Source organism: Streptomyces sp. NPDC127092 (genome assembly GCF_042722475.1).
Taxonomy (GTDB): domain Bacteria; phylum Actinomycetota; class Actinomycetes; order Streptomycetales; family Streptomycetaceae; genus Streptomyces.
The window spans coordinates 1-55417 of the sequence record NZ_JBHXFE010000042.1; the positions used below are offsets into that span (position 1 = coordinate 1).

Here is a 55417-nt window from a genome sequence, read left to right on the forward strand (position 1 = left end):
CCACCACCCTGACGGCAGCGGCGACCACCGACGAGCGGGCCCTGAGGGAACTCCAGCGCGAACACGGCCCGGCGCTGTTCTCCTTCCTCCTCGGCCTGACCCAGGGCGACCGGCAGCGCGCCGAGGACCTGGTGCAGGAGACCCTGGTCCGCGCCTGGCTCCATCCCGAGGCCTTCGACTCCCCGTACGAGTCGATGCGGCCCTGGCTGTTCACGGTGGCCCGGCGGCTCGCCATCGACGCGCGCCGCTCCCGGCTCTCCCGGCCCGCCGAGGTCGGCGACGAGCTGCTCGCCGTCACCGCGGACCCGGCCGACGCCACCGAGACGGCCGTCGCCGCGCTCGACGTGCGGGCGGCGGTGCGCGGACTGCGCCCGGAACACCGGGCCGTCCTCGTACGTCTCTACTTCCACGGTCTGACGGTCAACGAGGCCGCCGCCGAGCTCGGCATCCCGGCCGGCACCGTCAAGTCCCGCTCGCACTACGCGCTGCGCCAGCTCGGCCACCGGCTGCCGGGCTACCGTCCGCCGCGCCGCACGGCCGTTGCCCGGCCCACGGCCGGCGCCCCACAATGACCGTCGTGACGCTGACTCTCACCGCCGCCGAAAAGGTCCTCGCCGACAACTTCGCCCCCTGGGTGCTCGACCTGGGCCTTTCCGTGGCCTCCGTCGACGGCCACGAGGCCGTCCTCAGGCTCCCCTGGTCCGACCGGCTCGCCCGGGAGGGCGGAGGTCTCTCCGGCCAGGCCCTGATGGCCGCCGCCGACACCGCGACCGTGATCGCGGTGGCCGCCGCCCGCGGCGGCTTCGTCCCGATGACCACCGTCCAGCAGTCGATCAGCTTCCAGCGGCCGGTGCTCGGCTCGGACGTCCTCGTGCGGGCCCGGCTCACCAAGGCGGGCCGGCGGATGGCCTTCGCGGACATCACCATGACGGCCGAGGGCACGGAGGAGCCGGCCGCGCACGCGACGGCGGTCTACGCGCTCCTCGGCTGAGCCGCTCGCGCCCCGGGGCTTCACCTTCGTCACAGCGCTCCCACCAGCACCGATGTGGCGAAGAAACGTATCCGAAAGCAGCCGGGCCAGTTGAGCGAACTGGCCCCGCGCGCGCCCCTCTCGGAGGAGGCTCGTCACCGGGGCCTCGTCCAGGACGTCCGGGAGAAGGTGGGATCGGTGCTGCCCGAAAGCACGAACGGAGCCGGTGGGGGCGGTCTCGCCGTCCCGATGGACTGGCTGTGCGCGGAGTACGTCGCCGACGACGTGATGCGCACCGGCGGACTCGTCGCACCCGGGTCGCTGGAGTTCCGGGCCGGGGTGCGGACCCTCGCCCTCACGGTGCTGCTCGACGGCCGCGGCCCGGACGGCTGGCTGCGCCGCACCGCGCACGACCACCCGTGGTCCTCGTGGGTCGTCGCCCGCCTCGCGACGGCCGGCTCCGGCACCCCGGCGCCCGACCTGGCCCTGGCCCGGGACACCTGGCGCCGGCTGCGGGCGACCGAGCTGCGCGCCGCCGATCTCGCCGGGATCGCCGGGGCCCGCACCGTCGACGAGGACCGTCAGGTGTGGCTGCCCGCCTGGCGGTTGGGCACGGCCCTGAGCCATCTCGCGCTCCACCTGTGCTGACGGCCGCCGTGGCTCAGCCGCGGGCGCGGCGCATCAGCAGGTCCCGCAGCTGGCGCGCGTGGCGCCGCGAGACCGCGAGGACCGCGTCGCCGACCCGGACCGAGGTGGCTCCGCCGTCGAGGCGGAGCTCGTCGATGCGGCCGAGGGCGACCAGATGGCTGCGGTGGATGCGGACGAAGCCGCGGTCGGCCCAGCGCTCCTCGAGGACGGACAGCGGGATGCGGACGAGATGGCTGCCCTGGTCGGTGTGGAGGCGGGCGTAGTCGCCGTGCGCCTCCACGTACGCGATGTCGTCGACGGGCACGAAGCGGGTGACACCGCCGAGTTCGACGGGGATCTGCTCGGGGAGCGGCTGCGCGGGCACGTGCGCGTGCACGAGGTCGTGGGCCCGGCGTACGGCCTCGGCGAGGCGTTCGCGGCGCACCGGCTTGAGCACGTAGTCGACGGCCTCCAGGTCGAAGGCCTGGACCGCGAAGCCCTCGTGGGCGGTGACGAAGACGATCAGCGGCGGGCGGGCGAACCCGGCGAGCAGCCGGGCCAGGTCGAGTCCGCCGAGCCCGGGCATGTGGATGTCGAGGAAGACCACGTCGATGCCCTCGTCACCGTCCGGCCCCGCCTCTACGGCGCGCCCGATCCTGCGCAGCGCCTCGGTGGCGTCGCCCGCCCCCTCGGCGGTGCGCACGCGCGGGTCGGCGCGCAGCAGGTAGAGCAGTTCGCCGAGGGCCGGCGCCTCGTCGTCGACGGCCAGTACGCGCAGCATGCGCAGGAGTCTATTTCAGGAGTTTCGACATGCGGCGGTCGGCGAGCGGCTTGCCGCCGGTCTGGCAGGTGGGGCAGTACTGGAGCGAGGAGTCGCTGAAGGAGACGCTGCGGACGGTGTCGCCGCACACCGGGCACGGCTCGCCCTCGCGCCCGTGGACCCGCAGCCCGCTCTTCTTCTCGGCCTTGAGCCTGCCCGCGGCGAGCCCGTGGGAGCGCTCGACCGCCTCGCCGAGGGTGGTGCGCATCGCCTCGTACAGGACGGCGGTCTCCTCGGGAGTGAGGTTCTGGGTGGGTTTGAAGGGCGACATCCTGGCGGCGTGCAGGATCTCGTCGCTGTACGCGTTCCCGATGCCCGCGATCAGGCCCTGGTCGCGCAGCGCGCCCTTGATCTGGCGGCGCTCGCCGGACAGCAGGGCGGTGAAGGCGGCCAGGTCGAAGTCCTCGGCGAGCGGGTCGGGTCCGAGCCGGGCCACGCCGGCCACCTCCGCGGGGTCGGGGACGACGTACACGGCGAGGCGTTTGGTGGTCCCCGCCTCGGTGAGGTCGAAGCCGTCGCCTCCGGTGAGCGCGGTCCGCAGCGCGAGCGGCCCCTTGCCGGGCTTCGGGAATCCGGAGGGCAGCACGTCCTTCCAGTGCAGCCAGCCGGCCCGGGCCAGATGGGTGACCAGGTGCAGTTCGCCAGCGGGTCCTTCGGTGGCGATGTCGAGGAACTTCCCGTGGCGGGCGACGCCCGTGACCCGGGCGCCGTCGAGGGCGCTCGGCGGCGGGTCGTACGTCTTGAGCACGCTGACGGCGACGGGCAGCACGCGGGCGATCTCCTTGCCCACGAGGTGCTCGTCCAGGAACGCGCGGAGGGCTTCGACCTCGGGCAGCTCGGGCATGTCCCCACCCTGCCGTACGGGCGGGGGACGCGCCCGTCGGACCGGGAGTCCGGTCAGAGCGGCCCGGGCCAGTCCCCCGTCAGGTCCGTGCTCCGGTCGGCCGTCCACTCCGCGGGCCGCTCGGTCACGAACTCGCACCAGACGCACTTCCCGCCGCCGCGCGGCTCCACGCCCCACAGGTCCGAGATCCGGTCCACCAGGAGCAGTCCGCGGCCGGAGACCCCGGACTCGCCGGCCTCCCGGCGGCGCGGCAGGGCGCTGGAGCGGTCCTCGACCTCGACGCGCAGGCGGCGCTCGGGTCCGGCCAGCATCCGCAGGGTCACGATCGCGCCGCCGTCGGTGTGCATGAGGGCGTTGGTGGTCAGCTCGTCGGCGACCAGCTCGATCTCGTCGGAGCGCTCGCCCGCGCCCCAGGCGCGTACGGCGGCGCGGATCATGTGGCGGGCGGAGCGGAGCGCCTCGGGGTCGTTCTGGCCGACGTGCTGCTGGAGCCGGCCGCCGGTCTGCGGCGGGTGGGCGCCCGCGCGGCGCAGCAGCAGGACGGCGACGTCGTCCTCGCCGCCGCGTTCGTCGACGACCTCGCACAGGTGGTCGGCGAGCTGGTCGAGGTCCCGCGGGCCCCGCTTGACCAGGGAGGTCAGCCACTGCAGGCCCTCGTCGAGGTCGGCGCCCGGCTTCTCGACCAGACCGTCGGTGTAGAGCAGCAGGGTCCGGCCCGGGTCGAGCTCGACGGCCGTGACCGGGTAGTCGAGCCGGCCGAACTCGGCGGACAGGCCCAGCGGGAGGCCGCCCTCGACGGGCAGCCGGTGTGCGTTGCCGTCCTGGTCCCGGATCATCGGGTCGACGTGACCGGCCCGCACGATCTGGACGAGCCCGGTGGCCGGGTCGGCCTCGGCGTAGGTGCAGGTGGCGAAGCGGTCGGTGTCGAGCTCGTGGAGGAAGACGGAGGCGCGGGCCATCACGGTGGCGGGCGTGTGGCCCTCGGCGGCGTAGGCGCGCAGCACGATGCGCAGCTGCCCCATGACGGCGGCGGCGTGGGTGTCGTGGCCCTGGACGTCGCCGATGACGGCGCCGACCCGGCCGCCGGGGAGCGGGATGATGTCGTACCAGTCGCCGCCGATGTCGCGGCCGAGCCGTGCGGAGCGGTAGCGGACGGCGATCTGGGCGCCGGGCACGTCGGGGATGCGGCGGGGCAGCATCGCCTGCTGGAGGCCTTCGGCGAGGTCGTGCTCCTGCTCGTACAGCATGGCGCGCTGGAGGCTCTGGGCGATGGAGCTGCCGAGGGCGACGAGCAGGTTGCGCTCGTCGGCGCTGAAGCCGGTGCGGTCGCTGTAGAGCAGGCCGAGGGCGCCGATGGGGCGGGCCTGGGCGATGAGCGGGAGGTAGGCGGCGGAGGTGATGCCGAGCCCGCTGATGTGGGGCCACAGGATCGGGTAGGAGGCGGCGAAGTCCTCCGGGGACTCGATGAAGCGGGGCCGCAGGGTGCGGATCACCTCGCTCATCGGGTACGGCTCGTCCACCCGGGTGAACCGGGTGCCGGGCACGAAGGCGCCGTCGGGTCCTTCGGCCACGAGGTGGATGCGTCCGGATTCCAGGAGACCCATGACGAGGCTGGCGGCGCCGAAGTGTTCCAGGCCCTGGGAGTCGTTGAGCAGGTCGATGATGTCCTGCACGGTGCGGGCGTGGGCGAGGGCGGCGGTCATGCCCTCGACGACGCTGGTGCGCCGGCGGCGGCCCTCGTCGAGGCCGAGGCGTGCGGCGGATTCGGAGAGCTCCTCGGAGGCGTCCCGGACGATGCCGACGATGCGGACCGGGCGGCCGTCCTGGTCGCGCCGGACGACGCCCTGGGTGTGGGTCCAGCGCTGGACGCCGGCGCGGGTGCGGATGCGGAAGTAGGCACCGTAGCGCTCGCTGCCGTCCTTGAGCGCCTGGGCGACCAGGGTGTCGAGCCGGCGGCCCTCGTCGGGAAGGACGCGGGAGCCGAGGGTTGCGGGGTCGCCGTCGTACTCGGCGGGGTCCATGTCGAAGACGTCCAGGGCGCCGTCGTCCATGACCATCCGGCCGCTGACCAGGTCCCAGTCGAAGCCGCCCATGCGGAATTCCTGGCCGAACTCATGGAGGAAGCAGCAGTCCTGCCCGGCCGGTCCCGCCGTGCAGCGGCACCGCTCGGCCGCCTCCCCGCCCCCTCTGCCCGCTGTCATGGGGCCACGCTAGGCGCAGCGCCGCCCGTGCGCACGGCGAAGATCGGCACAGATTCGCAACAACGTTCGCCCGGACGGCCGACGGGCCACGACGCGGGGGCGGTCAGCCCTCGAAGGTCTGGGGCTGCTCGGGCACGTTCCCGGCCGGGAACGGGTCCTCGAAGGAGGGCGGCGGCTCCGGTGCGGGCTGCTCGCCGGGGCCGTCGGGCACGGCCGGCACGTCCGGCTCCACGGGCGCGTCGGGGGCGGGGACGGTCGTGTCGCCGTCGGGTGCCGTCGGGGTGACGGGCTCCTCGTGCGGAGCGGGTTCCCTGGGCGCGGCCGGGGTGTGCGGCGAGGGCGGGACGGAGGGGCCCGTGGGGCGGCCGGGGCTCGTGGTGGCGGGCGGATCGGCCGGGGCCGTGCCGTCCGGCAGCGGTGCGGGCGGGTCGGCGACGAGGTCGCAGGAGGCCGGGGCGCAGGGCGGCAGGACGTCGGGCCTGCGGTCCTGGTCGCCGTCGCTGCCGGTCCGTCGCTCGAGCCAGGTGTTGTCGGCGGCGCTGGCGATCACCAGGCTCGTGACGACGGTGCTGGTGGGCGTGATGACGACGACGCGGTCGGGGCGGTAGCCGGCCCAGGGCTCGCCGGTGTGCCGGGCGTTCCCGGCGGCGGCCGGGGAGCGCAGCGGGTTGCCGCAGGCGCAGCGGACCCGGGGTGTGCCGTACGGGTCGACGAGGACGGCGGTGCCTGCCTGGAGCACGGACTGGAAGGCGGTGGGGCGCCCGTCCTGGTAGCCGTGGCTGGTGACCCGGGTGTCGGCGCGCAGCAGCACGGGCGTGAGGCCGCGCAGCCAGCCGGCCAGGTTGCTCTCGGGGATCCCGGCGGACTCGGCGAAGGCGCGGGCCTTGGCCGGGTCGGCGGTGAGGTAGGAGGCCTGCTGCTCGACGTTGCAGCTGGCGACGGCGCGGGTGCCGCCGTAGAGGCCTGGCGTCGCGCCGGTGAGGGCGTGCCCGGCGGGCGCCGGGTCGGTGACGCCGGTGACGGGCGGCGCGTCCTCCTGTACGGGTGCTCCTTCCTGCGCCGTGGACGGCGTGAAGGGCGCGGGGCCCTGGGAGCCGGCGGGCTGGAGCAGCACCTCGCGGGCGGGCGAGGCGGCGGTCTGTTCGGCACCGGGTTCACCGGGGTCGCCGGTGGAGCAGCCCGCGAGCAGTACGGCCGAGGCGAGTGCGGCGAGTGCGCACGCGGCGGGCCCCGAGGGCATCCGTCGCGAGGGCCGTCGTCTGGATGCGTCGCGCACTGGGTCTCCCACCTGTCGCCCCGGGGTCGTTCCTTCATGTCTGCCGCAGGCCTCGGAGGGCTGCAATCCGGGCGCGTCCATCCGGCGGCGCGCATGCGCACCCCGCCGCTTGAACACGTTCAAGGAAGGCTCTACGCTCACCCATGAAGCGTTGAACATGTTCAACGCCCTGATTCAGGGGGTGGCGGAGCCATGTCCGTGCTCGTCGGACTGATCGTGATGCTGGGCATGCTGGTCGTCGTGCCCGCCGGGCTCCGGCTCGTCGACGGACCGCAGCCGGCCACTCTGCGGCTGCTGCGCCGCGCCTGGCCCCTGCTCGCCGTACCGGGCGCGGTCTCGCTCTGGCTGCCGCGCTCCCCGCTCGCCGTCGCCCTGGCCGGCTGCTACGCCCTCGCCACCCTGGCGCTCGCGCTGCACGCACCGGCCCGGCTCGCCCTCACCCGGTCCCTCGCGCCCGCCGAGATCGCGGTGCTCACCGCACTGGCGACCCCGTCCGTCGCGGGACTCGCCCTGGTCGCCGAGCGCGCCGGACACGAGCTGTTCGGCTTCGAGCTCGACATCCTGGCCCTGACCGTGCCGCACTTCCACTTCGCCGGCTTCGCCGCCGCCCTGGTCGCCGGACTGGTCTGCCGTACGGCCGAGAGCCGGGCCACCCGCTTCGCCGCGCTCAGCGTCCCGCTCGGCACCCTGCTGGTGCTCGTCGGCTACTTCGTGGACGACTGGGCCGAGCTCGCCGGAGCCGTCGTCCTCACCGCCGGGATGTGGTCCGTCGCCCTCGCCGTCTGGCGCGAGCCGCGCACCACCGCACCCGACCGGGTCACCCGCGCCCTGCTCGGCACCTCGGCCGCCGTCCTGGTCGCCACCATGCTGCTCGCGCTGAGCTGGGCGCTCGGCGAGGCCACCGGCATCCCGCATCCGAACCTGACCTGGATGGCCGCCACCCACGGTCTCGGCAACGCCCTCGGCTTCGCCCTGTGCTCGCTGCTCGCCTGGCACCGGCTGCGGGCCGGCGCCACCGCCACACCGGCCGCCGGCGCACCGGCCGTCGGCACACCGGCCCTCGACCCGCCCCACGCCGGCTCATCCCCCGACGTCACTCCTCCCACCGCGGCCTCCACCGTCACCACCGTCACCGACCACCGAACGGAGCTCCCGGCATGACCCGTCTCGTCCGCAGCCTCTCGGACTCCCGCGCACGCACCTCGAACCCGGCCACCGGACCGAACTACCCGGAGGTCGGCGCCACCCGCACCGGACCGCTGCCCGCCGGATACCACCACCTCCACCACACCGTCCGGATAGGCACCGGCCGGGCCGCCTTCGAGGCCGCGGGCGCCGCCGTCACCACCTGGGCCATGCACCGCGCCACGGGCGCGCGCGTGAACAGCGCCGCCGAACGCGCCGAGCCCGGCGTGACCCTCGAGGTGTCCCTGGGCCTCGGCCCCGTCCGGTTCACCGCGCCCTGCCAGGTGGTCTGGACGACGTACACCGAGACGGAGACCGGCTTCGCGTACGGCACCCGCGGCGGACACCCCGAGTGCGGCGAGGAGTCCTTCGTCGTCGACCTGCACGACGACGGCTCGGTCTGGTTCACGGGCACCGCGTTCAGCCGCGCCGCCGTCTGGTACACCCGGCTCGGCGGGCCCGTCGTCCGGGCCCTTCAGCAGGTCTACGCCCGCCGCCTGGGCCGCTGCCTCACGGGTCTCGTCGCGGGCCGATGAGAGTTACGCTCCTTCTGTACTCACCCCGCACGCATCCGTGCGTCCTCGAAGGAGGCGGCCATGAGCAGCCCGTACGACGAGTACACCAACCCCTCGCAGGCCGAGGGCGAGCGCCTCGACGAGGACATGGACGCCCAGCAGAAGGCACATGTCCACCCCCAGGTCACCCGCACCACGCCGTCCCAGGCGGAGGGCGAGCGGACGGCCGAGGACGACCGCAAGAGCTGACGACCACGACGGCCCGGACCACCGGACCCGATGGAGTGGTTCACCGCACCTGACTACTGGCTGAGCCGGATCCTCTTCCAGCGGGGGCTCGCCGGGCTCTACCTCGTCGCGTTCCTCGCGGCCGCCCTGCAGTTCCGGGCGCTCATCGGCGCCCGCGGCATGCTGCCGGTGCCCGACTTCGTACGGGCCGTGCCGGCCCGGCGCGCACCCAGCCTGTTCCAGTGGCGCTACTCCGACCGGCTCTTCGCCTCCGTCGCCTGGGGTGGCGCCGCGCTCGCCCTCGCGATGGCCGCCGGCGTCGGCGACGCGGTGCCGCTGCCGGTGTCGATGCTGCTGTGGCTGCTGCTGTGGGCGGCGTACCTGTCGATCGTGAACGTCGGGCAGACCTGGTACTCCTTCGGCTGGGAGTCGCTGCTCCTGGAAACCGGATTCCTCGCCGTGCTGCTCGGCAACGACGACACCGGACCGCCGGTCCTCGTCCTGTTCCTGCTCCGCTGGCTGCTCTTCCGCGTCGAGTTCGGCGCCGGGCTCATCAAGATCCGCGGCGACCGGTGCTGGCGGGACCTGACCTGCCTCCACCACCACCACGAAACCCAGCCCATGCCCGGCCCGCTCAGCTGGTTCTTCCACCATCTGCCGGGGCCGCTGCACAAGGTCGAGTGCGCCGCCAACCACGTCGTCCAGCTCGGCGTGCCCGTCCTGCTCTTCACCCCGCAGCCGGTGGCCACGATCGCCGCGGGGCTGATGATCGTCACCCAGCTGTGGCTGGTGCTGTCCGGGAACTTCGCCTGGCTGAACTGGATCACGATCGTCCTCGCGCTGTCCGCCGTGGACGGCTCGCTCCTCGTCGGCGACGACCACCCGCAGCCCGGGGCACCGCTCTGGTACGTGGTCGTCGTGTGCGCCGCCACCGCCCTGATCCTCTTCCTCAGCCGGGGCCCGGTCCGCAACCTGCTCTCCCGGCACCAGGCGATGAACCGCTCCTTCGACCCGCTGCACCTGGTCAACACCTACGGCGCCTTCGGCACGGTCGGCCGGGTGCGGGACGAGATCGTCGTCGAGGGCACCGACGAGCCGGACCCGCACCCGGGCACCGTGTGGCGGGAGTACGGCTTCAAGGGCAAGCCGGGCGACCCGTGGCGGCTGCCGCGTCAGTTCGCCCCGTACCACCTGCGGCTCGACTGGCTGATGTGGTTCGCGGCGCTCTCCCCCGGCTACGCCCGCGACTGGTTCGGCCCCTTCGTCGAACGGCTCCTCGAAGGGGACCGGGACACGCTGCGGCTGCTGCGGCACAACCCCTTCCCGGACGCGCCGCCCACGCACGTACGGGCCCGGCTCTACCGCTACCGCTTCACGACCTGGGCGGAGCTCCGCACGACCGGCGCGTGGTGGCACCGCACGCTGGTGCGCGAGTACATGCCGCCGGTGCGGCTGCGGGCGTCCGTCGGAGGGCGGCGCTGACCCGCCCGTGCCCCCGGCCGAAGGGATCGGTCGGGGGCACGGGGCGAAGCGTCGGGCACGACTCTCAGTCGACGCCCTGCAGGATGTGCGGCTCGGCGAGGTCGTCCTCGTATCCGGCGAGTCGGATCGGCGCCGAGCGGGCCCACACTTCGAGGCTGCCCAGCTCTCCGGACCGGCGCGTCCGCTCGGTCGGCTCGGCTGGACGGTCTTCCTGCTTGGTCGGTTCTGGTGTCACCGCGCACTCCTTCGTGTCGCGAGTCATTGGGTTCGGGTCCGATCGGTCGCGGTGGCGCCGTTCTGCGGGCGGGACCGCGGTCTTGGTGTCAGACCTGTCCCCAGGACGGCCGTGAGGGTTCGGTGAAACCCTCGTGGCCGACCGTGGACTCAGACTAACCAGATGAGCGCGCCAGCGCTCTATGGCGCACGAAAGTGTGACGCGATCGGGTGACAGTGGCCTGTTTCCCGAGGTCAACGCGCGATTATCGATCGTTTCGGCAGTCCCGAGGACACCGCCCGAACCGGGCGACACGGGCCGAACCGGCGGCACCGGCGGCACCGGCGGCACCGGCGGCACCGGCGGTCACTCGACCGCCGGCTGCCCCCGCCGGTCGCCGGCGAACGCCCTCACCACTTGCCGGGCGCGTAGTCCTTCAGGAAGACGCCGTACAGGTCCTCGCCCTGCTCGCCGCGCACGATCGGGTCGTAGACCCGGGCGGCGCCGTCGACGAGGTCGAGCGGGGCGTGGAAGCCCTCCTCGGCGAGCCGCAGCTTGTCGAAGTGCGGACGCTCGTCGGTGATCCAACCGGTGTCCACGGAGGTCATCAGGATGCCGTCGGACTGGAACATCTCCTGGGCGCTGGTCCGCGTCACCATGTTGATCGCGGCCTTGGCGGCGTTGGTGTTGGGGTGTCCGGCGCCCTTGTAGCCGCGCTCGAACACGCCCTCCATCGCGGAGACGTTGACGACGTACGCGCGCCCGCTCTTCGCCTTCGCCGCGGCCTCGGCCATCGAGCCGCGCAGCTTGCTGATGAGGATGAACGGCGCCGTGTAGTTGCACAGCTGGGTCTCGAGCAGCTCCACCGGGGAGATCTGCTCGATGGTCTGCACCCAGGTGTTGGTCTCGACGACGTCCGGCACGAGGCCGCCGGCGTCGATGGCGGTGCCGTCGAGGTGGCGGGCGACGCTCGCGTTGCCCGCGACCAGGGCGAGGTCGGCGACGGCCTGCGCGTCGAGCCCGCTCACGCCGGCCGGCAGGGCGGCCGGGCCGCCGAGCTCGCCGACGGCGCCGGAGTTGAAGGCACCGATCACGTGGTGGGCGGGCAGCTCGCCGACGGGCAGCGGCGCGTTCTCGCCCTCGACCAGCGCGGCGTACGCGGAGGGCAGCCGGCGCACCGTCTGCGTGGCGTTGTTGACCAGGATGTCCAGCGGTCCGGCCTCGGCGACCTGGTCCGCGAGGGCCACGGCCTGGGCCGGGTCGCGCAGGTCGATGCCGACGACCTCCAGGCGGTGCATCCAGTCCGCGGAGTCCTCCATCGCCGTGAAGCGGCGGATGGCGTCCTTCGGGAAACGCGTGGTGATCGTGGTGTGCGCACCGTCGCGGAGCAGCCGCAGCGCGATGTACATGCCGATCTTGGCGCGGCCGCCGGTGAGCAGGGCGCGCTTGCCGGTGAGGTCGGCGCGGGCGTCGCGGCGGGACCGGTTCAGGGCGGCGCACGGCTGGCAGAGCTGGTGGTAGAAGTAGTCGACCTCGACGTAGCGCGTCTTGCAGGTGTAGCAGGAGCGCGGGCGCTGAAGTATGCCGGCGATCTTCCCGGCCTCGGTGACCGAGGAGGGCAGGATGCCCTCCGTCTCGTCGTCGATGCGCTGGGCGGAACCGGTCGCCGTGGCCTCCGTGACGGCCTTGTCGTGCGCGGTCTTCGCGGCGCGGCGCTCCTGGCGGCGGCGCTGCTTCACGGTCCGGTAGATGCCGGCGGTGGCGCGGCGGACGGCGATGGCGTCGGGGTGGTCGACCTCCAGCTTGTCGAGCTCGTCGAGCACGCTCAGGCAGACGGCCAGGCGCTCGGGGTCGATGCCCGGCCCGTACTCCTGGGTCTCTTCAGTCACCGTCATGGCCTTCGTCGTTCCTCGATCACTCGTGCCGTCGCGGCGGGTTGCCGTTTCCAAAGACGCAACTTTACGGAGCGGGAGGCCGCCGCTCCAAACCCGTACGGGGAGGGTGGTCGAACACACAGTCGCCGCACAGTCCTCCGGAAGGGCAGCGGTAGTAGAGACAGCAGCTGGTGCGGCGCAGCGCCGGGCCCGCGACCGTGCGGGCCAGGTCGGGGTGGTCGAACAGGCCCTGGACGAGCGCGGCGGCGCGTTCGGCGGCCTCGGGGCGGTCGTTCGCGCGGGCCCAGCGGGTCAGCTCGCGCAGCGCCCCGGCGAGCGCGGAGCCCGCGTTGCCCCAGAGCAGCCCCGGAGAGATCCGGCCGTCCCGGGCGAAGGCCGCGTGCAGCGGCACGAGATGGGCCTCGTGGACCGCGGCGCGCAGCTCGGCGACCGTGGCGGGGCGCGTGCCGGAGCCGGCCCACCACAGGTCGTCGGGCGAGGTCAGCGCGCCGTCCCAGTACAGGACCTCCGGCGCGAGGTCGGGGAAGCGTCCGTACAGGGCGGCCGGGCCGAGCGCGGTGGACCACAGGCGGGCGGCGAGGCCGAGGTGGGCGACGGAGGCGCCGACCCGGCGCTCTGACGCGCCGAGCCGGACGGCGACCCGGTCGACGCGGGCGCTCAGCGGGGCGTCGTCCTCGCCCGCGTACACGCGCGCGAGGGGCACGTGGGCGCGGTCCGCCGTCCCTGGCGGGCTGGTGCGCAGGGCGAAGAAGCCGCCGACGCGGGCGCACGCGTCGAGATCGAGATCGGGTTCCATCCGGTGTCCTCCCCGTCCTTCCCTTGGAGGGGACACGGTACGGGCCAATGTGGACCCGGCCCGCGGCGCACTGGCTCGGAATGGGCGCCGCCGAGGGAGCGGCGCGCCCGGCGGCCGCGTCTCCCGGGCACCGGAATGATCCCGTTCCACCCGTCCTGACCTGCGCTGGGTACATCCTGAGGTGTACGAGGGGCCGTCGTACTCCGTCTGCGGTACGCGCGATCGCGTTCCCAGGTACGACGACGGGAACGCCCGGAAGAGAGATCGTGGAGTCATGAGCCCCCTCCTGCTGTCCGTGCTCCTCTCCCTGGTCTCCGCGGTCGCCTACGCCGCCGCGGCGATCGTGCAGGAGCGGGTCGCGGCGTCGGCCGACGGCCCTCGTTACGCGCCGCTGCGCCGCCCGGCGTGGTGGGCCGCCGTTCTCCTCAACGGCCTCGGCGCGGCGCTGCACGTGGCGGCGCTGGCGTACGGCCCGCTGAGCCTCGTGCAGCCGCTGGGCGCGCTCACCATCGTGTTCGCGCTGCCGATGGCGGCGCTGTTCGTGGGGCGCCGGGTGGGCCGTACCGCGTGGCGCGGCGCGGTCATGGCGACGGTGGGCCTGGCCGGGCTGCTCAGCCTGACGGACGGCGCCGGCGCCCGGGTGCTCTCGGACGCCGACCGGCACGTGCTGGCGGCGGCGACCTTCGGGGCGGTGGCCCTGCTGTTCTTCCTGGCGCACCTGGTGGGCCGTTCCGTGCTGCGCAGCGTGATCCTGGCCGCGGCGGCCGGGGTGTCCTTCGGCATCGCCTCGGTCTTCACGAAGGCGGTGGCGGAGGAGTGGACGGCGAGCGCGCCGCTGGCCGAGTGGACCAGTCTGCTGATCCTCTCGGCGCTCGCGATCACCGGTCTGCTGCTCTCGCAGGCCTCGTACCGGGGCGCGGGGCTCGCCGCGCCGCTGGCCACGGTCACCGTGGTCAACCCGGTGATAGCCGCGGCCGTCGGCCTCACCCTGTTCGGTGAGTCGTTCCGCTACGGGGCCGCCGGCACCGTAGCGGCCCTCATCTGCGGCGCGGTCGCGGCGGGCGGCCTGGTGCAGCTGACCGTGGACCGGCTGACGCGGCCCGAGGACTCCCCGGCGGTGTCATCCGGGGAGCCGGTTTCCGTGCCGGACCGCTCGGGCCCACGGGACCGGCCGGCGTCCTTCGACCGGTCGGACCGGGACTCAGATCGAGACGCCGCGGGCCCGCAGGTACGCGAGGGGGTCGATGTCGGACCCGTACCCGGGACCCGTGCGCACCTCGAAGTGGAGGTGCGGTCCCGAACTGTTGCCGGTCGATCCTGACCGCGCGATCCGCTGGCCGGCGTTGACCCGCTGGCCCTCGCGGACGGTGAGCGCGGAGAGGTGGGCGTACTGGCTGTAGCGGCCGTCCTCGTGCCGGATGACGACCTGGTAGCCGTAGGCGCCGCCCCAGCCGGCGGAGACGACCTTGCCGTCGGACACGGCCCGCACGGAGGTGCCGGTGGGGACGGGGAAGTCGACGCCCGTGTGGTAGCCGCTGGACCAGGAGGAGCCGGCCTTGCGGTAACGGGTGCCGATGTCGGTGTCGGCGACGGGCGCGGCGTAGCTGTCCCGCTCGGGCGCCGGCTTCGGTGCGGGCTTGGTCGCGGGCTTCTGCGCCGGCCTGGTCACCGGTCTGGCGGCGACGGGCTTGGTGACCGGCTTGGTCACGGGCTTGGGTGCCGGACGCGTGGTCGGCTTCGCGGCGGAGGGCTTCGGGTTCAGCCTGGCCGGGGCCTTGGTGGCGGGCGGCGCCGGGGTGGGCGGCGTGACAGGCGTCTTCGCGGTCGGCGGCTCCGGAGCGGCGGGCTTCGGCTTCGTCTGCCGTGGCGGTGCGGCGGGGGCGGTGATGCGGAGGGTGAGGCGCTGGCCGGGGAGGATGAGGTCCGGGTCGTCGCCGACGACGGCGCGGTTGGCGGCGTAGAGCCGGGGCCAGCCGCCCCGGACGTGCTCCTCGCGGGCGATCTTCGACAGGGAGTCGCCGGGCGCGACCGTGTACATCTCGCGGACGGTCGGCACCGTGGTGGGGCTCGCCTGCGTGCCGCCGTCGGCCGGCCGGGTCCGCTGGGCGGGTAACGCGGCCTGCCGGGCCTTCGGGGCCTCGGACAGCGGGCGGGTGCGCGCGGTCTGGGGCGTGACGCCCGGCTCCGCGCCGCCGCGCTCGAGACCGGCGCGCGGCGCGCAGCCGGGCCACGCGCCGGGGCCCTGGCCCTTGAGGACGCGCTCGGCGACGGCGATCTGCTGGTCCTTGGAGGCGAGGTCGGCGCGCGGCGCGAAGTGCGTGCCGCCGTACCGCTCCCAGGTGGCCTGGGTGAACTGGAGGCCGCCGAAGTAGCCGTTGCCGGTGTTGATCTGCCAGTTGGACGAGGACTCGCAGGCCGCGAGCTTCTCCCAGACGTCGAGCGAGGCGGCCTCCACCGTGCCCGCGCCGATCAGCGGCAGGGCCATGCCGGCGCCGCCGGCGGTGAACGTGAGCGAGGCACGGTTGATCAGGCTCGGCTGGTACCGACGGTGTTTTCCGCGTGTTCCGCGTGTTCCGCGCACGGCCATGGGCCCCCCTCGAACGCTCGGCAGTCGCCCACGGTAGGGGCTGGCAACCGTGCGTGACAAGGGCTTCGGGCGGATCCCCCGCCCCGTCCGTCACGTCGCCGGGGCCTCACGCCGTCACGCGGCCAGGCGTCTCGCCGTCACCGGATCAGGGCCGCGCTCACAGACCCGCGGGTCCCGGCTGGGGCTGCGGTTCGGGCTCCGGCGGTACGGGGGCGGGGTGGGGCGGCGGAACGGGGCTGGGCGGCGGTGCGGGCGGAGGCACCGGCGTCGGGGTGGGCGGCGGCAGCGGATCGGGGACGGGCGGCTGGGTCATGACGACTCCGCAAGGCGAGGGGGCACGGGAAAAGGGACGGACGGAGCCCGGTCCGGCGGTCCGTCCCGGGTCCAGCGTCCCCCGCTCCGTCTGCCCTCGCTCGCGGTGCCCATTCCTTCGGGTGGCGAAGGAGCCTTCCCTCCGGTTGGCGGAGGAGCCTTCGCGCCCCCGGCCGTCCCCGCCGCCCGGACCGACGCCACCCGCCTCCGGCGCCGGCCGTCCGCCGCGATCAGACCTGCGCGGGTACGGCGTGCGGCGGGCGCACCGTGTCGCTGCCCGGCACGGGCGCGGAGGCGTCGCCGCCGAGCTCCACGATGCGGTTGTCACCGTCCACGTGCACGACACGCGGCACGAGCGTGCGCGCCTCGGCGTCCGACACCTGGGCGTAGCTGATGAGGATCACCAGGTCGCCGGGGTGCACCAGGTGGGCCGCCGCGCCGTTGATCCCGATCACGCCGGAGCCGCGCTCGCCCTCGATGACGTACGTCTCCAGACGCGCGCCGTTGTCGATGTCGACGATGTGCACGAGCTCGCCGGGCAGGAGGTCGGCGGCCTCCATCAGCTCGGCGTCGATGGTGACGGAACCGACGTAGTGCAGGTCGGCCTGGGTCACGGTGGCGCGATGGATCTTGGACTTGAACATTGTGCGTATCACTGAGGTACTCCTGGACATAGGCTCCCTGCCTGCGTTTTTGCAGGTCAAGGGCTGTTTCCACACCCTACAACGAGTCGCAAGTTCAGGCAGCTGTCCCCAGGTTTTTCAGGACTCATGCTGACCACTTGCTGACTTTCCTGACACATCATCAGGCGCTGCTCCGGAGCTTCGCCCACTCTCCCTGCCCCACCGCGACGACCCCACAAGCCTACGCAGCACGCACTCAAGAGCCCTCGTGATCACCGTCACTCTCACAGAGCGGCGACGCTCGATCCGCGCGTGCACGAGGACTCGCCACCGCAAGAATCCTCGAAAAAGCGGCGCGGGAACCTAGCAGCGAAGCCCGGCCCCGCGAAACCGGCGTTCCTCATGACCATGGCCTTAGCCCGCCCGGTGACTCTTGGCAGTGACACAGGGCGGCCGCCGAAGACCTCAGAATCCCGCCAGAGCGGAGCAGCTCGGCACTGCGATCACGCTCAGGCCAGCCTCGCAGGAGCCGTCTCACCCATGGAACCGCAGCCTTCCGACACCACCCGACCACGACGGCGTCAACCCCTCGAACCCGTCCTCATGGAAACCTCCGAGGTCGCCGCGATGCTCAGCATGTCCACGAGCTGGGTCTACAGGGAAGCGTCGAAACTGGGCTTGAAGGGGTACAAACTCGGCCGAGGCAGGAACGCCAAGGTCCTGTACAAGCGGGCCGAGGTCTTCAAATGGCTGGAGCAGCAGAAGATCCATTAACAATCCTCAACCCCGACAATGCCTCCTCCGGGCACTCCGAGCGCAGCTGGTTGATCGACTTCATGCCACCCTTGGGGTCGTCGATCGTCCTGTTTGGCCTCCACTGACGTCGGCGATCACTGGTATCTCGATGAGCTGTGCGCACTCGGATTCGTCTTCACCGCTCGCAGCGAGGAGGTCGGCCACAGCCCGGCGCCACTGGGCTACCTGGTGGAGTACGGCCTCCAATCGCTCATCGGCCTCCTCCGCAAGCCTGCATCTGCATCAGGGCCCCCTTTGTCAGTGTCGGCCCGTACGCTCTCGTCACCTGTAGGTCCGTGGAATGGAAGTGACGGGTGGCACGACAGCAACGATGGGCGATCGAGGACATAGCCATCGCCCAGAGTGATCAGGACCTCTTCGATCACCTAGCCGTGGCGCAACAGTTGTCGCGTACGGTCAGAGAGGTCAGGCAGTCTCTCGCAATCGGCCTTCTCGGCCCCTTCGGCAGCGGTAAGTCATCCATCGTGCGATTGCTGACCAGCGAGCTAGCCGTCAACAAGGACTGGGCAGTTCTCCACGTCAGCGCGGAGCACCATAGTGGTGTCGCTCGGGCACGTGCGTTGATGTACGCCCTGCTTGATGCTGCTCATCACAAGAAGCTGATCGACGAGAAGACCTACGCCAGCGAGCGGGCCTGCTTGGAAGGGACCCGCCAGCGGGCGCTTCAGCGTTCGGATCCCGAAGCTGGTGTTCCTGGAAGGCCCAAGTGGCGGCGATATGTGCGGGCGGCGCTCGCCGGCGTGCTCTGGGTGCTTGCGATGCTCCTGGGCCTTTGGCTGCTCGGCGTTGGGGCTGTAGCCACCATTCACTTCCTCGGCTCAGGGCAGGACGTGTCGGCAGTGACCTGGTTCGCGCCGCGAGGGGCGACCTCCCTCACGGGCATCCTGGTGAGTGCGGCTGCAGTGGCGGCCATTTTGGCTGCGGGAAAGGAGGGAGCGCTCCAGTCGCTGAAGGCGTACGAGATCACTGTGAGCACCCCCCGCCCGGACACGACTGACGAGTTGGAGCAAGCATTCACCCGCCTGCTTCAGCACGTCGACCGACGGCTCGTGATCGCGGTCGACGACATCGATCGGCTCGCCGCATCTGATGTCCTCGACGCCCTTGCCACGATTCGCAGCTTCTTGCTCACGGGCACTCAACATCGGCGTCCTCCGGTGTTCCTTCTGTCCTGCGACGAGGACATCGTGCGTGAGGCCATCGTGGGAGTCCGTCCTGGCGGTCTCGCTCATCGCCCCACTCGGCCCGCTCGGGTCGCCGCACCCACCACGACGGATGGCGAAGCGCCCACTCCGGTCGGCCCCTCTCGCACCAACGCCGAACCTGAAGCTGACACGCGCAAAGCGACTGAGGAGGCTGCTCAGGAGTACCTGAACAAGCTATTCACCATCCGCGTCAACCTGCCCGCGCATCATGATGCTGATCTGCGGGACTACGCGGAGCAGCTCCTGCTTGGCAAGACTCCCGCACACCCATTGGTGGAAGAAGTCGGCGGACTGACACCCACGCGAGCACTCCTCCAGGTCCTCATCCACCGCCAGGTGCGTGATCCCCGCCATGTCATTCGTCTGCTCAACTCGTTCTGTACGGACTATCAGCTGGCGAAGCGGCGTGAGGAACAAGTGGGCGGGCGCCTGGCCCGAATCGCCCCCGGAGAGGTCACCGGGCACCCTCTCGAACTCGCGCGTCTGACCGTCCTTCGCCATGACTTCCGCGAGCTCTACGATGCGATCAGCGCAGAGAACCGCATGCTTCACCTGTTGGACGACGCGATCCTTGGCTCCCAAGAGGCGTTGGCCGATCCGCTCCTCGACCATTACAGGACCATCGGTTCGGGCCGGCGCCTCGACCTGGACCACTTTCCCGGTCTGGCTTTCCTGAGCGCGACCGCGTCGCGCGCCCGTACGCAACGGCCGTTCCACATAGGTCCGCTGATCAACCTTGGTTCTTCCAGAGCCAGCCGACTGCTCGGCAGCCAGATGGCTGCCGACATCGACAACGAACTCGTGCAACGCAACGGTGCTTCGCTCGGCGAGCGCCTCCTCGCAGGAAATCAGCGTGCCCGTGTCCTGGAGGCAGCCACCGCATCCCTGGGTTCCGCACGTCGCGGACAGGATCTCGACAACGCCGTTGCGGCAGTCCTTGAGGCACTTGGTGTCTCCGCCGCGGCGCTCACGGCCGACCCGAGTGAGGATGAGAAGCAGGCAACGTACGACCTGGCCGATTGCATCGTCCGCCAGTACGACAACCTCACTCTGCCATTGCCCAGCCACCTTCTGGTACCTCTGCTGAGTCTCACCGCCCCCGCTCACTTGCCACGTCTCCGCGAAGAACTTCGTCCTGTGCCTCAAGCCACGGAGGAGGCCCGCCTCTGGGCCATCGCGCTCCTCGCTTTGCAGCCGGGCGAGGACAGCAGCGTCCTCGCCTCCTCCCTGCACCTCTACTTCGAGAAGATCGCCACCGAGGGCGATCGTCACGAACTGGCTTTCTGGGAAGCCGAAAGTCGTGTGAACTCGGCGGGCGAGTGGCCGCCCGCAGCCATCGGCGCACTGCTGGCCATGGTGGCACGACACGAGGACGGCGAGGCGTCGGATCATCTGGTCACGCTGATCGCCGATGCCGGAGAACGTCTTGCCGGGCATTCCTCGGTACTGCTGGGCCTGCTCGAATGCCTCTCCTCCAGCTACGCGGTACGACGAGACGCGCTGAGGGCCTTGGCCCTCGCTCCCGAACTCACCCCTGAGTGGGGGCCAGGACTTGAGGAGGCAGATGCTCCTTCTTTGGCGGCGCAGCTCGTGGGGGCTGTCGCCATGGTCCTGGCAGAGGACGAGGAGTACCCCAGCCAAGCCGCGGCCATGGATTTGCTGATCGGTTGGCTCCCCGCTGCGGAACGGCTTCCGGATGCCGAGTACGCCATGCAGTCCATCGCCGACGGTGCTGCCGCAGCTGCCGCGCTCCATCCCGAGCTCGTCACTGGCGCCGGAAAGCTCCTGGAGCAACTCGATGATGCACTTGGAGCCCGGTGTGTCACGGCGATTGCTCCGCACCTGCACGGACACCGCAGCGATGACGACGCGATAGGTGTGGCACTTCGCACCCTCCTCATCGGCTACCTCCGCCGTCACGAAGCCACCAACTCCGAGCCGGTGAACCAAGCCAGGCGCATCTGCCTCGAAGCCCTGACGGCGGACCTGGAAACCAAGTCGCCCATCGGCCAGTTCGCTCGCGGTGGTCTTCCACTGATCCTGGCCACAGCGCCGGGACGGGAGCTCGCGGGGGCGCTTGCTCAGCGTCTCTTCCCGGCTGTTCCGGTGAATGACCCTGCCCACGCACAGGAGTTGCTTCCCACTCTCCAGCTGCTCCTGCAGGAACAGAACGCTCGCGCCAGCTTTCTACTCCCTGCTCTCCAGCATCTCCAGCAGTTCATCAACCACGGGAATCCGGCGGTTTCGCTGGAGTTCGCTGCTCACTTCATCGCAGATCCCATCCTGGACGCGAACTGGTTGAACTTGTTCGCTTCGCACTGGCCCAGTCTCCCGTCCTCCACCCGCTCCATGGCAGCAGCAGCAGCCGTGCGTCCCGACCTGACCGCCATTCCGGCGCTGCGTGACCACCTTGTGCAGCATCTCGTGGAGACCGAGGAGACCGAGCCATGGCGCTACGCGGACTCCCTGTGGTCCCACACCACGGAGGACCAACAGGGCAGACTACTGGCACGCGCCCGCTCGCGGTGCCCTGCGCTGCGGGACTGTGCGGCATCTTCGAGCGCTGAGGTCCTGAGTAACTCTCTGGTGAAGGCTCATGACGAAGTCGAGGAGCTCCTCCCGCTGATTGAGCAGGCTCCGGCCTTCGACGAAGCAGTACTGCTGTACCTCAATCACGCTCTGGAACAGCCTGCCTGGGATGCGAGTGCCGCTCAGCAAGTCATCACTGCTTCGAGTGCTTCGCACGAGATATGGGATCGGGTTCTGAGTTACATGACCGAGGACCAGACGAGCGCGATCCGTGGCACTGACCTCATGGCCGCGCTCGTCGAGAACCGACCGGACACGCTCCCCGACGACCTCGTGCACCGCCTGAAGCCGGTGCTGATGGATGCTGGAGCCGGGTTGGCCCGCGCAATGGGCCGTGCACTGCGCACCCAGCACGCCATCGCGAAGAAGCTTCGCCGAGCAATGGACGGACACAGCAGCTCGTCGACACAGAGAGATCGGAACGCCGCCTTCAAGGAAGGGAGCGGTACGTAGGAACAACCTTCCGCTTCCCACGCGGAGAGGGCAGAGGACTCACCGATGCAGCTCGGCGATGGCCCGGGCTGCCTCGTGGGCCGTTCGGTCCGCCCCCACCACGGTGGCAAAGGCTGGGCCCGTCCAGTCTCCATGGCCGAGGAGGGGGAAGCGAGGGTCGACGGTGGCCTGGGTTCCGGTGGTGGGGATGCGGCCGTCTTCCGTGCGAGGCATAGGGGGTGAGGGGGGCGGAAGCCGGTGCACCAGATGATGGCGTTCGCCTCGTCCGTGGTGCCCTCCGCCCAGGCGACGACGGTCGCGGTGAGGCGGGCGAACATGGGGTGGCCTTGCGGAGGCCGGCGTCGCGTGCTTCGCGGACGGGCGGGACGGCGACGATGTCGCCGAGGACCGAGACGCCGTGGTTCCTCCAGGAGACCGTCTACGCAGCATCGAACCTCACGCAGCGAGGACAGCCGCACGGCCGATGAGTCGATTCAGCCACCTCGCGCAGCACCATGGCGAGCGTGCACGGAACTGGACCGCCCCCTCCACGCGGAATAGCCGCAGGCTGGTTCCGAATTGTCTCCTGTAGCGGTTGCAAGAGGGGGATGTCGATGGCCGAGTTGATGCTGTTCCGACAGGACGCGGACGGAAGGGACGTGGAACTGTCCGGGTCGACGGTGGCGTTGGAAGTGGAGCTGCAGCGGCGGGTCGAGGCCGGGCTGGAGCAGATGCTCGGCATCCGGTTCGTGGCGTCGGAGTATGCGACGGGTCCGTGGCATCGGGGGCGGATCGACACGCTGGGGCTGGATGAGAACGGCAGCCCCGTGGTGATCGAGTTCAAGAGGGGCTCCGACAGCGGGGTGCTGTCGCAGGCCGTCTCGTATCTGTCCTGGCTGCGTTCGGCGCGGCACGAGTTCGAGGCGCTGGTCCGCAAGGTGCTGGGCGCTGAGGCCGCCGAGTCGATCGACTGGCGCCGTCCGCGGATGGTCTGCATCGCGGCCGGCTTCTCCCACCACGACCGTGTGGCGGTGCAGTGGCTTCCCGAGCGGATCGACCTGGTGCGCTACCGGGTCTTCGAGGGCGGCCTGCTGAGTCTGCTGCTCGTCGATTCCTCGCCCGGCTCTCCGAGCGCCGCTTCGCCTCGGCGGAGCCGGGAGCGGGACGCAGTGGTCGGCAGCGCGCCAGCGGCAACGATGGTTCCTGCTCCGACGGGTGTCGGCCTCGTGCCGGAGTGCCTGCGAGACCTGTACGCGGAGTTGGACGAGGCGCTCACGGCGTGGGGCGAGGTGGAGGTGGCGCCGCTGCGCCACTACATCGCCTACCGGCGTCTGGTGAACGTGGCATCGGTGATCTTCCGTCCGAAGCACGAGGCGATCTTGGTCTATCTCAGACTCGACCCGGACTCGGTCGTGCTGGAGGAGGGCTTCACCCGGGACATGCGCGGCAAGGGACACCTGGGGACCGGGGACCTGGAGGTACGCCTCGCTTCGGCGGCGGACCTGGAGAAGGCGGCGCCGTTGATCCGGCGGGCGTTCGAGGCAGCCTGACAGAAGCAGAAGGGCGGCTGGAGCATCGGTTTCTCGATGTTCCAGCCGCCCTTCGGCGTCTGCGGCCCGTTGGCCCCGGGCTCTTCGTTCTCATGATCAGGCCTCCGGTCCAGCCAGGTCGAAGTCGCCCTTGGTCAGCTCGGCGCGGAGCCGCTGCTCGGCCACGTCGGCGTAGTGCGAGGACAGCTCGACGCCCACGAAACGACGTCCTTCGCGAAGGGCCGCGACGCCCGTGGAACCGCTGCCGGTGAACGGGTCGAGGACGGTGCCGCCCTCGGGGCAGACCTGTACGAGCTGCCGCATGATCTCGACGGGCTTCTGGGTGATGTGGACCCGGTCCTTGCGGGGCTGGGAGGCGATGTAGTGGCCGGGCAGGTAGAGGTCGCGGGTGTTGTCGAGGGATCCCTTGACACCCCAGACGATGAACTCGGAGTCCTGCTTCGGCCCGCCCTTGCGGGGCCGACTGGCGGGCTTGATCCACGGGATGGTGCCGCTCCAGGTCCAGCCGGCCATCTGCAGGGCGTCGGATGTTGTCGGTTCCTGGCGCCAGTCGGTGAAGACCATGGCAACCGCGTGCTCGGTCGAGGCCCGGTATGCCTCGGTGAGCAGTTCGGTCAGCCAGGAGCGGTAGGAGCGCTGGTCGCGGTTCTCGCCGGGGAAGTCGGCGAGATCGTGGGCGCTGTTGCCGGTGACGTACTTGGCCCGCGCGGTCCGTCCGGTGCGTTCCGAGCTCGTACGGCCGCCGGAGTTGTACGGCGGGTCGGTGATCACGGCGTTGACGCTCTCGTCCGGAAGGGACTTCAGCACGGTCAGGGCGTCGCCTCGGTGCAGCATGTAGCTCATGGGAAGGGCCTCTCTCAGGGCATGGCGGGGCTGGGACCGCTTCGGGCAGCGCTCAACGGCGTTCTTCCGGGGCGGGGTTGTGCTGGAGGTTAGCGGCGTTCTCCGGCCGCACCCAACGAGGCGGGCCGTGTTGCGGACCCTGGTCCGGGAGTCGTTTGGTGCGGCCGGAATCCCGGTTTACTGTCTCGCCGTGTCACCGGGCAGGCGCCTCGCTCCACCCACGCTGACCTGCGCTTTTCCGTGCTGTCTCGTCCAGTCGGGCGGTATCGGAGGCATGTTGTCCTCTTCCTTCCCGCACACCGTCAGGAGCCCCGGTGTACTGCCAGAGATTACGAGCGCGGCCGGCTGCCGCGCGTGACCTGAGACCGGTGTCCGGGAGCTACCAACTCCTCTGACCCGGGCCCGCCCGAGCGGCGGATGCACATCGGCGGGGTGCCGGCGGCTTTGCACGAGAAGTCGGCACCGCGTCTCCTACGATCACCGAGGAGCCGCTGCGATGCAGCATGCCCTGATACATCCGCGCCCCGACCCGACGCCGTCACCTGGCCGGCACCGCCGCCTCGGTGAACGGCGGCGGCGATGAAGACGACCACCAAGGGCGTCGTCGGTCTCTGCGCAACCGCTCCGCTGTTGCTGGCCGTTCCGATTCTCGCCATTGGGGCCGGGACCGCCTCGGCCTCCTGCTCGACCGGCGGGGCACAGAATGTGGATACCGCTGCCGTCGCCGCCCAGGTGAATGCGATCCTGGACGGCGGTGACGAGGGCTCGGCCTCCGTGCCGGGCCTGGACGACCCGGCCGAGCAGGTGCCCAACGCCAAGACGATCCAGGCCACCGGCGTCGCGATGAACATCCCGGCCCGCGGGCAGGTCGTGGCCCTGGCGACCGCCCTGCAGGAGAGCGGCCTTCGGAACCTGACCTACGGCGACCGGGACTCGCTGGGGCTTTTCCAGCAGCGGCTGTCGCAGGGCTGGGGCACGGCGAACGAGATCCTCGACCCGGTGTACGCCTCGACCAAGTTCTATGAGGGGCTGCGGAAGGTCTCGGGCTGGGAGTCCCAGTCGATCACGCAGGCCGCCCAGGCGGTGCAGCGGTCGGGTTTCCCGGAGGCGTACGCCAAGTGGGAGCCCCTGGCCACCGCTCTGCAGAAGGCCATCGAGCCGCTGCTACCGAAGGCCAGTGGCGCGTTGCCAGCCCCTTCACCGTCTGGCTCGGCCGACACTGGCAGTCCTGCGCCCGGCTTCGCGGGCGGTTGCAGTGCCGAGGGGGACGGGACCGACTTCGGCACCATCCCGCCCGGCGCGCTGCCGGCCGAGTACAAGATCCCCGCCAACGCTCCGCGAGAGGTCCAGACGGCGATCCGGTGGGCGCTCGGCCAGCTCGGCACGCCGTACCAGTGGGGCGGGACCTGCACCGACTCTCACGGCGAGGACGCCTTGGGCCGGTGCGACTGCTCCTCCCTGATGCAGCAGGCGTACAAGGCCGCCGGGGTCACCCTGACACGTACGACGTACACGCAGGTCAAGGAGGGCAAGACGGTGTCGGTGGATGCCCTTCAGCCGGGTGACCTGATCTTCACCGAGGGGACGGCCGCCGTACCCGAGCACGTTGGGATGGCCATCGGGCAGGGCCTGATCGTCCACGCCCCCCGCACTGGCGACGTGGTCCGCATCACGACCCTCGCCTCTTGGAAACCGCGGATTCTCGCGGCCCGCCGAGTCGTCTGACCGGCGCTTCTTCCCCCATCCCCTTCCCTCGCGCCGCCGCTTGGCCCCAGCGGGCCTCGGCGTGCGCACCATCGAACTGGAGTTCTCCATGTATCTCGCCGACCAGGTCATTCAGCTCGCCTACGATCCCGGGATCAAGCCGAACGAGGGCGGTCTGCCGGGCCTATCCGTCCTCAAGCAGGTGATGGGCTCGATCAACCTCTTCGGGCTCATCGCCGTGGTCGGCGCCCTCGCCGTCAGCGCGGGCGTGTGGGCCTGGGGCCACCACTCGGGCGGTCACCAGGCCGAGGCCAACGGCAAGAAGGGCGTGCTGGTGAGCGCTGGCGCGGCTCTTCTGCTCGGCGCGGCAAACGGCGTGGTGGCCTTCTTCAGCACGCTGGGGACGCAGGTCCGCTGATGGCTCAGCGCTCCACCCACCCCGGCGGCGCATCTCGCGTGCGCCGCCGGGCGCTGCTCGGCACCGTCGTCCTGGTGGTGCTCGTCGCCCTCGCCGGCCTGGCCGCGTACCTCACCCGCGACGGCAGGGGTCCTTCCGAAGCCCCTGCTCCACCGCCGAATTCACCCTCGGGCTCCTCTTCGCCTCCTTCGGCGTCCGGGTCGTCTACCCCGCACACCCGTCCCCATGCTCTTCCGGTCCCGCCGAGGACCCATGACCCGATCGCGTATGGGAAGGCAGCCGCGGCAGCGCTGTGGTCCTACGACACCCGTGCGTACTCGCAGCCCGAGCTGCGGAAGGCTCTGCGCGGGTGGCTGACCGCGGAGGCGAAGTACGCCGATCCGGCCTCGGTCGACAAGGTTGTTCCCTCGGCGGTGCTGTGGAAGGAGATGGCCGCCAACGGCCAGTTCGCCACGGCCAAGGTGTACGAGGGGCACTTCCCGAACGCGTTCACCCGGGCCCTGCAGGAAGACCCGGGGGCGATCACCCAGGCGTACGTCTACGCCGTCACGGTCTCCGGCAAGCAGTCGATCGCCTGGAAGGGCTCGCCCGCCGGCGGCGCGGAGAGCCGTTCCACCACCCTCGCGGTCCAGTGTCGGCCCGACCGTCCCTGTGCCCTGGTCGGCGTCATGCCGTCCGTCGCGCCCTAATCCCCGTTCAGGAAAGGAGGTATCGCCATGGGAGTCTGCGACTTCCCGCTGATGGACAAGGTGTGTGGAGCCGTCGACTTCGCCACCAACCCCGCCGGAACCGTCACGGACGGCATCGGCGCGTGGATCGCGAAGTCGATGGGCGAACTGGCGGCCAGCGCGGCCGATCTCGCCGCCAAGGCCGTCAACGAGACGACCGCCATCGACCTCAACGCCGGATGGTTCCGGGACAACTACGAGCTCTTGCTGCCCATCGGGCTCGCTCTGACCGTCGGCATCTTCTGCGTCCAGCTCATGACCGCGGCCTGGCGTCGCGATGAACGCGCTCTTGCTCAGGCGGCGTTCGGCACCATGACCGGCGTCCTCTTCAGCTTCTCCGCCATTGCCTTCACCACTGTCGCCATCACCGTGGTCGACGCCCTCTCCGAGGGACTGTTCCAAGCGGCCAACACCTCCGTCGACGACGCGATCCGGCGCGTGGTGAAGGTCAACCAGTTGGGGGCGATGTACGGCCTTGGCTGGGGCGTCCCGGCACTCGTCGCCGTCGGGTGCGCGGTCGGCGCCTTCCTCTACTGGGGCGTCATGGTCGCCCGCAAGGTCGGCGTCCTGATCATGGTCTCGCTCGCCGTGTTCGCCGGTGCCGGCGGCGGCTGGGAGGTGGCCAAGCGGTGGCGGCGCGGCTGGATCGAGGCCACCGCCACCTTGGTCGTCTCCAAGCTCCTGATGACCGTGGTCTTCCTGATCGGTGTCTCCGCCATGGGCAAGAGCGACGCCGGCGACGGGATGGCGGCGCTGTCCGACGCGATGGCGGGCATCGTCGTGATGGTCCTCGTGCTGCTCTGCCCGTACGCGACGTACAAGTTCGTGCACTGGGCCAGTGACGGCGGCGGCCACGACGACCTGCACCGCACCGGCGTCGCCGGCATGGCGGTCGCCGCCGGGGCGGCGAAGACCGCGGCCACTCTGGCGATGCAGGCCGGCACTGGTGCTCCCGCTCCCCAGGGCCCGAACAAGGTCCCCGGTGCGGGCGCCGATGGCGTCGCCTCCGGCATCAATCCGGTCGGCGGCAGCCTCAGCAAGGAGGGTATCGACGCCGGTCCGCCCAGGCAGCAGACCCGCTTCCGGTACGGCGAGGACCCGAACGCGACCGGCGACAAGGGCCGGGCCCTGATCCAGCGGCCCGGGATCCCACCGCTGATCACGCGTCCCAGCGCGGACGAAGCGGAAGGGCCGGAGGCGCTCGTCCACACCGTCACCGGCAGTTCCGACTATCTCGTCGGCGCGTCGGCACCGGGCGGCAGCATGACCTCCCTGCCGCCTGTCGGCTCCGCGACCGCGCCGCCGCCCCCTGCCGGGCCGTCGGCCACCGGTTCTCCGACGCCGACGAACTGGGTGTTCCCCACCCAGCCGCCGTCGGGTTCCTGACCCATCACACCCGGGGCGGGCCGTACGCCACGGCCCGCCCCACCTGACCGACCAACAGAGGAGTCCTCCGATGACCTCCAGAAGAGCGCCGCGCGCGCCCCGTCCTCCGCCCGCTACCACCGTCTGGAATCACCATGTCCGGCAAGCACCAGGCCCCTACAGCCACCGTGAAGTTCCCCCACCGCAGCAGGCGCGGCATCCTGCTCGGCCTGACCGCCCCGCAGCTGATCGTCGCCGGCCTCACCGGCCTTCTTCTTCTCGCCGTCGTCCTCCGCGGCGTGTTCGGCGCCCTCCAGCTCATCCCGCTGTGGGCCGTCATCGCCCTGTTCGTCTTCGTCCGCCACCGTGGCCGTGCCCTGGCGGACTGGGCTCCGATCGTCACCCGGTACGTCCTGCGCCGGATGCGCGGCCAGCTCGTCTGGCTCACCCGGCCCTCCCGTCGGCCGACCCGCGAAGGACTCCTGCACCTGCCCGGCACCGCTGCCAGCCTGCGCGTGGTCACCGCCCCCGACGGCCGGTACGGTGCGGTCCACGATCCCCACAGCGGCACGCTGACTGCCGTGGTCAAGGTCTCCTCCCGTGCCTACGCGCTGCTCGACCCGGGCACCCAGCAGGCCAACGTCAACGGCTGGGGACGTGCGCTGGCCGCGCTGGCCCGTACCGGGCAGATCGCCCGCATCCAGGTGATCGAGCGCACGGTCCCGGACTCCGGCGACGCGCTTCGCCGCTACTGGGAAGAGCACGGCCGACCTCACGCCCCCATGGCCGGCGCGATCTACAGCGAGCTGATCCAGAGCGCGGGCCCGGCGGCGGCACCCCACGAGGCGTACGTCGCGGTGGCGCTGGACACCAAGGCCGCGCGACGGCTGATCAACCAGGCCGGCGGTGGCCTGACCGGGTCCTTCAGTGTCCTGGCGCAGCTGACCTCCACCTTCGACCAGGCCGCGCGGACCGCTGAGCTCAACCCCACCGGTTGGCTCACCGCCCGCGAGATCGCCGCCGTCGTGCGCACCGCCTACGACCCCAAGGCCCTCACGGCGCTGGACCGGTGGTCCTCCGCCGGCCGTCCCGAGGCCGAGCCTGCGGCCGCTGGCCCCGTCGTGGTCGTCGAGAAGGCGGACCACATCGCGACCGACTCGGCCGTCCACGCCACGTACTGGGTGGAGAACTGGCCGAGGACCGAGACGTCGGCCGGCTTCCTGCACCAGCTCCTGTTCACCGGCGGCGTCCGGCGCACGCTGTCGCTCTCCTACGAGCCGAAGGGACTGGACGCCGCGTTGCGCGACGTCCAGCGCAAGAAGGCCAGCGTGATCGCCGATGCCGCCGAGCGGGCCCGGCGCGGCCAGGTCGACTCCGAGGCGGACTCGATCGAGTACCAGGACATCAAGTCCCGCGAGCGCCAGCTCATCGCGGGCCACGCCGATGTCGCCCTGACAGGGCTGCTGACCGTCTCGGCCGACTCCGAGGACGAACTCCGCTCCGCCTGCGCGGTCGTGGAGACCGCCGCCGTCGGCGCCCAGCTCGACGTCCGGCCGCTGACCTGGCAGCAGGCCGAAGCGTTCACCGCCGCCGCCCTGCCGCTCGCGATCGCCGCCTGACGCCGGCGCTTCCTTCCCTTCGAAAGAGCACTCTCATGTCCCGCACCGCCAGCCCGACCGCGCAGGACTTCGTGCCCTTCGCCACCGCCGCGCTCGACTTTCATCGCGCGCTCAACCTCCCCGGCGGCCCGCTCGTCGCCAGCCGGGCCGAGCTGGACGCTCTGCACGCCCATCTCGTCTCGGTGCACGGGCTGCTCGACGCCCATGCCGCCCGTACCGGTCAGCTCGTGCCGATCGAAGGCGACCAGCTTCGCGCCGCCCGCACCCGGATCTGGCAGGCCGCCGACCACGTCCACGCCGCCTACCACGCGGCGCCCCGGCCGGACTCGGGCGAGGTGCCCGAACCCGAGGCATGCCAGGCCGGCCTGCCCGAAGGGGCCCCGGAGCTGACCATCTGCCAGCGCCACCAGCGCGCAGCGCACCTGGTCCGCCGCCGTACGACCCCGGCCGACCTGCACACGCCGTTCACCGGCCTCGTCCGCCGCTGACCCCATCACCTGTCTGGAGAAACGTTCATGCCCCGCACCCGCGCCAGCGCCTCTCCCCTGTACGTGCCGCACAAGGCTTCGCGGGCCCAGCAGCGGGCCGCCCGAGCCGGATTCGCCGAAGCCCGCCGCCAGGCCCGCCTCGCCGGAACATCGCCCAAGCACCGCGCCGAGGAAACCCTTGACCCGGAGCTGCGGCCGATCTACCCGCCGACCGGTCGTCCCGGTCCGGCCTCGGCCCGGGGCGGCAAGCTCAGCCTGCCCGCCCACCGGATGACCACCGCCACCGCTTCGGGGGCCTACCCCTTCGTGGCCGAGGGCGGCCTGGGGGCGGAGGGCATCTTCATCGGCCGCGACGTCCACGCCGAAGCCGCCTTCTGCTTCGACCCGTTCTCGCTGTACAGCAGCGGCCGGATCGAGGGCTTCACGAACCCCAACGCGGTCCTTGCCGGGATCATCGGCATGGGCAAGTCCGCGCTGGCGAAGTCCATCGCCACCCGGTCGATCGCCCACGGCTACCGGATCTACATCCCCTGCGACCCGAAGGGCGAGTGGACCGGCGTCGCGCAGGCCCTCGGCGGCTACAGCATCGCCCTGGGCCCCGGCCTACCGGGCCGGCTGAACCCACTGGACGCCCCGGCCCGGCCCGGCTCCGTCAGCGAGGACGACTGGGCGACCGAGGTCCGAAAGCGCCGTCTGCTGCTCCTGGCCGGCCTTGCGCGCACCGTCCTCAAGCGCGACCTGCTGCCGATGGAGCACACCGCCCTCGACCTCGCCCTCGACCTGGTCGTCTCCGAGGCCGCCGCCCGTGGCTCGGTGCCGCTGCTCGGAGAGATCGCGCAGGCCCTCGGCTCGCCCGAACGCCTCGACCGGGCCCTCGGCCACCAGGCCGGACACCTCGGGGCCGCTGCCCAGGACCTCGCGCACGCCCTGCGCCGCTTGGTGCACGGCGACCTCAGTGGCATGTTCGACGCCCCCTCGACGGTGGCGTTCGATCCGACCGCGCCGATGCTGTCCATCGACCTCTCCCGCCTCGGCGGCTCCGGAGACGACACCGCCCTGGTCTTGGCCATGACCTGCGCCTCGGCATGGATGGAGAGCGCTCTGTCCGATCCGGACGGGGGCCGGCGCTGGGTGATCTACGACGAGGCGTGGCGGCTGATGCGGCACGTGGGTCTTTTGGAGCGCATGCAGTCCCAGTGGAAGCTCAGCCGGGGTCTTGGCATCGCGAACCTCATGGTCATCCACCGGCTCAGCGACCTGCTCTCGGCGGGCGATGCCGGTTCTCGCGGCCGGGTGCTGGCCGAGGGCCTCCTGGCCGACTGCTCCACCCGCATCATCTACCGCCAGGAGCCCGACCAGCTCGACGCCGCCGCTTCCCTGCTCGGCCTGACCGGAGTCGAGACCCAGGCGGTGTCCGCCCTGACCAAGGGCCGGGGCCTGTGGAAGGTCGCGGGCCGGTCCTTCATCACGCAGCACATCCTCCACCCGGCCGAGCGCGAACTGTTCGACACCGACGCCCGCATGTCGGCATAGGGCCTGTCCGGAGGATCGATCATGTCTGCTTCTTCCAGTTCTCCCGGCCTGGCCGAGAATCGGTCGCCGGCGGCCACCGACCGTCTGGCGTGGCGGAGGCACATCCCGGCGCTGGCCTCCGCCGCCGCCGGGATCAGGCAGGCGTCCGACGCCTGGGACGCGGTCTCGGACTCCTTCTGCGACGGCGACGGCTGGCCCGTCGACGAGCAGGGATACGAGGACGGCAAGGTGAAACGCGACGCTGAGGCGTGGAAACACGTGGAGGTCTTCCTCGCCCACGGTCCCGAGGTCCTGGCCGGCGTCCGCGCCGCCGCCCATGGTGCCGACTACGTCGAGGGGCCGATCAGCGAAGACCTCCGCCGGCTGCACGGGATCGACACCACCCTGGAACGGGCGGGACAGCTCCAGCGCGAGTGGGATCAGATCATGGCCCTCATGGACGCCTCGCTCCCCGGCTCGCGGAAGCTCTACGAGAGCCAGGCGGAGGAGGACCGCAACGCCGACGGCTGGCACTACGCCGACGAGCTGTCCATCCGCGGCCCGGCCCTCGTACGGGCCGCCGACTTCCTGGCCGGCCGAGCGGTCCGCGAACAGTCCTCGCGGACCGAACAGGCACGTGCGGCCCTTGCCCGATCCACCTCCGACCGTCGGAGGCCCCTGTCCGCTTCTCCCCCGGCGCCACCGGCACCCGGCCCACCGGTGCCGGGCCGCTCCCGCTGACGCCCATAGCACCGAGTCCCAGCGGGACCAAACCTTCCGATCGCCAGATCCTCGTGGACCACCGCCCGCCCCTGTACGGCGTGCCCGCAGCCCACGCCGCCGACCGCTGGAACACCCCACTACGGAGAAAGCCCATGTACCAGGACAACCCGCTGATCACCTTCGAGCGAGAGGGACCACACATCACCGCGTGGACCAGCACCTCCTCCTCGCCTGTTGTCTCCGCGGATCCGAAAGAGGATCACGGGTACGGCTTTCTCACCGCTCCCCTCCGCCAACGCGGCCTGGAGGTCACCGTCGAGTACGGCCTGAGCAACTACATCGTCCACGCCGCTCTCCCCGATGGCAGTTCGCTGATCATCTCGCCGCCGCAGGAACCACCCAGCGAGGAGCCCGAGTTCCCCGAGAGCTGGACGGCGATCCGCCACCGGGACACCGGGCCCTCGGTGTACGAAGAGATCTACGACTCGGAACCCGGCGGCCCTGACGCCCGGTACGGCGGCAGCGTCCCGAGTCTGCTCGCCGCCATCGACACACGCCTGGACCAACTCGGCGTGCCGCCACGCCCCGAGCAGCAACGCTCCTCACAGGAGCGCGCCGCCGACGCCGTGCTCCACCGTGCGGGCTTCATCACCGCCGTCTCATTCGACGGCGAGCGGTACCACCGGCTGCCCACGGCCATGACCGATCCGACCGAGCAACGGCGGGCAGTGACCCGGGCTTTCGCCGCGCTGCAGGACGAGGGCTTCACCGTCCTGTGCGACTCGGCCCTGCTCACGTCCAAGGGCCGAAGTTGGACAGACCGGACCGCCCTGCTGATCTCTGCTCAGCCACGGGTGAGCGCTGCTCTCGCGCCCTCGCCGTCGGTCGGACCGCGCATGGTCCGCACACCCCTGGCGACGGCCCCTCCCCCACGTCCCGTGCTTCCACCAGCATGTCCCTCCACCACCCCTGGTCGCTGATCTCTTCCCGTCTCGGAGTACGCCGTATGCCTCTCACCAGCAGAACCCTTCCGGCCCTCGACCTCCCCCGTCATCGAGCCCGCACCGGATGGATCAGCTGTGTTGCCCACCTCCGCCGAAGAACTGCTTGCCGACGTCACCGTCGGCCGCCACCCCGACTACGGCATCGTCGCCGCGAACCCCAAGAACCTCGCCGCCGGAACCTGGATGCTGGAGCGGCTCGACTTCCGCCCCGTCCTGGGCGAGCCAACCCTGTACGCCCTGACCGACCAGCAGCGTGACGGGCAGGGCCGCGCCACCCGGGCCGTCGCGCTGCTGCGCAACGCCGGCTTCCGGGTCGACACGGACGCCGTGTTCAACCCCTCCCTCCTACCTGGCGCGGAGCCCGTCCCCTCCCGGGCTCCGCACGCCGAGCCCGATATCGCATTCGCCGAGCATCCGCGGCTCGGCATCGTCGCGGCCATCGACAGCCGCACCTCCGGACTCACCGGACTCGCCCTGGTCGAACACGGCTGGCGGCACGATCACCGCCTGGACATCTACACGCTGCCCGCCACCACCAGCCGCGACGAGGCCCTGGGGAAGGTCGCCGACGCCACGCTGGCCCTGCACCGCTCCGGTGTCCAGGTTGCGGTGCAGCCCCGCCTCGCCCACGACGTAGCGGCCCGCCACCGCCCCGCGCCCACCTCGTCCCGCGACCGTATCCACGGCGCTGGCCGTAGTTCTCCGATCGTGGCCGCCGCGCTCGCCGCCAGCCCGGCCCTCGCCAATTTCCCGGGCAAGGCGCCAGCGTCGGCTCCCGCCACTTCCTTCGCGGCGGCCCGGCCGGTCGACCCGCGCATCGCGTTCATCCGCGACCGCTGACCCAACTCCCGTAAGGAATAACTCCCATGGCCGTGAAGACCATCTGGCCGATCAACCACTCATGCGGCCACAAGGACGACCGTGACCTGTCCGGTCGGCCCGCCGACCGCCGCGCGGGCTTCGCCGAGTGGCTCGCCAACCAGGAATGCAGCGAGTGCTGGCACGCTTCCAAGGAGAACAGCGAGCAGGACAAGGCCGCCTGGGTGAAGGCCAAACGTGCCGAAGAGCAGGCCGAGTCCGAAGCCTGGTCGCAGCAGTACCGGATGCCTCCGCTGGAGGGAACCGAGCGCGCCGTCCCCTGGGGTGTGCGCTGCCGCCACCAGATCCTGGCCGCCGTCTACACCGCGCTGGTCGTCGAGGGCGAAACCAGCGAGGCGGAGTGGGAGGGGATCGAGGAGACCGCTCGCACCATCACCCGCGCCGGATGGTGGATCGACCAGCGCTCCTCCGAACCCGACGACCTCACCGAGCTGCTCCAGGCCGCCTCTGACGCCGACCGACCCAGCGAGAACCCCTACTTCTAGCTGTCCGGTGCCCCGCTGCGGCGGGGCACCGGTTCCTCGTCTCCCGCCAAGACCAGGGCCGGGTGAGCAGGGCCTCTATCAGGAATCCACGGCCGGGCCAAATCCCGAATCCTGCGGATTCTCTCCCTGTTGACCCGGTCTCCCGGGCCCTCGTTCCTTCCTTCCCTTTCGAGGTAGCCGCCGTGATCGCCCACCTGCAGCGCGCCAGCGACACCGCCGGCCTGCTCGCGTACCTGTACGGGCCGGATGAAGGCGGTGCCCACGTCAGCCCCCGGCTGATCGCAGGCGACGGTCACGGGGCGCCGATCGAGCTGCTCGCCGAGCCGGGCTCGCTGCCCTACCTGGCCCATGCTCTCGACGCTCCGGTCGAGCGGCTCGGGGCCCGCGCTCCCGTCCGGCCGACGTGGGTCTGCTCGGTCCGTTCCGATCCTCGCCGACCGGACCTCACCGACGCGCAGTGGGCCGTTGTCGCCCGCCGGTTGGTGTCCGCCGTCGGGATCGCCCCGGAAGGCGATCCCGATGCCTGTCGGTGGATCGCCCTGCGCCGCCAGCCCCGTCAGGTGCACGTCGTGGCCACCCTCGCCCGTGAGGACGGCAGCCTGCACCAGGGCTATCGCGACGCCTTCCGCCTCCAGACCGAGTGCCGCCGCATCGCGGCCGAGCTGGGGCACCTGCCCACCGCACCCCATCCGACTCCCCGTGCCCAGGAGACTGCTGTGCCTACCCCTCCCATCACCATCTCTTCCGAGGCCAGCGGCAGTGTCGTGGCGAAGGGCGCCAATGATGATCTTTCCGCGTTGATCCTCAAGCACGCCGGCTTCCGGCAGATCGAGGACTGGCACGGCCGGCGCCACCGGCTTCCCACCACCATCGCGGTCGCCGACCAGGTCGCCATCGCCAGCCACGCGGCCGAGATGCTCCGTGCCGCCCGTTACGGCGTCGATCTCGCTCCTTCCCTGGACATGGCCCGGATCAGTACTCCGGCGAACCCCCTTGGGCCCTACGCCGCCGGAGCCGCGCTCCTTCAGATCACAGACCGCATCAGGTCGGCCGAGAACGGGGCGGACCTTCGACAAGCGGTCGACCAGCTCCTTCACCCCGAGCACGGAGTCCTGGAACGTGCCCGGGAAGCGCTGGAGGCGGCGAGCGAACACATCACCGACCTCGACGACGAGGCGTACGCGCTGGCTGACCGGTTCGGCTTCGCGGCGGAGTTCGTCAGCTCGGCGCAGTCGGAGGTCGTCGGCTCGGAGGACGAGCTGCGTCGTGTCGGCGGCCCGTCCCGGGCCGAGTCGCGGACGCGGTCCTCGCATCTGCCTGCTTCCCAGAGCGCGGCGTTGGCCGTGTCGCCTGCGGCTGCCAAGGCAGAGGTCGTCTCAGTCTTTGGTATCGAGTTCACGGATGCCCGTGCGGCCGCACGCCCACCGCGTGCCTCCGGTCCTCGGCGGTGATCGGGTGTTCTCCTCGTCCGCTTCACCGCCGGCCTGTCGCGTACGTGCTTCGTGCGGCGCCACCGCCGGCAGCCCCACCGTCCGCGAACGGCTCTCGTCCCTCGCCGACAGCCTGCCCCTGCCGGTGACGCCGTGACTCCGCCGCCTCTGCCTTCCGGCACCAGACCCAGGACCGTTCCTGCGGGTGGAGCACGTGTGCCACGTGCTCCACCCGCCCTGGCCAGCCAGTACCACCAACTCACGGAGGAACCGTGCCCGAGTCCTACTCCAGCATCGGCGAGGCCATCGGCGCTGCGATGCAGCACAACATCCGGCTCGTCCACCGCAGCGTGGCACCCGGCTCCGACAAGCCGCCGCGGGTCCGACACCTGCCCAGCGCTTCCGCCGACCCGTACTCCCTCCCCAGGATGATCGCCCGCCTCACCGAGGACGCAACGCCCAAAGAGGTGGCGGGGATCATCGAGGAGGTCAACGGTGCGCTGGTCGGGGCTCTGCCTCAGCTGACCGAACTCGTCGCCGCTGCCGCCGACTGGACCCGTGTCCGTCTGGCGTTCGACGACCCGCACCACAACCCCGTCTTCGAGACCCGGACACGACTGGCCGCCGCCCACGTCATGCTCCAGGACGCTCAGGAGCAGCTTGCAGCCGCCGAGGACGGGATCGCCGCGTGCCCTGCCGAGCGGACCGACCCCCGGTACCACGAGAGGGTCAACGTCCTGCGGGCCCGGGAACTGCTCGACGACGTCCTCGGCACCGGCCCGGTCGCCGCAGCGCCTCCCGCCCGCGTTCCGGACGCCGACCGCCGTCGTGCCGACCGTGCTTCCACGCCGCAGACCAGCCCCCGACAACCGTCGTCGCAGCCCGGCACAGAAGAAGTCCCGGCGCGCACCCCACCGCTCTGCTCTCCAGAAGGGCCCTCCATGGCCAACCTCGCCGACACCTACGGCACCGACGTCGAAATCTTCTGCTGGGCCGATGACTTGGTCTGGGCCGACTGCCGGACCGGCCTACCCGAATCGGCCCACCGCATCCTGCGCTCCTGTGGGTTCGCCGCCCCAGGCGACCCGGACGATCCCGCCTCCTACAGCCTCGCGTCGCACATCGTCGGCCCGGACCGGCAGCTCGCCTCCTCCTCTGCCGCGAGCATACTGGCCGACCTGGGGTACCGCGTCGCGATCGACCCGTCCCTGGCCGCCGGCTACATCGGTGAGACCGTCGGTCACGAGGCACGACAGCTGGCTGCTGCCCGCCAGGTCTCCCCCGTGGCGGCTGAGAGCAACACCGGCACCAGTGCCCCGCCATCCACCGCGCCGCCCCCGTCCGCGGCACACCCCACCACCCGCTCCCGATGAAGCGTTCCGTTCGATCCGCAAGGAGTAGGCCCGTGAGCTGTACGAGAGCCGAGCGCGCCCCGCCCCGCCCGCTCGCGCCCCAAGGAACCACCCGTGCCTTCCCCGCGTACCAGTGCGCCGTCGACCACCACCGGCTCCGACGCGCTCCTCTATCTCCTGTTCGGCGTCTTCGGCGCCGCCATGGCCTTCGGCTCTCTCGCCTGGCTGATCGGCAACCTCACCAACTCCCTCGTCGGAAGCGGTCCGTGGACCCCGTTCCGCGCCACTGACGCCCTGCTGCACCCCGAGGCGCTGTGGCCGGCCCTGACTTCCACCGCTCTGCTGGTCGGCGTCCGCGTCGTCCCCGGCCTGCTCACCCTGGCGCTGCTCACCACTGGCCTGGTGCTGTGGCTGCGCTGGCGCTCCGGTGCCAAGAACGGTCTCGCCCGCAAGAGCGACCTGACGCCGCTGCTGGACAAGGAGATCACCGCCAAGGCGAAGAGCCTGCGGCCGTCCCTGAGCGGCCGGGAGTGTAAAAGAGGTCGCTCCCGCCGACCGCGGCATCCTGCTCGGCACCCTTGATCCCGGTCGAGCCGATGTCCGTGCTTCCTGGGAGGACGTGATCGTCGCGATCATGGCCCCGCGAAGCGGGAAGACCTCCGGGCTGGCGATCCCCGCGATCCTCGCGGCTCCCGGCCCGGTCCTGCTCACCTCCAACAAGGCGGCGAACGACGCGTTCACCGCAACGGTGGACGCCCGTGCCGAGGTCGGCACGGTCTGGACCCTGGACCCCCAGCAGATCGCCCACCATCCGCGTGAGATGTGGTGGGACATCCTGGCCGACGCCCGCGACCTGGCAGGGGCGAAGCGGCTGGCCGGGCACTTCGTCGCGGCGAGCGTGGACGAGTCGAGTGGCTCCGACTTCTGGTCCACCGCCGCGTCCAACACGCTCGGCGCCCTGTTCCTGGCCGCCGCGAGCCACCGGCGGCCGATCACCGACGTGCTGGCCTGGCTCGCCTCCCCCGCCGACCGGACCCCGGTCGACCTGCTCACCGACGCCGGCCACGACGCCGTCGCCGCCCAGCTCCAGGGCACCGTCTCCGGCGCGACCGAAACCCGCGACGGCATCTACGAGACGGCGAGGCAGTACGCGAGCTGCCTGCTCGACGCGGAGGTCGCCGCCTGGGTCACCCCGAGCGAGGACCTCCCCGAGTTCAGGCCGCTCGCCTTCGCCACGTCCCGCGACACGCTGTACCTGCTGAGCAAGGATGGCGGAGGCAGCGCGTCCGCGATCATCGCGGCGGCGGCCGACGCGGTGATGCGCGCGGCCGTGATCGTCGCCGAGCAATCCGGTGGACGGCTCGACCCGCCCGCCCTGTGCGTCCTCGACGAGGCGGCGAACGTGTGCCGCATCAGCGACCTCCCGGACCTGTACTCGCATCTGGGCAGCCGGGGCGTCATCCCGATGACGATCCTGCAGTCCTACCGGCAGGGCCAGCGATGCTGGGGCGAGGCCGGGATGGACGCCCTCTGGTCCGCCGCCACCGTCAAGATCGTCGGATCGGGCATCGACGACGCCGACTTCGCTGACCGCCTCAGCCGACAGGTCGGCGACCACGACGTCCAGACCGTCTCGGTCTCCACGAGCGAGAGCGGCAAGTCCACCTCGGTGAGCATGCGCACCGAGAGGATCCTGCCGCCCGACGCGATCCGCGCCCTACCCAAGGGCAAGGTGCTGCTGCTGGCCACCGGTCTGCGCATTGCCATGCTCAGCATCCGGCCCTGGTACAAGGAGCCCTCCGCCAAGCTGGTCGGACCGGCCTCCGCCCGCGCCACGAAGGCGATCACCGAGCGGGCCCTGGCGAAGACCGTCGGCCACGACGACTTCGGGCTGTCGGCATGAGCGCGCCCACGCCGCGTTCCGCGCGGCTCGCGCAGTCGCCGGCCGTCCTGCGCGAGGGCCGATGGTGGCTGGTCGCCGATGCCGGGTCGGTTCCCGTCGCCGATCCCGCGTTCATCACGGTGCTGGACGGCTTCGCCGAGGCGGTGGCCGCTGCCGACCGGGCGGTCGCCGATCTGCGTGCCCGGCCGAGTGAGCCGTCCGCTTCCAACACGCGAGGTCGTCGATGAACCCGCTTCTGAAGGCCGAGCAGGCGGTCCTCGGCGCGGTGCTGCTCGACCCGGGCCAGCTCTCGCACCTGGAGTGGCTCGCGCCCGATCACTTCTACCGGCCGGTCCACCAGGCGCTGTTCGCCGCACTGCGCAATCTCCGAGGCGATGGCCACCCCGCGGTAGAGGGCGAGGGTCCGGTGCCGCTGTCGTGGGTGACCGACGCGGTCGCCGAGGCCGGCCTCCATGTCCGGGGATTGACCGCGTCGTACGCCCATCTCCTGGTCTCGGCCTGTCCGCGTCCGGCGCACGCTCCGGTGTACGGCCGCATGGTGCTGGAGGGCGCGATCCATCGCACCGTCGCCCAGCACGCGATCCGCCTTCACCAGGAAGCTCGCGCGGGCGCTGTGCGAGGCGAGGTCGAGGGAGCGCTGCACCACGCGGACGTCCTGACGGGGGTACTCACCGATCTCGCCCGGCGGTGGGGCACCGAACCGCGCCCTGTCGCGCCCGCGACATCGCAGGCCCCCGACCCGCCTGCCCTTCCGCCGGCTCAGGCCGATCAGGTTGCCGAGGACGAGGAGTTCCTTCTGTCCGTCCTCGTCGAGCGGCCGGGGGCCATGGGTGAGGTGGTGGACTGGCTGCGTCCCGCGGATTTCGCCGACCCGGTCCACGGGCAGCTCTACCAGTGCCTCGGGGCGCTGCACCACCGGGGCGAGCCCATCGACCGGATCACCCTGCTCTGGGAGGCCCAGCGGCGCGGCCTGCTGGCCGACGGCACGCTGTCGGAATGCCGGTTCGCCGCTATCTGCGACGGCGTCGGGGCCGGTGACGCCGAGTGGCTCGGCAAGCAGGTAATGCGTTCCTCCCTCACTCGCACCGCAGCCGCCTCCGCCCGCGCCGTCCGCGCCCTAGCCGAGGACGAAGTCTTGGCCCCTGGGCGGCTCATCAACCACGCCCTGCACGCGCTCGGCCCGCTCGACGAGGTCCGCGCCCGTTGGCAAACCGCGACCGGCCGGCCGGCTTCACGGGCGCCAACGACCGCCGCTTCCGCAGGCGGGCCGCCGGCGGCGCGGGTGCACGCGGCCCTCACCCGCAGTACGCCGCGCCCCGCTCCCTCGCCACCGGGCCCTCTCGGTCGTGGGCCCACCCCGACCGCCGCGCGCCCGCCCTCGCGCAGCCACAGCTGACACCCCATTCCACCGCTCGTCCTCACGTACAGGAGTTCATCGTGACCACAAACCCTCTCGCCGACGCTCTGGCCATACGTGCCACCGCCTCGGCCCTCGACGCCCAGCGCGGCAAGCTGCCAGTCCCCGGCGACCCGCACCGCCTCCCCAGCAGCGTCGCCGTCGCCCAGCAGATCTCCGAACTCGGCAAGATGATCACCGAGCTGGGCGACGAGGTCCTCTTCCGCACCGCCAACAGGGAATACGACTCTCGCACTTCCCTCGCCGTGTCCAGCTTCTCCGCCGCAGTACGGCCCGCCGGTGAGGCGGCAGCCGCCCTCGGGGAAGTGGCCCAGCAGCTCGCGTTCCTGGAACGGACCGAGCACCTGCACGACCGGCCCGACACCCGGGATGCCCGGGAGGCGGCGGGGCGGGTGATCGACGAGGCGCTCGGGACGGCAAACACGGCCCTGCGGGAGGCAGCCGACTCCCTGCACGCCGCCTCGACGTCGGTCTCGCCGCCGTCGAGGCGGCTCCGGGCAACCCTCGGCCGGACCACCACCCCCATGTACGAGGCCGTACCGGCTACCCCCGCAGCGCCGGCACCGGCGGCGGCTGTCGTGCCCCGGACCGTACGGAGCCGGTGACATGCCCGCCATCGTCTCCCGCCCTCCGCTGATCGGGTCGCTCTGCTCCGGGTACGGCGGCCTCGACCTGGGGGTGCAGGCCGCTCTCGGCGGCACGCTCGCCTGGCACGCGGAGGTCGATCCGAACGCCTCTCGCATCCTGACCCGCCACTGGCCCGGCGTCCCCAACCTGGGCGACATCACCACCGTCGACTGGTCCACCGTCCCCCGCGTGTGCGTCCTGACGGCCGGCTTCCCCTGCCAAAGACGTCTCGGTCGCCGGCCGCCGGGCCGGACTCAACTCCCAAACCCGATCGGGGCTGTGGCTGCACGTCGCCCGTGCGGTCGAGGCCCTCCGACCCTGCTTGGTAGTGATCGAGAATGTGCGCGGCCTCCTCACCTCCCCCGCCGGCTCCCCTGGCGACGTGGAACCCTGCCCGTGGTGTCTGGGAGACACCGCAGGTCAGTCTCCTCTGCGGGCACTCGGTGCCGTACTCGGATCCCTGGCCGACCTCCGGTACGACGCGAAATGGCTCGTGCTTCGCGCCTCCGACGTCGGAGCCCCGCACCAGCGCGAGCGGACCTTCCTCACGGCCTGGCCCGCCGGAGACCCTGCTCAAGACGCCGACCAGCAACATCGGCAAGAACGGCGGCTCCCAGCACCCGGCCAAGAGGAAGAGCGGGGGCCACGGCCCGAACCTGGCCGACGAGGTCGAGTGGCTCCTGCTGCCGACCCCGAAGGCGCCGGACGGAATCAAGGGCTCACCCAACCAGCGGCACGGCAACGGGGACATGACCCTGCCCAGTGCGGCAGCGTCCCTGTTGCCCACACCCAGGGCCAGCGACACGGGCACCCCGGGCCGCCGCCCCGGCAAGGGATGGCGCCCTCCCCTGTCGGCGGTGGTCCTGCCGCTGTGGGTGGAGCCGTCCCCGGAAGCCGAGGAGTCGAGCCGCGATGGGGACCGTACGCAGCCGCCATCACCCGATGGGAGACACTCACCCGCCCCGCGCCGGCGCCCACCGACGCGGCCGGTCGGCTCCGTGCCGACTTCGTCGAGTGGATGCAGGGCCTCGACGCCGGCTGGGTCACCGCCACCCCGGGACTCGGACGCCCGGCTCAGCTCACCGCGCTCGGCAACGGCGTCGTTCCCCAACAGGCCGCTCGGGCTCTGCAGTTGCTGGCACCGCCGTTCCCGCGCTGTCCGCGCTGCGCGGCCGGGTAGCGGCTCCCTACCGGGTTTTCCCGGCCGGGCCAAACCACGGATTCTCCGCATCCTCTCGGGCATGTCGCCGTCTCACAGATGGAGCACGCTCTCATGTCCGACACCAGTCCGACCGCCCCCGCCCCCGGCCCTGAGCCGTTCCGGGTCTCCGACGAAAACCTCGACGACCTCGCCAGCGCCCTCGCCAAGACCATCGCGGAGGTCAGGCGCCACGGCGTCATCCTCGACCGCCTCGGCTCCGAGCCCTATCCCGTACCCCCTGCCGACCAGCAGACGGACGGCGCCGCGGAAGCCGGGGCGGCCGGCCCCGAGAAGGCCGACGGCCCCACCTCGGTGTTCATCCTCGCCCTGGGCGGCGAGGCGTACGCCGTCGAACTCGCCGCCCTCAGCAACTGGGTGAACCACCTCCTCCTGCCGGTGTACGGCCGGGAGATCAGCACGACGCGCCCCTGGTGCGCGCAGTGGCACGAGCACCCGGAGGCCGTCGCCCGGCTGCACGCCCTCTGGCTCGCGTGGCAGCAGCTCACCGACACCGAGGCCGGCCTGGCCGGTCCGTCGACCTGGCACCGCGACCACCTGGACCAAGCACTCGTCCACCTCCGCGCCCCGGACGGCCCCTTCGCCGCGTGCACGACCAGTCCGACCCGTCCCAACCATCGGCTGCTGACCACTCCCGCCCCTGAGCAGTCGGGGGTGGCGGCATGAACGACCGCTTCGACTTCGCCTTCGACTTCGATCTCGACGAACTCGCCCCCACCGATGCCTCGTCCGAGGAGGCGGTGGAGAGGTTCTGGTCCGGCGACCTGACCGCGCTGTCCCAGCACCACACCACGCCCAACGGCTCCCACAGCTTCGTCATCGCCCACGACCAGTCGGCCATCTGGGGAGCGCCCGGCGCTCCTCAGGTGATGGCGATCGCCGTCGCCCGGGATCTCACGCGGTTCACGTACACCCTGGAGACGAGCCACCACGCCACGGTGCCCTTCGCCCAGAACTGGCTGGTCGAACGCGGCTGTCCACCCGAGAAGATCGCCAAGATCCGCGACGGCCTAGTGAAGCCCGCCGACGACCTCACGCTCTGGGTCGAACGGCAGATCCGGGAGTCGGGCACCCGGTACGAGGTCCTCGACAACCACACCTCGGACTCCGACCCGTGCGAGACGTGGACGCTGACGCGCGACTCCCGCGCCGACGAGGCACCGATCCGGGTCTTCCACGAAGAGTGGAACCACGACGCCGGCACATACACGATGCGCGAGGGCGCCTTCGCCAACGTCGGCACCGCCCGCTCCTGGCTGGACGACCGCAGCGGCCCGCTGCCCGAGCCGCCGGAATACAGCGATCACAACGGCGCTGTCGTCCGGGCCCGCGTCGCCCGCATCGCCCTCGCCCGTTCGACCGGTGCCTCCGCTGCTCCGAAGGCCAGCATGGACTCCCCCCGTACGCCTCCGGCGGGACCGGTCCAGCGTCCGGTGCAGGGGAGGCTGCTGCGAGCCGCGCCCGCTTCGCCTTCGCCGCACACCCTGACGCCATCGCCGACCTTCGGGAACTGCCTGATGAGATCCGCGACTTGGCGCTGCTGGAACTGCAGAACCTGGTCCACGGAAGTGACGACTGCCTGCCGTTGAAGGGCCGCCTCGCCGGCTTCCACAAGGTCTACGTCGACCCGTCCGTGTCCTACCGACTGGTCATCCAGTTCCGTCCGGCCTCGCCGACCTCGGCCCACAAGCGCGAGGTCTACCTCGTCGCCGCCGGAAGCCGGAAGGACTACGCGGTCTACCGCACGGCCCACGTGCGCACCGCCCCTCAGCAGGGCACCGAGACGGCCTCCGCCGACGAGGCCCGCGTCCAAGCCGCCCGGTCCCGTTCCTCCCTCACCGCAAGCCGCCCTACGGCCGCCGCCCCGGCAACTCCTCCCACAGTGGCTCACTCCACGGCCGCCCCTTCCCGAAAGGTCCCCCAGCGATGACCGCCGACCGCGCCCCGCTGTCCCGTACCGACCTGGCCGGCCTCCTCACCGGGGCCGCGCAGAGCGTCTCCGGAATCCTCGCCGCCGAGTACCCGACGGCCGCCAGCCGCTCCTACCTGCACCCCGTGCTGGGCACGCTGTCCGCCGGTCCGCACGTGGTGGGCGAACTGGCTGACCGGCTTGAAGAGTTCATGGCCGCCGAGCCGCGTCCCGCCACTCCGGCGGGTCTATTCACCCTGGCCTCCTACGCCTCCGCGCTGGGCTGGCTCACCGAGTCCCTCGCCGAGCTGACCACCGCCGTCGACCAGATCTGCACGCGCGTGGGCATCCCAGCGGAACCCCGGGACCTGGACTTCGCCACGACCGAGGACGCCGAGGAGGAAGACGGGTTCGACTTCGCCTTCAGCGCGCTGGAGCTGGCAGCGATCCGCGCCGCCGCTGAGGCCGCCGGGCTCCCGCCGGGCGACTATGTCGACGTGCTTTCCCAGTCGCTGCTCGCGGCCTCCCGGATCACCGACGCCTGCATGGAGATCTCCAGCGGCCTGCTCGAGGACGCCGCGTACGTCCTCGACGAGGCGGCCGACCGCATCTGGATCGGTGGCGAACCAGGGGGCCTGCCCACTCTGGTCCGTTCACTGCTCGCCCGGATGGAGGCGGCCGCATGCACCAGCCCCACGTCCCCGCCCGGCCCGTCTTCCCCATCAACTCGTTCGACGCCCAGCGCATCGAGGACGCGTTCGGCCTGTCGGGGCCGAAGTGGACCACCTGGTCCGTGATGACCCTGGCCCAGGAGGGCCGCCCCATGCGAATACGGGACATCGCCGCCAAGCTCCCCTTCGTCAGCGAGCAGGTACTCGGCCTGCGGCTGGCCGCCATGCAAACCGGCGGGCTGGTCACCCGAACCGACACCCGCCACGGAGCGCCATACCGGCTCAGCGCCCTCGGCGAGTCCCTGACGCACGTGCACCGCGCGCTGGCCGACTGGTCCCGGATCTACCTGGCGCCCGACGCGACGGCCGAAGCCGAACGCGTCGAGGACGCTGTACGGCGTCTACGCCCGCGGCATTCCACTGCCCTGATCCAAGTCCTTGCCGACGGCGGCCCGATGCGGTTCGGCCACATCGCCGAGGGCATCGGCCGGGCCGACGCCTTCACCCGGCAGCGCCTCCTCCGGCTCCAGGCCGACGGCCTGGTCACCCGCACGGGACCGCAACACGGCGCCCCCTACATGCTGACCGATGCCGGCCAGGAGCTGGGCCCCGTCTACGCGACCGTCGAGCGCTGGAGCGTCCCCTTGGCCACGCAGCGGGTCCTGTCGCCGCCCGCTTCCGCCACGGTGCTCCAGCAGACCCACCCTGGCGTCCCGTTGGGGTCGGACGGCGCCCGGACCGCAGCAGCCCTGCGCCGAAGCGCTGCTGTACCGAGCGCCCTGTTCAGCCATGCTCCCGAGCCGCAACCGCGGGTGCTGGCGTCCCTGACCACTCCGTCGGCCCCAGGACGGGTCAGGTGATCCGGGTGGCGCCGAGAACCAGAGACACCCCGCCATCGCCATAGCGTCCGTGTCCACGTGTGCTCCGGCCCTTCGCTGCGCTGCGCACGCGGGCGCGTTCCCTTCCTCCCACACGCGCCTGGAGCTTCGACCATGCCCGCCCTCCCCGACCCGTCCCGCTACGAAGAGGTACTGGTCAGCCCCATGTATCTCGCCGGCTCCAACGGGACTGGAGACGCCGGCTTCGCCCCCGTGGCCCACTGGCCTCACCATTACCTCGACGACGGACCCTGCCAGCTCCTCGTCACCTCGCCCGACCAGCGGATCCGGATCGGCTGGTTCGGCGACGACTTCGAGCTGTGGAGGATCACCGCGGCCGAGGAGGCCGTCGCCACGCCCCGCTGGACGGCGACCTTCAACCACGTCACCCCGGCCGAGATCGTCGCCGGCCTCACCACAGCCCTGGCCCAGGACTACGCCGCATCCGACCCGTACGAGAACAACGGACGCTTCCTGGCGGACCCGTCGTTGTACTGGGCCGATGCCGTCCAGCCGCTGCTCGATGCCGGCTGGCGCCGAGAGACAGCCAAGTACGGAACCGTCGAGATCACCGCTCCCGACGGACTGGCAGGTGTCGAGATCGACACCCTTCGCGGCGGACGAGACGCCGAGACCGTCATGCTGTGGGCCGGTCCCCGGGGCTGGGGTACGCGGGCGGAGGCGGTGTTCACGGCCCGCACTCCGTCCCACCTGATCGCCGCGACGGCGGCCGTCATGTCCAGTCCGGCCCCGGTGGTCCGTGAACGCCACATGATCCACCGCGAGATGGAGCCGCTGGTCACTCTGACGCCGGCCGGCCCGGCTGCCGATCCCCGGGTCTCTCACTCTCCGACTCCGCTCGACGTACGCCGCACCGCTGTCACCGAGGCCGTACGCCGTGCCGCGCGTGCTCCGCGGACAGCAGCCGACCTCCGCGTGATGGCGGCCCAGAGCCGCACCACGTCCTCGGCGCAGAAGCGGTCGAACACCCTCACGTCCGCAGCCGCAGCCCGGCCGCCGGCCGCTTCGTCGGCTCCCCGGCACAGCCGCTGACCCCCGCCCTGACCTTCCCGGACGCCCTCCGCCCCTCCGGACAACAGGAGTTCCGCCATGCCCGACACCACCGCGCTCGACCAGGCCACCTCCATGATCGAGAAAGCCTGGGGTCAGCCCATCGAGGTGTTGGAAGTCCGCGCGGTCCGTCGCCCCTGCGACGACCCGCTCCTGCGCTCGGCCATGCACATCCGTACGGCCCTGGCCATCACCGACAACGCGGTGTCCGTTCACCAGGACCGTCTGCACGCCCTGACCAGGCCCGGGTACGTGCCGGCGTTCTACGAGCTGGACCGACTCTCCAGCTCGGCGGCCGACCTTCGCGTCGCGCTCGCGGAGAGCGGTGCGTACGTGCAGGCGATCAGGCGTGTGGTCGAAGCACGCGAAGCCGCCTCGACCGCTGACCGGGGGCCGGCGGCGAGCCTGTCCAGGGCTGCTGTCGCCCGCTCGGGGCTCGCTTCACGTACCCCGGTCCAGGTCCCCGACCAGCCTGTTCCTGCGGCTGTCGTCGGGCCGTCGGCGCCCTCACCGGGGCCGCGCCGCTGAACGGTTAGGCAAGGCCTTCGTCGTGGTGGGCGTCCTCGGTGCGGGCACCCATCACGCGGGCCAGCTCCTCCACGGTCAGCTCGACGTGCCGTCCTTCCACGGCCCGGTGCTCCACCACCGCGTCCTCGTCCGGCCACCTGTCGGACTGCGCGCCGATGCCCCACTGGCCATCGGCGACCATCGCGATGTCGCCCACGGTCCACGGACGCCCGGCGGCGCGGATCTTGCGCTCCAGCCCGGCCCCATCCCAATGTCTGCTCGGTTCCGTCATCCCTGCTCCCCCTTCAGTCCCGTACGACTCGCTGCCGTAACTCGAGTACGACAACCCCGGCCGTCGTTCCATTCCCGCGCCGCTGGCACTCCGGGCGCCTGGCCGTCATCAGTTCGCCCACGGCAGACGGGGCATCCCCGCAAACGACTACGGACTTCGGCACACCCCATGTCAACGTACAAGTGTCGGGAAAACCGCAGGTCAACGAAGGGATCGTCCAACCATGAACGCCTCCGCCACCCTCCTGCCCGCTGTCGTCCGCCCCGCCGTGGAAGACCGCCACTGGCTCTCCTCGGACCACTGCGCGAGCCCGGTGCTCGACCTCCTCCACGCCCTCGGCTGGACGATCGTCGACACCCCGGAGGCCAACGTCCACGCGGCGAGCCCAGACGGCCGCGTCTACGTCGGCTGGCTCCCCGAGGACCCTGCCTCCTGGACGCGCGACATCGTCTGGCGGGTGCAGGTGCAGCCCGCCGAAGGCGACGCGTGGGTCCAGGAGTTCGGCACGCACACCCCCGCCGAGACGGTGGCCGGATTCATCGCCGCCCTCGTCGCCCACTCCGCCCGCTGAGTCGGTGGTCGGGGTGGGCCCTCACCAGCCCGTCCCGACCACCGGTACCCCGTTTCAGACTCGCGCCGACGCTCCGCAGCCCTCCCGTTCATGAACGAAAGGCCTTGAAAGTGACCATCCATTCAGACGATCTTGTCCGAGCCTCCGGCCACATCATCGGCCTGGGTGCCAGCGTGCTCGCGGCCTACGACGCTGTCGCCGGTTCCGGCTCGGCATTCTTCGGTCTACCCCTGGTCTGCTGCGGGATGACGCTGGTCTACACCGCCGGTAGCTTCCAGGACTCCCTTCGCCGCCGCGACACCCGAGTCGTTGCCTGCCTCGCGAACAACCCCGGCATGCCAATCCCCGAGATAAGCGCCGCCACCGGCCTCCACGAGGAACGCGTCGCCAGCTCCCTTCAGCGCCTGGTCGCCGACGGCCTGGTCGCTTCCGAGGCAGGCCCGCCCCTTGCCGCCCGTTCCTACCGACTGGCCCTCTGACTCCGCCCCTCAAACCCGACCGGCCCCTCCCGTCTCCCCGGACACTTCGCCGCCGGGCCGCCCGCCGAGCGGAACAGCGCCAATGGCAGCACGGCCTCTTCGAATGAACGAGCGCCCTGGCCTCCGCCGCCCGGACGCCAGGACCCCTTTCCCAACACGAGGAATCCACCATGCCGTTCCACGCCCTACTCACCAATCACCACGCCGACGGCACCCTCTGCCCGGCGGACCACAAGCACACCAGCTCCGGCAAGCCGCTCGACGCCGACTGCCCGGGGCGCTCGTACACCCAGGCCGTCTGCTCGTGCGGCGGCTGGGAGATGAAGCAACGCGGCAAGGGCTACGTCGCCGAGTGCCGCAAGCGTCACCTCGCCAGTCACGCCCAAGGGCCGAAGGTCCTCCGGGACCTGCTCGGTGTCAACGCCTCCTGACGCTCCTGCCCCGTACGCCCTCACTGCTCCCGGAGGCTTCCATGCCCAAGTGCCTGACCGTCGGCCACCTGCTCCGCCAGCTCCAGGACCTCGACCCCAACCTGCCGATCCGCCTCGCCGTCAACCCCGACTTCCCCTTCACCCACTACGTGGGGAGCGAGGTTGTCGTCCGGGACGGCAAGGCGTTCATCCCCGACGACGGCCAAGAGGGCTACCTCTCGGTGCCGGTACGCGACGCCCTCACCTGGTCCTGACCCCTTCTCCGCTCACCGGAGGCTCCCATCTCGTCACACTCCCTCCCGCTGCACGGCCTCGCAGTACGCCCCATGCCGGACGGTGTACGCGGCGCCCTGGTCCAGCGCGTCTCCGCCAGGCACGACGGCCCGCTCGACGTCACGTGGCTCGCCGCCAGAACCCCGAGGCTTACCCTCGGCCGCATCCGCCTCCGCTGGGAGCCCGCTTCTCGCTCCGGCTGGGACGTGAGCGCGCACCTGGGCCTGGCTACTTCCGAGGTACACCTCGCCTCCTGGCCAGGAGCCTCGGACGACTGGCCGCGTCTGGTCCGCCCGACTCTCCACGAGGTGACCGGCCTGTGTGCGGCCCTCGCGTTCGCGACCGACGCCCTCAACCTCTCGAACCGCCTCGCCGAGATCTGACACCGCAGACGGCCGCCTCTCGCCGATCAGGCAGGGGCGGCTTTGCCGTACGCCCGGCCGCACGTGCGTACGCTCATCCCCGGCGAACGAGGAGGACACCTTGGCCGACGACCAGCCGCCGACTTCGACGACGAGCCGAGCGTGCACAAGGCATTCGAGGGCGCCTACGGTGCCTTCCTGGTCACCAACTTCTGGGCCCACGGCTCGGCGGCGAGGGAGACCGAGGAGATCAGCACTCTGGTGCGGGCCGCCAAGGCGACGGGCCTTCGGCACGTGGTCTGGTCGACGCTTGAGGACACCCGCGAGCTGCTTCCCCTGGAGGACGACCGGATGCCCGTCCTCCAGGGCCAATACAACGTGCCGCACTTCGACGCCAAGGGCGCGGTGAACGAGCTGTTCCGGCAGGCCGACATCCCCACGACCTTCCTGAACACCACCTTCTTCTTCCAGGGCTTCCTGCGGACCTTCGCTCCCCGGCGCGGCGAGGACGGCGTGCTGACCCTCGCCCTGCCGATGGAGGACGGCAAGCTGCTGGCCGGAGTGGACGTCGAGGACATCGGCCGCACCGCATTCGCCGTGTGCAAGGGTGGCGAGCGGTTCATCAGCGAAACCATCGGCCTGGCAGGCGACCACCTGACCGGGGCGCGGTACGCGGAGAAGTTCGCCGCCGCGCTCGGCGAGCCGGTGCGCTTCCAGGCGGTGCCCTACGGCGTCTTCCGCTCCCTGGACATCCCGGCCGCCGACGAGATCGGCAACATGTTCCAGTACTACGGCGACTTCGACCGGGAATTCACCGGGGCCCGCGACCTGGCCACGGCACGGCAGCTTCAGCGGCCTCGAACAAGCGGGTCCGGTGATCACTCGTTCGGGTGTATCCGGGACGTGGGCACGGCCTTCACGTGATCATGTACTCGACTAAGGGTTCCAGGACTTGACGCGAAGGCCGTGCTGGTGATTGTGGTGGAACAGGGTGTTCAGGGCGAGCCGTTCGCCGAACTCTCACGCTTCCGGGGGGTCTTCTACGGCTGCCTGACCGGACGGCGCGACGCGCTGTTCGAGCTCACCGACGCGATGCCGTGCACCGAAGGCCCGGTGAAGACCCTGGTGGATCTGGCGCTGGCGCCTGAGCACCGGCGCGGGCACGGCGCCCTGTACGCCGCGCTGAACCGGGTCTGCCTCGATGTCGACCGGCTGCGGACCGGGCTGGTCGGCCTGCCGCTGTCCCGCGCCGCCGACGGCCGCCTGGTGCTCGCGGTGGACGTCTCGCCGTGGCTGCGACCGGACGCCGCCACCTGCCCGGACCGCTCCTTCTGCCACACCTACGGCCGCGGCGACGCCAAGCACCAGATGATCCCCGGCTCGGCGCTGCTGCCTGGGGAGTTGGTGCGCGCCAGGCCCTGCCCCGCGGATCGGCTGGCGGCGCTGCGGGCCTTCCTGTCCTCGCCGGACGGTGCCGAACTGGAGTCGGCCAGCTCCGCCAGGCGAGCCTACGAGCTGTTCGAGGCGATGCTCACGGGCGTGCCGGTCGGCCGCGTCGCCGGCGTCGCCGAACAGGTCTGGCAGCAGCGGCGGTCGGCCCTATTCGGGTTCGTCCGCCCGCTCGTCGCGGGGTTGCGCGGGGACGGCTTCACGCCGATGCTCATCTCCGGCGGCCCCCACGAGGTGCTGCGGCACCTGGGCGAGGAACTGGGGATAGAGCATGTCCGCAGCACCACGTTCACCCACCAGGACGACCGGTACACAGGCCGGGTGGCAGCCCAAGTCATCGGCCGCAAGGACCGGGTCGCCGCCGAGCTGGCTGCCGACCAGGCGATCGACTGGTCCCGGTCGCTGACGGTCGGGAACTCCCTCGGGGATACGGACCTGTTCCGGCGCACCGGCCTGCGCGTGGCGTTCGAGCCCTCGACGGCGCTGCGGCTCGTCGCTGACGAGCACGCCTGGCCGGTCGCTGACCGCCACGACCTCCCCGAGGTCCTGCGAAAGCGGGCAGCGGTCCACCTCGTCCTCCCGCTCCCCGGACCGGGCCGCAGCCGCAGCCGCCAGGTGCAGCGCCCCGCCGCCGATCTCCCGCAGGCCCAGCGGCTGCGCCGGGCCGGCCGACGGCTGACTGGCCGGGTGCTGGCCCAGGTCACCGCTTCCGGCGCGGTCATCGGCCACTGCGAGAGCCGGGTCACGGAATCGGCCCTGCTGCTCACCCTGCTACGCCGCGAAGGGATCATGCAGCCCGTGCAGGCCTCGCTGCGCGACTACCTGACCCACCGCGAGCCGGATGCCGACGAGTTCGACGCGGCGGTCATCCGGGCGTGCCTGTACGGGGCGCCGGTCCCCGACCGTGACGGGCTGGTCGAGAGCACGTTCGCCGGGGCCCGCCAGCACTCCTCGGCGCGCAAGAAGCTCGCACTCGCCGCCGTCCTGGCCGTCGTCGGCCCGGAGCCCTTCCATGTCGAGGCGGAGCCGAAGGCGTTCGACGACCACGGCGAGGTGCCGTGGACCCGGCTGCGGCTGATGGCCATCCGTATCCTCAACCAGGCGGAGCCCGAACCCGAAGCGGTCGAGCGGCTGCTGTGGTTCACCACGGCCGGGCAGGAACGGCAGGTGTGGGAGAAGCACGTCTTCTCCCACCTGTTCGCCCTCCTCGCCCTCCAGCGCGCCCTGCCCGGCCACCAGGCGGTCCGGCACGGGGCGGCACTGGTCGCGGACTGCCGCAACAGTGACGGCGGGGTGCCGTTCATCGTCAGCGAGGAGATCTTCGCCACCGTCACCGCCGGCTTGGCCCTGGTCCGCGCCGGCGCCCCGGGGGACGTCCTCGCCTCGATGGCCCATTTCCTGGCAGATCGTCAGGCCGCGGACGGGGGCTGGGCGTACGCGGACGGGGTCGAACAGACCGACAGTGACGACACCGCCCACGTCCTGCGGTTCCTGCACGCCATCGACCCCGTGCGCTACGAGAAGCAGATCACCGCGGCGCGCTCCTTCCTGACCACTCTGGCCTCGCCCGGCGGCGGCGTACCCACCTACCTGGCGGGCCATCCCGCCGAGCCCACGATGACCGCCAACACGGTGCTCGCCCTCTCCCCTCACCGCCCGGCGCACGGGCCGTTTTTGGACCGGGCCACCGACTTCGTGCTGGACGCCCAGCTGGGCGACGGCACCTTCGAGCGCAGCTGGAGCCTGAGCGAGGCCAACGCGATCTTCCGGGCGGTCGAGGCCCTGCACGCCGCCCAGGTCCACCACCCAGGCCTGCGCGGCCACCGGATCCGGGCCGCCCTGGCCACGGCCCAGCGGCGCCTGCTGACCACCGCGAACGAGGACCGCGGCTGGGGCCACATCCCCGGCAGTCCCAGCGATCCCATGAGCACGGCGTACTCCCTCATCGCCCTGGCCCGCGACCACCGCGACACCGCCGCCGTCCGCCACGGCGCCGACTACCTCCTCGCACAGCAACACCCCGACGGCGGCTACACCGCCGTCCCGGACCAGGCCGCTCCACGGCCCCTGCCGTACGTGGTGCCCGAACTCGTCAACAACTTCGTCCTGCTGGCCATGACCCATCTCGACCCGGATCTGAAGCACTCGCACGCCCCACTAAAGGTCCAGACCCGCTGACACCGTCCCTGCGCCGGCCGCCGGTGTGGCGGTTCGCCTGTCACCCGGGCGCGCCCACGTCGTTGGACGCGTGTGCACTCTTCTTTCTCGCAGCAGTCGCTCACCGTCCCCGAATCCAGCCCCGGCCCCCGCCCCGGCCCGTTCACCTTCCTCGCCTGGACCAACATCACCCTCGGCGTCAGCGCCGCGGCCTTCACCTGGGTCACCAGCCTGATCCTGGACCGCCCCGGCGACCCGCTGATCGCCGCCTTCGCCTTCCTCCTGATGGCCGGCGCGTACACCCGTGACCGCTTTCAGTCGGCGGAGAGCGACGGCAGTGCACGTGCGGCCTGGGTGGCGCGGAACCGCCGCCCGCTGACCTGGTGGATGTACGGCTGCACGGCGGCCCTGCTGCCGCTGGTCGTGCTGCGGCCGTGGTGCGCCGCGATGCTCGCGATCACCGCGATCACGGCCTGGCTCTACACGGCCCCGCTGATCCCGTGGCGTGGCGCACGGCTCTCCGCCCGCCAGATCCCCCACCTCAAGCTCCCGTACGTGATGGCCGTCTGGACGCTGCTCGGCGTGCTGCTGCCCGCCGTGCAGCAGCATGTCCTCGCCGATCCGCGCACCTGGCTGCTGGCGCTCGCGGCCCCGCTCATCGGCAGCGTGACGGCGCTCCTGAACGACCTGCGCGACATCGATGCCGACCGGCGCGACAGCACCCACACCCTGCCGGCCGTGCTCGGCGAGCGCCGTACCCGGCAGACCGCGTACACGCTGGCCGGCCTCGGCGTGCTCATCGGCCTGTTCGTGCAGCCGCTGCCGCTGCTGGTGTGGGCCGGGTACAACTGCGCCCTGCTGGCCTGCTACCGCCCCGTGCCTGGCGAACACCCCAAGCCCTGGGGCGATGCCCAGGGCCTGGTGCTGCTGGCCGCCGTCCTGCTCCTAAGCTGACAGCGACTGCTCAGTGCGCAGGCCAGTCGTCAGGGCCTGCGGGTGTGGTGGGGCCGAGGGCGAAGAGCCATTCGTCTTCGCGAGTTTCGGTGTGCACCCTGACGTGCCGTACGCGTAAGCCGGCCGGGCCGCCGCGCACGGCACTGTGGTGCAGGCCGCCGTCTCAGGGCCTCGACAAAGTGACGGTTCGTCCGATTAACCCGGTTCGAGAAGGATTAGGCGCCCAGGCGACGTGGAGCAGGCACGGACTTCCAAGATCATGGAGTCCTCGACGCCCCGTGATCCGCGGCAAGGCCACCGTGAAGACCATCTACGCGGTGACCAGCCTGACCGCCGGTCAGGCTGGTCCCGCCAAGATCGCCACCCTGATCCGCGACCACTGGAGGGTCGAGGCCCTGCACCACCTCATCGACACCATCGCCACACACGGGCGTTCGCGACACCACGTTCGCCGAGGACGCCTCCCAGCTGCGGAACGGCAACGCGCCCCGAGCGATGGCGAGCTGGCCCAACCTGGCCATCGGCGCACT

52 protein-coding genes and 6 pseudogenes are annotated in these 55417 nt (G+C 71.5%); 46 read left to right on the forward strand and 12 right to left on the reverse strand.

The annotated features are described in order from the left end of the window. Nucleotides 1-8 precede the first annotated feature (8 nt). The 3 genes from ACFWJO_RS28875 to ACFWJO_RS28885 all read left to right on the forward strand — a co-directional run bounded on the left by ACFWJO_RS28875 (nt 9) and on the right by ACFWJO_RS28885 (nt 1618). Nucleotides 9-572 (forward strand): sigma-70 family RNA polymerase sigma factor, encoded by a 564-nt coding sequence (locus ACFWJO_RS28875; RefSeq protein ID WP_386869881.1) that lies wholly within the window; start codon nt 9-11, stop codon nt 570-572. A 5-nt stretch (nt 573-577) separates the two neighbouring features. Then, the gene (locus ACFWJO_RS28880; protein ID WP_386869770.1) at nt 578-991 is read left to right on the forward strand and encodes a PaaI family thioesterase; all 414 of its coding nucleotides are present in this window, start codon (nt 578-580) and stop codon (nt 989-991) included. 228 nt (nt 992-1219) lie between these two features. Further along, a complete protein-coding gene (locus ACFWJO_RS28885) occupies nt 1220-1618 on the forward strand; it encodes a hypothetical protein (RefSeq protein ID WP_386869883.1) in 399 nt (132 codons plus the stop codon). 13 nt (nt 1619-1631) lie between these two features. On the opposite strand, the gene ACFWJO_RS28890 is transcribed toward ACFWJO_RS28885, so the two are convergent. The 4 genes from ACFWJO_RS28890 to ACFWJO_RS28905 all read right to left on the reverse strand — a co-directional run bounded on the left by ACFWJO_RS28890 (nt 1632) and on the right by ACFWJO_RS28905 (nt 6738). Next, a complete protein-coding gene (locus ACFWJO_RS28890) occupies nt 1632-2378 on the reverse strand; it encodes a LytR/AlgR family response regulator transcription factor (protein ID WP_386869772.1) in 747 nt (248 codons plus the stop codon). Nucleotides 2379-2388: 10 nt separating this feature from the next. Then, the gene (locus ACFWJO_RS28895; protein ID WP_386869774.1) at nt 2389-3261 is read right to left on the reverse strand and encodes an Fpg/Nei family DNA glycosylase; all 873 of its coding nucleotides are present in this window, start codon (nt 3259-3261) and stop codon (nt 2389-2391) included. Between the two features lie 53 nt (nt 3262-3314). Further along, nucleotides 3315-5354, reverse strand: a complete 2040-nt coding sequence (locus ACFWJO_RS28900; RefSeq protein ID WP_386869885.1) for a SpoIIE family protein phosphatase — start codon at nt 5352-5354, stop codon at nt 3315-3317. A gap of 211 nt (nt 5355-5565) precedes the next feature. Beyond that, the gene (locus ACFWJO_RS28905) at nt 5566-6738 is read right to left on the reverse strand and encodes a DUF6777 domain-containing protein (protein ID WP_386869776.1); all 1173 of its coding nucleotides are present in this window, start codon (nt 6736-6738) and stop codon (nt 5566-5568) included. Nucleotides 6739-6930: 192 nt separating this feature from the next. On the opposite strand from ACFWJO_RS28905, the gene ACFWJO_RS28910 reads away from it, so the two are divergent. The 4 genes from ACFWJO_RS28910 to ACFWJO_RS28925 are packed head-to-tail and all read left to right on the forward strand — an operon-like array spanning nt 6931 to nt 10148. Beyond that, nucleotides 6931-7899, forward strand: a complete 969-nt coding sequence (locus ACFWJO_RS28910) for a YndJ family protein (protein ID WP_386869778.1) — start codon at nt 6931-6933, stop codon at nt 7897-7899. After that, nucleotides 7896-8459: a DUF1990 family protein gene (locus tag ACFWJO_RS28915; protein ID WP_386869780.1), complete on the forward strand. Its 564-nt coding sequence runs from the start codon at nt 7896-7898 to the stop codon at nt 8457-8459. Before ACFWJO_RS28910 ends, ACFWJO_RS28915 begins: the two co-directional genes overlap by 4 nt. A 60-nt stretch (nt 8460-8519) precedes the next feature. Next, a complete protein-coding gene (locus tag ACFWJO_RS28920) occupies nt 8520-8687 on the forward strand; it encodes a hypothetical protein (RefSeq protein ID WP_386869782.1) in 168 nt (55 codons plus the stop codon). A 30-nt stretch (nt 8688-8717) separates the two neighbouring features. Then, nucleotides 8718-10148, forward strand: coding sequence for a lipase maturation factor family protein (locus ACFWJO_RS28925; protein ID WP_386869784.1), 1431 nt, complete (start codon nt 8718-8720; stop codon nt 10146-10148). A 64-nt stretch (nt 10149-10212) separates the two neighbouring features. Here ACFWJO_RS28925 and ACFWJO_RS28930 read toward each other — a convergent pair whose 3' ends face one another. From ACFWJO_RS28930 to ACFWJO_RS28940, 3 genes are all read right to left on the reverse strand, one after another. Continuing rightward, a complete protein-coding gene (locus tag ACFWJO_RS28930) occupies nt 10213-10383 on the reverse strand; it encodes a hypothetical protein (protein ID WP_386869786.1) in 171 nt (56 codons plus the stop codon). Between the two features lie 389 nt (nt 10384-10772). Then, nucleotides 10773-12257, reverse strand: coding sequence for an SDR family NAD(P)-dependent oxidoreductase (locus tag ACFWJO_RS28935; RefSeq protein WP_386869788.1), 1485 nt, complete (start codon nt 12255-12257; stop codon nt 10773-10775). A gap of 64 nt (nt 12258-12321) precedes the next feature. Continuing rightward, the gene (locus ACFWJO_RS28940) at nt 12322-13053 is read right to left on the reverse strand and encodes a (2Fe-2S)-binding protein (protein WP_386869790.1); all 732 of its coding nucleotides are present in this window, start codon (nt 13051-13053) and stop codon (nt 12322-12324) included. A 274-nt stretch (nt 13054-13327) separates the two neighbouring features. Here ACFWJO_RS28940 and ACFWJO_RS28945 point away from each other — a divergent pair, with 274 nt between their 5' ends. Next, entirely contained in the window at nt 13328-14374 is a 1047-nt protein-coding gene (locus tag ACFWJO_RS28945) for a DMT family transporter (protein WP_386869792.1), read from the forward strand. Here the strand turns inward: ACFWJO_RS28945 and ACFWJO_RS28950 are convergent. Together ACFWJO_RS28950 and panD are read right to left on the reverse strand one after the other, a co-directional pair. Further along, complete coding sequence (locus ACFWJO_RS28950) at nt 14255-15634, reverse strand: peptidoglycan DD-metalloendopeptidase family protein (protein WP_386869794.1); 1380 nt, start codon at nt 15632-15634, stop codon at nt 14255-14257. The two genes, ACFWJO_RS28945 and ACFWJO_RS28950, sit on opposite strands and share 120 nt — an antisense overlap. A gap of 548 nt (nt 15635-16182) precedes the next feature. After that, on the reverse strand, nt 16183-16608 hold the full coding sequence (panD, locus tag ACFWJO_RS28955) for an aspartate 1-decarboxylase (protein WP_386869796.1): 426 nt from the start codon (nt 16606-16608) through the stop codon (nt 16183-16185). 570 nt (nt 16609-17178) lie between these two features. Here panD and ACFWJO_RS28960 point away from each other — a divergent pair. Continuing rightward, entirely contained in the window at nt 17179-17349 is a 171-nt protein-coding gene (locus ACFWJO_RS28960) for a helix-turn-helix domain-containing protein (RefSeq protein ID WP_386869886.1), read from the forward strand. A 335-nt stretch (nt 17350-17684) separates the two neighbouring features. After that, a complete protein-coding gene (locus tag ACFWJO_RS28965; RefSeq protein WP_386869797.1) occupies nt 17685-21638 on the forward strand; it encodes a P-loop NTPase fold protein in 3954 nt (1317 codons plus the stop codon). 39 nt (nt 21639-21677) lie between these two features. Here the strand turns inward: ACFWJO_RS28965 and ACFWJO_RS28970 are convergent. Continuing rightward, nucleotides 21678-22035 (reverse strand): annotated as a pseudogene (locus ACFWJO_RS28970) (pyridine nucleotide-disulfide oxidoreductase); the annotation flags it as partial. Nucleotides 22036-22231: 196 nt separating this feature from the next. Between ACFWJO_RS28970 and ACFWJO_RS28975 the strand changes: the two are divergent. After that, nucleotides 22232-23167 carry an endonuclease NucS domain-containing protein gene (locus tag ACFWJO_RS28975; RefSeq protein WP_386869799.1) on the forward strand — a complete coding sequence of 312 codons (936 nt, stop codon included), beginning with the start codon at nt 22232-22234 and terminating at the stop codon, nt 23165-23167. Between the two features lie 96 nt (nt 23168-23263). On the opposite strand, the gene ACFWJO_RS28980 is transcribed toward ACFWJO_RS28975, so the two are convergent. Next, complete coding sequence (locus ACFWJO_RS28980; RefSeq protein ID WP_386869801.1) at nt 23264-24010, reverse strand: DNA-methyltransferase; 747 nt, start codon at nt 24008-24010, stop codon at nt 23264-23266. Between the two features lie 579 nt (nt 24011-24589). Here ACFWJO_RS28980 and ACFWJO_RS28985 point away from each other — a divergent pair. From ACFWJO_RS28985 to ACFWJO_RS29110, 26 genes and pseudogenes are all read left to right on the forward strand, one after another. Next, complete coding sequence (locus tag ACFWJO_RS28985; RefSeq protein WP_386869802.1) at nt 24590-25735, forward strand: C40 family peptidase; 1146 nt, start codon at nt 24590-24592, stop codon at nt 25733-25735. An 88-nt stretch (nt 25736-25823) separates the two neighbouring features. Then, complete coding sequence (locus tag ACFWJO_RS28990) at nt 25824-26132, forward strand: DUF6112 family protein (protein ID WP_386869888.1); 309 nt, start codon at nt 25824-25826, stop codon at nt 26130-26132. Beyond that, nucleotides 26132-26821 (forward strand): hypothetical protein, encoded by a 690-nt coding sequence (locus tag ACFWJO_RS28995; RefSeq protein WP_386869804.1) that lies wholly within the window; start codon nt 26132-26134, stop codon nt 26819-26821. Before ACFWJO_RS28990 ends, ACFWJO_RS28995 begins: the two co-directional genes overlap by 1 nt. A 27-nt stretch (nt 26822-26848) precedes the next feature. Next, on the forward strand, nt 26849-28246 hold the full coding sequence (locus tag ACFWJO_RS29000) for an ATP-binding protein (protein WP_386869806.1): 1398 nt from the start codon (nt 26849-26851) through the stop codon (nt 28244-28246). 134 nt (nt 28247-28380) lie between these two features. After that, nucleotides 28381-29844, forward strand: coding sequence for an SCO6880 family protein (locus ACFWJO_RS29005; protein ID WP_386869808.1), 1464 nt, complete (start codon nt 28381-28383; stop codon nt 29842-29844). 35 nt (nt 29845-29879) lie between these two features. After that, nucleotides 29880-30332, forward strand: a complete 453-nt coding sequence (locus ACFWJO_RS29010) for a DUF6238 family protein (RefSeq protein WP_386869810.1) — start codon at nt 29880-29882, stop codon at nt 30330-30332. A gap of 27 nt (nt 30333-30359) precedes the next feature. Beyond that, a complete protein-coding gene (locus ACFWJO_RS29015; RefSeq protein ID WP_386869812.1) occupies nt 30360-31865 on the forward strand; it encodes an ATP-binding protein in 1506 nt (501 codons plus the stop codon). A gap of 21 nt (nt 31866-31886) precedes the next feature. Continuing rightward, nucleotides 31887-32585, forward strand: a complete 699-nt coding sequence (locus ACFWJO_RS29020; RefSeq protein ID WP_386869814.1) for a hypothetical protein — start codon at nt 31887-31889, stop codon at nt 32583-32585. A gap of 134 nt (nt 32586-32719) precedes the next feature. Continuing rightward, on the forward strand, nt 32720-33547 hold the full coding sequence (locus tag ACFWJO_RS29025) for a hypothetical protein (RefSeq protein WP_386869816.1): 828 nt from the start codon (nt 32720-32722) through the stop codon (nt 33545-33547). Nucleotides 33548-33646: 99 nt separating this feature from the next. Further along, entirely contained in the window at nt 33647-34411 is a 765-nt protein-coding gene (locus ACFWJO_RS29030; protein ID WP_386869818.1) for a hypothetical protein, read from the forward strand. 26 nt (nt 34412-34437) lie between these two features. Further along, nucleotides 34438-34935, forward strand: coding sequence for a hypothetical protein (locus ACFWJO_RS29035; protein ID WP_386869820.1), 498 nt, complete (start codon nt 34438-34440; stop codon nt 34933-34935). A gap of 182 nt (nt 34936-35117) precedes the next feature. Beyond that, entirely contained in the window at nt 35118-36386 is a 1269-nt protein-coding gene (locus tag ACFWJO_RS29040; RefSeq protein WP_386869822.1) for a hypothetical protein, read from the forward strand. 251 nt (nt 36387-36637) lie between these two features. Continuing rightward, on the forward strand, nt 36638-37738 hold the full coding sequence (locus tag ACFWJO_RS29045) for a hypothetical protein (RefSeq protein WP_386869824.1): 1101 nt from the start codon (nt 36638-36640) through the stop codon (nt 37736-37738). A 93-nt stretch (nt 37739-37831) separates the two neighbouring features. Continuing rightward, nucleotides 37832-39620, forward strand: a pseudogene (locus tag ACFWJO_RS29050) (type IV secretory system conjugative DNA transfer family protein). Beyond that, nucleotides 39617-39847 (forward strand): hypothetical protein, encoded by a 231-nt coding sequence (locus ACFWJO_RS29055; protein WP_386869826.1) that lies wholly within the window; start codon nt 39617-39619, stop codon nt 39845-39847. Before ACFWJO_RS29050 ends, ACFWJO_RS29055 begins: the two are co-directional and overlap by 4 nt. After that, the gene (locus ACFWJO_RS29060) at nt 39844-41016 is read left to right on the forward strand and encodes a DnaB-like helicase N-terminal domain-containing protein (protein WP_386869828.1); all 1173 of its coding nucleotides are present in this window, start codon (nt 39844-39846) and stop codon (nt 41014-41016) included. Before ACFWJO_RS29055 ends, ACFWJO_RS29060 begins: the two co-directional genes overlap by 4 nt. 41 nt (nt 41017-41057) lie before the next feature. After that, nucleotides 41058-41642 (forward strand): hypothetical protein, encoded by a 585-nt coding sequence (locus tag ACFWJO_RS29065; RefSeq protein WP_386869830.1) that lies wholly within the window; start codon nt 41058-41060, stop codon nt 41640-41642. 1 nt (nt 41643) lies between these two features. Further along, nucleotides 41644-41817 (forward strand): annotated as a pseudogene (locus ACFWJO_RS29070) (DNA cytosine methyltransferase); the annotation flags it as partial. Between the two features lie 121 nt (nt 41818-41938). Next, a pseudogene (locus ACFWJO_RS29075) lies at nt 41939-42844 on the forward strand (DNA cytosine methyltransferase); the annotation flags it as partial. A 93-nt stretch (nt 42845-42937) separates the two neighbouring features. Next, nucleotides 42938-43549: a DUF4913 domain-containing protein gene (locus ACFWJO_RS29080; RefSeq protein ID WP_386869832.1), complete on the forward strand. Its 612-nt coding sequence runs from the start codon at nt 42938-42940 to the stop codon at nt 43547-43549. Further along, nucleotides 43546-44472, forward strand: coding sequence for a glycosyl hydrolase (locus tag ACFWJO_RS29085; protein WP_386869833.1), 927 nt, complete (start codon nt 43546-43548; stop codon nt 44470-44472). The genes ACFWJO_RS29080 and ACFWJO_RS29085 overlap by 4 nt, the downstream gene beginning before the upstream one ends. Continuing rightward, entirely contained in the window at nt 44376-44813 is a 438-nt protein-coding gene (locus tag ACFWJO_RS29090; protein WP_386869890.1) for a hypothetical protein, read from the forward strand. The genes ACFWJO_RS29085 and ACFWJO_RS29090 overlap by 97 nt, the downstream gene beginning before the upstream one ends. After that, complete coding sequence (locus tag ACFWJO_RS29095) at nt 44810-45589, forward strand: hypothetical protein (RefSeq protein ID WP_386869835.1); 780 nt, start codon at nt 44810-44812, stop codon at nt 45587-45589. The genes ACFWJO_RS29090 and ACFWJO_RS29095 overlap by 4 nt, the downstream gene beginning before the upstream one ends. Then, on the forward strand, nt 45475-46323 hold the full coding sequence (locus tag ACFWJO_RS29100) for a winged helix-turn-helix transcriptional regulator (protein ID WP_386869837.1): 849 nt from the start codon (nt 45475-45477) through the stop codon (nt 46321-46323). Before ACFWJO_RS29095 ends, ACFWJO_RS29100 begins: the two co-directional genes overlap by 115 nt. Before the next feature lie 132 nt (nt 46324-46455). Further along, nucleotides 46456-47394, forward strand: a complete 939-nt coding sequence (locus ACFWJO_RS29105; protein ID WP_386869839.1) for a DUF317 domain-containing protein — start codon at nt 46456-46458, stop codon at nt 47392-47394. 57 nt (nt 47395-47451) lie between these two features. Further along, on the forward strand, nt 47452-47940 hold the full coding sequence (locus ACFWJO_RS29110) for a hypothetical protein (protein ID WP_386869841.1): 489 nt from the start codon (nt 47452-47454) through the stop codon (nt 47938-47940). Between the two features lie 4 nt (nt 47941-47944). Here the strand turns inward: ACFWJO_RS29110 and ACFWJO_RS29115 are convergent, their stop codons facing one another. Further along, nucleotides 47945-48211, reverse strand: a complete 267-nt coding sequence (locus tag ACFWJO_RS29115) for a hypothetical protein (protein ID WP_386869843.1) — start codon at nt 48209-48211, stop codon at nt 47945-47947. 223 nt (nt 48212-48434) lie between these two features. Here ACFWJO_RS29115 and ACFWJO_RS29120 point away from each other — a divergent pair, with 223 nt between their 5' ends. From ACFWJO_RS29120 to ACFWJO_RS29160, 9 genes and pseudogenes are all read left to right on the forward strand, one after another. Next, on the forward strand, nt 48435-48782 hold the full coding sequence (locus ACFWJO_RS29120) for a DUF317 domain-containing protein (RefSeq protein ID WP_386869845.1): 348 nt from the start codon (nt 48435-48437) through the stop codon (nt 48780-48782). A gap of 110 nt (nt 48783-48892) precedes the next feature. Next, nucleotides 48893-49261: a winged helix-turn-helix transcriptional regulator gene (locus ACFWJO_RS29125; protein ID WP_386869892.1), complete on the forward strand. Its 369-nt coding sequence runs from the start codon at nt 48893-48895 to the stop codon at nt 49259-49261. Between the two features lie 170 nt (nt 49262-49431). After that, on the forward strand, nt 49432-49692 hold the full coding sequence (locus ACFWJO_RS29130) for a hypothetical protein (RefSeq protein ID WP_386869847.1): 261 nt from the start codon (nt 49432-49434) through the stop codon (nt 49690-49692). Nucleotides 49693-49733: 41 nt separating this feature from the next. Then, entirely contained in the window at nt 49734-49946 is a 213-nt protein-coding gene (locus ACFWJO_RS29135) for a hypothetical protein (protein ID WP_386869848.1), read from the forward strand. A gap of 72 nt (nt 49947-50018) precedes the next feature. Then, nucleotides 50019-50348: an esterase gene (locus ACFWJO_RS29140; RefSeq protein WP_386869850.1), complete on the forward strand. Its 330-nt coding sequence runs from the start codon at nt 50019-50021 to the stop codon at nt 50346-50348. 63 nt (nt 50349-50411) lie between these two features. Then, complete coding sequence (locus tag ACFWJO_RS29145; protein WP_386869852.1) at nt 50412-51251, forward strand: NmrA family NAD(P)-binding protein; 840 nt, start codon at nt 50412-50414, stop codon at nt 51249-51251. A gap of 45 nt (nt 51252-51296) precedes the next feature. Next, nucleotides 51297-51707: pseudogene (locus ACFWJO_RS29150) on the forward strand (transposase); the annotation flags it as partial. 111 nt (nt 51708-51818) lie between these two features. After that, nucleotides 51819-53954: pseudogene (locus ACFWJO_RS29155) on the forward strand (haloacid dehalogenase-like hydrolase); the annotation flags it as partial. A 72-nt stretch (nt 53955-54026) separates the two neighbouring features. Next, complete coding sequence (locus ACFWJO_RS29160) at nt 54027-54887, forward strand: UbiA family prenyltransferase (RefSeq protein WP_386869854.1); 861 nt, start codon at nt 54027-54029, stop codon at nt 54885-54887. The last annotated feature ends 530 nt before the right edge of the window (nt 54888-55417 follow it).

What these genes read in the sequence shown, in the direction of transcription:
- ACFWJO_RS28940 (WP_386869790.1), bottom strand. Translation starts at nt 13,053, where the DNA reads ATGGAACCCGATCTCGATCTCGACGCGTGCGCCCGCGTCGGCGGCTTC.
- ACFWJO_RS29130 (WP_386869847.1), top strand. Translation starts at nt 49,432, where the DNA reads ATGCCGTTCCACGCCCTACTCACCAATCACCACGCCGACGGCACCCTC.
- ACFWJO_RS29000 (WP_386869806.1), top strand. Translation starts at nt 26,849, where the DNA reads ATGGGAGTCTGCGACTTCCCGCTGATGGACAAGGTGTGTGGAGCCGTC.
- ACFWJO_RS28890 (WP_386869772.1), bottom strand. Translation starts at nt 2,378, where the DNA reads ATGCTGCGCGTACTGGCCGTCGACGACGAGGCGCCGGCCCTCGGCGAA.
- ACFWJO_RS28985 (WP_386869802.1), top strand. Translation starts at nt 24,590, where the DNA reads ATGAAGACGACCACCAAGGGCGTCGTCGGTCTCTGCGCAACCGCTCCG.
- ACFWJO_RS29020 (WP_386869814.1), top strand. Translation starts at nt 31,887, where the DNA reads ATGTCTGCTTCTTCCAGTTCTCCCGGCCTGGCCGAGAATCGGTCGCCG.
- ACFWJO_RS28975 (WP_386869799.1), top strand. Translation starts at nt 22,232, where the DNA reads ATGGCCGAGTTGATGCTGTTCCGACAGGACGCGGACGGAAGGGACGTG.
- ACFWJO_RS29135 (WP_386869848.1), top strand. Translation starts at nt 49,734, where the DNA reads ATGCCCAAGTGCCTGACCGTCGGCCACCTGCTCCGCCAGCTCCAGGAC.
- ACFWJO_RS29015 (WP_386869812.1), top strand. Translation starts at nt 30,360, where the DNA reads ATGCCCCGCACCCGCGCCAGCGCCTCTCCCCTGTACGTGCCGCACAAG.
- ACFWJO_RS28920 (WP_386869782.1), top strand. Translation starts at nt 8,520, where the DNA reads ATGAGCAGCCCGTACGACGAGTACACCAACCCCTCGCAGGCCGAGGGC.
- ACFWJO_RS29105 (WP_386869839.1), top strand. Translation starts at nt 46,456, where the DNA reads ATGCCCGCCCTCCCCGACCCGTCCCGCTACGAAGAGGTACTGGTCAGC.
- ACFWJO_RS28910 (WP_386869778.1), top strand. Translation starts at nt 6,931, where the DNA reads ATGTCCGTGCTCGTCGGACTGATCGTGATGCTGGGCATGCTGGTCGTC.
- ACFWJO_RS29010 (WP_386869810.1), top strand. Translation starts at nt 29,880, where the DNA reads ATGTCCCGCACCGCCAGCCCGACCGCGCAGGACTTCGTGCCCTTCGCC.
- ACFWJO_RS28900 (WP_386869885.1), bottom strand. Translation starts at nt 5,354, where the DNA reads ATGGGCGGCTTCGACTGGGACCTGGTCAGCGGCCGGATGGTCATGGAC.
- ACFWJO_RS29035 (WP_386869820.1), top strand. Translation starts at nt 34,438, where the DNA reads ATGGCCGTGAAGACCATCTGGCCGATCAACCACTCATGCGGCCACAAG.
- ACFWJO_RS29140 (WP_386869850.1), top strand. Translation starts at nt 50,019, where the DNA reads ATGCCGGACGGTGTACGCGGCGCCCTGGTCCAGCGCGTCTCCGCCAGG.
- ACFWJO_RS28945 (WP_386869792.1), top strand. Translation starts at nt 13,328, where the DNA reads ATGAGCCCCCTCCTGCTGTCCGTGCTCCTCTCCCTGGTCTCCGCGGTC.
- ACFWJO_RS29055 (WP_386869826.1), top strand. Translation starts at nt 39,617, where the DNA reads ATGAGCGCGCCCACGCCGCGTTCCGCGCGGCTCGCGCAGTCGCCGGCC.
- ACFWJO_RS28885 (WP_386869883.1), top strand. Translation starts at nt 1,220, where the DNA reads ATGGACTGGCTGTGCGCGGAGTACGTCGCCGACGACGTGATGCGCACC.
- ACFWJO_RS29025 (WP_386869816.1), top strand. Translation starts at nt 32,720, where the DNA reads ATGTACCAGGACAACCCGCTGATCACCTTCGAGCGAGAGGGACCACAC.
- ACFWJO_RS28980 (WP_386869801.1), bottom strand. Translation starts at nt 24,010, where the DNA reads ATGAGCTACATGCTGCACCGAGGCGACGCCCTGACCGTGCTGAAGTCC.
- ACFWJO_RS29110 (WP_386869841.1), top strand. Translation starts at nt 47,452, where the DNA reads ATGCCCGACACCACCGCGCTCGACCAGGCCACCTCCATGATCGAGAAA.
- ACFWJO_RS28935 (WP_386869788.1), bottom strand. Translation starts at nt 12,257, where the DNA reads ATGACGGTGACTGAAGAGACCCAGGAGTACGGGCCGGGCATCGACCCC.
- ACFWJO_RS28990 (WP_386869888.1), top strand. Translation starts at nt 25,824, where the DNA reads ATGTATCTCGCCGACCAGGTCATTCAGCTCGCCTACGATCCCGGGATC.
- ACFWJO_RS28960 (WP_386869886.1), top strand. Translation starts at nt 17,179, where the DNA reads ATGGAAACCTCCGAGGTCGCCGCGATGCTCAGCATGTCCACGAGCTGG.
- ACFWJO_RS28915 (WP_386869780.1), top strand. Translation starts at nt 7,896, where the DNA reads ATGACCCGTCTCGTCCGCAGCCTCTCGGACTCCCGCGCACGCACCTCG.
- ACFWJO_RS29005 (WP_386869808.1), top strand. Translation starts at nt 28,381, where the DNA reads ATGTCCGGCAAGCACCAGGCCCCTACAGCCACCGTGAAGTTCCCCCAC.
- ACFWJO_RS29120 (WP_386869845.1), top strand. Translation starts at nt 48,435, where the DNA reads ATGAACGCCTCCGCCACCCTCCTGCCCGCTGTCGTCCGCCCCGCCGTG.
- ACFWJO_RS28995 (WP_386869804.1), top strand. Translation starts at nt 26,132, where the DNA reads ATGGCTCAGCGCTCCACCCACCCCGGCGGCGCATCTCGCGTGCGCCGC.
- ACFWJO_RS29095 (WP_386869835.1), top strand. Translation starts at nt 44,810, where the DNA reads ATGACCGCCGACCGCGCCCCGCTGTCCCGTACCGACCTGGCCGGCCTC.
- ACFWJO_RS29100 (WP_386869837.1), top strand. Translation starts at nt 45,475, where the DNA reads ATGCACCAGCCCCACGTCCCCGCCCGGCCCGTCTTCCCCATCAACTCG.
- ACFWJO_RS29080 (WP_386869832.1), top strand. Translation starts at nt 42,938, where the DNA reads ATGTCCGACACCAGTCCGACCGCCCCCGCCCCCGGCCCTGAGCCGTTC.
- ACFWJO_RS29060 (WP_386869828.1), top strand. Translation starts at nt 39,844, where the DNA reads ATGAACCCGCTTCTGAAGGCCGAGCAGGCGGTCCTCGGCGCGGTGCTG.
- ACFWJO_RS28925 (WP_386869784.1), top strand. Translation starts at nt 8,718, where the DNA reads ATGGAGTGGTTCACCGCACCTGACTACTGGCTGAGCCGGATCCTCTTC.
- ACFWJO_RS28895 (WP_386869774.1), bottom strand. Translation starts at nt 3,261, where the DNA reads ATGCCCGAGCTGCCCGAGGTCGAAGCCCTCCGCGCGTTCCTGGACGAG.
- ACFWJO_RS29085 (WP_386869833.1), top strand. Translation starts at nt 43,546, where the DNA reads ATGAACGACCGCTTCGACTTCGCCTTCGACTTCGATCTCGACGAACTC.
- ACFWJO_RS29115 (WP_386869843.1), bottom strand. Translation starts at nt 48,211, where the DNA reads ATGACGGAACCGAGCAGACATTGGGATGGGGCCGGGCTGGAGCGCAAG.